This window comes from Paenibacillus ihbetae (genome assembly GCF_002741055.1).
Classification (GTDB): domain Bacteria; phylum Bacillota; class Bacilli; order Paenibacillales; family Paenibacillaceae; genus Paenibacillus_AQ; species Paenibacillus_AQ ihbetae.
The window spans coordinates 4,643,837-4,700,182 of the sequence record NZ_CP016809.1 but is presented as its reverse complement, the minus strand read 5'-3'; the positions used below and the strand labels follow the sequence as shown (position 1 = coordinate 4,700,182).

Here is a 56,346-nt window from a genome sequence, read left to right as displayed (position 1 = left end):
TAGGAAAGCGGCAAAGAATGCTTAGCCGGAAATCGTGCGGACATGAGCAATAGCAGCACGGCAAAAAGGCTGTTGTCCAAGGAGAGTCTCCTAGGACACAGCCTTTTTGATTCGATTCGTCGTCCGTCTTACTCCGCCTGATCGTGCAGCCGGAGCAGCTGGGAGAACGAATGGATGACAACATCCGCTCCCTTAAGCTCCTGATCCGCCCCGAATCCCGCATAGTGACAGCCGATGACCGTCTGTCCGTTCTCCTTGCCTGCCTCAACATCGGATGAACGGTCGCCGACCATCCAAGCTTGTCCGATGTCATGCTGATCCAGCAGCAGTCTTACAAGGTCGACCTTCGTCGATGTTTGATGCTCGCCCGCACTGTATATTCCTTCAAAAAGCGGCATGATTCCTCTTGCTTCGGCAATGCCCTTCACATAATGCTCCAGTCCGTTGCTCGCTACGAACAGACGGACACCGCGGCGGCGCAGCTCCTCCAGTGTTTCCTTAACACCGGGGTACAGAACGGCAGCCTCATTCTTCAAGCCTTCAAGCTCCAGCTGAAGCAGCAGCTCGTCCGCTCTCCGGTGAGCCTCAGGCGTACCATCCGGCAGGACCTTCTTCCAGATATCCGGAAGGAGCATCCCCAGGCAGCTAAGCATGAGCTCCTCATCCGGCGTCTCGCCTTCGTAATGGCCCTCTTCTCGCAAAATGTCAAACAGCTTGTGATAGGCGGGCAGCAAAAGCGTCTCCGTTTGAAACAGGGTTCCGTCCATGTCGAAAATCATCGCTTCCGGTTTGATCAACGTTGCGGTTTTTTCCAAGTCTGGTCCTTCCTTTCACTCCTATGATTTATCTCTGTCTTCCCCCATCATAAAGGAAGGCATTCTCAACTGCAAACGACATTTCTTGCACATGGCATAATTAACCCGTAACTTCCGAGGACTTGTTGTGGTTATAACCTATAGAGGAATAACGAAAGGATGAGGAAGATGTCCTTGCCGAACGAATCTTCCCAGACCCAGAACATTCATCGTCTGGAATCGGAGCTGCTGAAGGAGCTTAACCGCTACGAACAAGACGAACAGGCCGCCATCTTAAAGAAGATGATCAGCCGTTTGCGTAAAGAACGGTATGTCCGCAGTTCTTTGCAGGTTGTAGGCGAGATGGTTCGAACACCGTTCATCTGGCTCCTGATGTCTGCAGGAATCGCGCTCCCTCTGCTCGTGTATGCGTTGCTGGTGTGGGTGTCGCTTCTCGTAGAGGGATGACATCCCTTGGTTCGCGGATTCAAATCAATTCACTTCACTTTACTTTACTTCATTTCTTCCTGCCTTGGCTGCCAGACCATGACGGTGACTGCGCACAGAATCGACGAAATCACCGGCAGAAAGTCCAGCCCTCGAGGCAGGGGCATATCGCCTTCGCAGAGCAGGCGGCCTGCAATCGCAATCAGATGCTTCAATACAGCGCCTCCTGCAAACCCGCAAGCCAGGGCCGTAACCAGAAGCCGAAAGCTTCTCATGCCCCGGTCTCCTTCCCCCTCCGGAGGCCTCGACCGGCTGCGCGAGCTGTCTCCACCGCCAGCCAGAACATGGAGATCGCCAAGACAGGGTGCAATGCGCCTGCTGTCGGAACATTGGCCGTGACATACTGTGCGAAAACGAGCAATAGCAGCGCCAGCGAGCTCCATTTGTAACGGGCCGCCATGCTCCCCGCGAATGCGGCAACCAGCATCAGCAGCGGTACGATCTCAAAGATATGAACAAACATGACATGGCTTCTCCACATCGATCCGTCGCGAAACAGCGCCATCCCCGCAATCAGGGTTTGAACCACGATACAGGCCGCAAGCACCCAGGCCAATCCGAGGAACGCCCCTCTAAAGAAGGACACCCTTCCTTTTGAAATCCCTTTTTCCTTCATCATCCTGTTCCTTTCTCGATCATCAGTGCTTCATGCCACCATCCTATCACCGTCATGTTGTGAATCTGTGACGATCCGTTGCGGGTTGCGTGAAATTTTCCAATGACGGCTGGAAACCGTATATAATGGGGGGAAATCGAGGTCATGCACCTGCTTGGCCCAACATAGGAGGGGGAATTACGCAATGGCGCATACGCTGCTGCTCGTGGATGACGAACGTAAGGTTATCGAGTTTATGGAGCCCTTCCTCCGTCAGGAGGGATTTCGGATTATAACGGCGGCCTCGGGGAAAGAAGGGCTGGACAAAGCCAAGCAGTTTAAGCCGTCCCTGGTCATTCTGGACTGGATGCTGCCGGAAATGAGCGGAATCGAGGTATGCCGGGAGCTGCGAAAAACGAGCCGGGTCGGCATCATTATGGTGACCGCCCGGATCGAGGAAACGGATAAATTGATCGGGCTGGAGGTCGGCGCCGACGATTATGTGACAAAGCCGTTTTCTTTGCGGGAGCTTGCAGCCAGAATCCGATCGGTGCTGCGACGGATGGATCAGCAGGACATGGTGCATGAAGACAAGATGATACGGGGAGAGCTCACGATCTCGGAATCCTCATGCCGCGTGTGGAAGGGCGGCCGGGAGCTGCAATTGACGCCGACCGAGTTCAAAATATTGCTCACGCTCGCTGCAAGGCCGGAGGTCGTATACAGCAGGCTGCAGCTGCTGCAAGCGGCAGGCGAGGATGACATCTACAATGACGAGCGAACCGCGGATGCCCACATCAGCCGGATTCGTAAAAAAATCGAGGATGACCCGGCCGCCCCCGTCTATATCAAAACCGTATACGGATTCGGTTATCGGTTTGAGCAGCCATGAGTGCGGGACGTAAAATTTTCCTCGTGATCGCATCGTTCATCGTAGGGATGAGTGCGGTTTTCGTTCTGCTGACCTACATCGTGATCCGCGACTCTATGGACGTGATGCTGCATACTTCCCGCAAGGAGGAGCTCTCGGAAATATCGGAGAGTCTGACACGCTACTATACAGAGAACGGGAGGAGCTTCGAAGGCGCAGAGGCCGAGGTAAGCTTGCAGGAGCCCGGGCGGAACACCGATCACGAGGAAAGCATTCTGCTCGTATCCCCGGACCAAGCCTTATTGCTGCACCAAGGGACAGCTCCGCCCAAACTGATCCGGAACCTGGGCGTAATGCGGGAGCTTACGGCCGACGGGAAGCTCATCGGGCAGCTCTATTACTATGATACGGATATAGCCAATCTGACCAAGCTGCGGATTGGAACGCCGACCTCCATCGCGATTTTGCTGGGGGGCGGCGCGCTCTTGTTCGTGCTGCTGTCGCTCGGGGCGGCCTATTGGATATCCGGAAGGCTGACGGCGCCGCTTCGAGCGCTGATCCCGTTCATTGACCGCCTGGGGAAGGGCGAATACGGCATCCAGGCTCCGGTCGTCTCGAAGGATGAATACGGAAAGGTGGTGCTGGCCTTTAACGGCATGTCTGCCAAGCTGAAGCAAGCCGAAATTGTCCGCCGCAATCTGGCTGCGGATGTCGCCCACGAGCTTCGCACCCCGCTGACCATCGTCCGCGGCAAGCTTGATCTTCTGCAGCAATCCGGACAACCGATCGAGCCTACGGACCTGCTTCCGGTTCAGGACGAGCTGATTCGCCTGACCCGGCTGGTAGGTGATCTGCATCAGCTGTCCCTTGCAGAGGCAGGCAAGCTCCAGTTGGACGTGAAGTCTTGCGATATGACCAAGCTGCTGCAGCGGCTTATCGATCGGATCTCGCCCGAAACCGAGGACAAAGCTTTGATCGTACGGTTCACGAGCACAACGGCCCATACGACGGTTCCGGTCGATCCAAACCGGATCACGCAAGTATTTCTGAATCTTCTGATCAACGCGGTCCGGTACACGCCGGAAGGCGGGGACATCTCCGTTTCGCTTCATGAAGATGCCGACTCGAAGCGGCTTCGTATCGATATCCGGGATTCGGGCCCGGGGATCGACGAGCAGCATCTTCCCCATCTCTTTAACCGCTTTTACCGTACCGACCAAGCGCGTGCCCGTCATCAAGGCGGCATGGGGCTGGGGCTAGCCATCGCCAAGGAGCTGGTTGTTTCCCATGGAGGGGCGATCGAGGTGGAGAGCCGGATCGGACACGGGACGACATTCAAAGTCAGCTTGCCCTACCTCCACCCGGTCCGCCGGCCGGATTGATGCAAGGGTGATGCGGGAGGGCTTCCCGACCGTTGGCATCGTCTTAGGGATATGCAAGCGATACCCATGACAAAGACAGGCTGCACGAGAGCATCCTTGCCCTCCGGCCTGTCTTTTTCCTCCTGCTGGGATCTTGCATGCTCCCTTATGGGGTTAGAAGATTTTCTTCGTCGCCCGGTCCTCTTTGATGATCTCCACCGCTTCCCGGAAACGGATCGAATGGATAATTTCGCGTTCACGCAAAAACTTGAGACTGTCCTGCAAATCCACATCGTCTGTCATATCGATCAGCCACTGATATGTAGCGCGTGCTTTCTCTTCTGCCGCAATATCCTCATATAAATCGGCGATCGGATCCCCCTTGGCCTGAATATAGCTCGCGGTCCAGGGAACCCCGGCCGCATTCTCATAGAAGAGCGCATTATCATGATTCGCATAGTGTGCGCCGAGTCCCGCCGCCTCAAGCTCCTGCACGGTTGCGTCCTTCGTCAGCTTGAACACCATCGTGGCAATCATCTCCAGATGGGCAAATTCCTCCGTCCCGATATCATTGAGCACACCGATTACCTTATCCGGAATCGTGTAACGCTGATTGAGATAACGGAGCGCCGCGGCCAGCTCCCCGTCTGCTCCCCCGTACTGCTCGATCAGAAATTTCGCCATTCTTGGATCGCATTTACTTACCCGCACTGGATATTGAAGCTTCTTCTCATATACCCACATGGACTCATTTACGCCTCCTTCATTACTCCTCTCGATTCTGAGGGCTGCATGCGCTTAATCGTCGTATCACCGGCTGCAGCCCGTCGTTATAACCCTCCTACACCTGCCAAGGCCATGGCCCCTGAGCCCATTCGAACGGATATCTGGAGTAAGCACGGCCAAAATTCTGAAGCGGTCCGTACAGCTCCTGGAAATGCTTCGCGAGAACGGTGCGCTCCTGTGTCAGCTTATTGAACTGCTCAATGCTCTTAAGATCATCAGGATGGGTGTCTAGGAACAAGTTCAGCTCGACAAGGACAAAGTCCAATGCCTGCAGCTGTTCCAGCAATTCGTAGTACTTCGGATCTCCGGCCTGAGGTCTTCCATCAGTCACGGCCTTTCACTCTCCTTTAAATTTACGTGATGTGTACGGACTGTACAGTGCGGGCCACAGCGTTCCATGCCTTAACGCCTCGGCAGGACTGAACTGCGGCAGGCCCGGCGGTTGAAAGACAATAAATTGATTGACCGGCACGACATACGTTCTGTACAGTTTCGGGGGGCAGGGATCAAACGGGGAATGGAATACGGAATATACACGCTCCTCTGGATTTGCCTTCAAAGGGATACCTCCTTCTATTCACGGTTGCGATCTTTCTTCAAGGCTCTTCGTAATTAACATATGTCAATCGCCCAGAAAATGAACTTCTAAATGACAAAAAAACCCTTCCCGCGAAAAATAACCGCGAAAAGGGTTGTCTATTGGTGCAGCTGTGTCAAAACTTGATTTTAATTTGGAACAAGCCGGCCTTGCGCATAGCGGCGTAGATGATAATAACAAGCGGGCCGATAAAGAACCCGATCACGCCGACCAGCTTAAAGCCGACATACATGCTGATCAGCGCAGGCAGTGCGCCGATGCCCACCGCATCCCCGATCACCTTCGGCTCCAGTACCCGGCGAATGACCGTAATCAGAATGAACAGAAGGATGAGGCCGACTCCCGTGAAGATATCCCCCACGACAAGCTGGTAAATCGACCACGGCACCAGGACGGAGCCGACGCCCAAAATCGGCAGGATATCGACAATCGTAACCAGGAGCGCAATGGCGAGCGGGTAATTGATCCCCAGCACCAATAGTCCGAGCAATGTAATGACATAGGTGAACAGGCTGAGGATAAGCTGTGCCCTTAAAAATCCGAAAATGGATTTTTTCAAGCTGAGCAGCACTTCATTCACTTGGGACTGGGACGACTCGTCAAACAGGGACAGTACTTTTTCCCGCATCGTGTCCAGGCTGTAGGCGAACATATACACGGCGACAAAGAACACGATAGACGTGACAAACAGGTTCGGCAAAGATTTGGCGAAGGACAAAAAGGCCGAAGATACCGAGTTGACCAGTGACTGAACATAAGATGAAATATTCGACATAAACTGTGTCAGGCTGTCCGCAAGCCCTGGCGAAATGCCGTTTAACGCGTCCTGTGCTTGTATAATCGTATGCTGCAAAAACTCGTTCGCACTTTCAAAATATTGCGGTGCCCGGCTCCAATATTCAACGAGCTGGCTGAACACCTGCACCCCGATCAAATAGGCGAGCGCAAGCAGGAGCAGCAGAAACAGCGTGCTCGTCACTGTCACCGCAGCCAGGCGCTTGAAGCGAAGCCGCTTGATCAGAAGCCGGTTGAGCGGCTCCAGGGAGATCGCAATGACGATCGCCAGCAAAAACGGCGCTCCTACCGTAAACATACCGTACAACAACAAGAGCCCCAGCGCGATAAATATCAGCTGCTTAATCGACATAGTCCACTTCCTAATCCATAGAATCTAGCCGTGCTATCAGAGACTAACCTCCGGCTTCTGATGAATAATGACTCGGGTTACACGCAGACGGGTAGACTCCTCGACTTCAAACACAACGCCGTCAAACGTTGTCTTCCTCCCCACGACAGGATTGCCTTCCAGCGCGTTGAACAGCCAGCCGCCGATGGAATCGATGTTCTGCTCTTCAATTGAGAGCCCCGTCAAATCATTCACGTCCTCAATAAGCATGCGTCCATCTACGGAGATATAATGGTCATGCACTTCCACTTCCGGGCGCTCGTCTTCAAACTCATCATACAAGTCCCCGACGATCTCCTCCAGAATCTTCTCGGCAGTCAGAATCCCTGCGGTTCCTCCGTATTCATCCACGACAAGGGCCATCTGCTCGTGTCTGGCTTGCATTTGGCGCAGGACCTGGCTGATCTCCATCGACTCGGAAACATCCATAATCGGTCTGACCAACGCCGCAAGATTCCGCTGCTTGTCAGGCTCGGCCAGCAGAAGATCCGTAATATGAACGAATCCGATAATACGGTCCTTGTTGTCGGTCGCGACCGGATAGCGGGAATGCTTCGTTTCGGTTATAATCCGCAGATTCTCTTCGAGCGTGTAGTTCGTGAACAGACAGATCATGTCGGTTCTTGGCAGCATGATTTCACGGGCCTTCAGATCGGCGAAATCGAACAGGTTGTCCATCAGCTGCATCTCGTTCTGGTCGATAACGCCGCTCTTCGCGCTCTCGTTCATCAGGATGCGGATCTCTTCTTCCGAATGCGCGGCCTCCGCCTCGCTGGCAGGCTCGATGCCGACCAGCTTCAAAATGCGGTTCGCCGATGCATTAAGCACCCAGATCACAGGCAAAAAGATCCGGTAAAACCAGAGCAGCGGCGCCGACAGAATCAGCGCTGTGCCTTCGGTTTTCTGAATGGCCAGCGATTTCGGCGCAAGCTCCCCTAATACAATATGCAGGAACGTGATGATGCAGAAGCCGACCGCAACCGAGATCGTCGTGATGACTCGTTCATCCGTAAACCCCATGCTGTGCATGATCGGGGCGACAAGCAGCTCCGATATCGCAGGCTCTCCGATCCATCCGAGACCCAGCGAGGTGAGCGTGATCCCCAGCTGCGTAGCCGACAGATAGGCGTCCAGCTTCTGATTGACCTTCAGCGCAAAGCCGGCAAGCCTGTTCCCTTCGCTTACGAGCTGGGTTAGCCGCGACTGCCGCATTTTGACCAATGAAAACTCGGCAGCCACGAACACGCCGTTCAGCAGTACTAGCAGTAATACCAAGAGCAAATTCAAAATCAGTTTCCCGACCTCAAATCCCTCTGTCATGATGATACGCCTTCTTTCCGGATTCTAGTTAGTCTTTGCTTTTCTGGACTTGAAGTCGACACCCCGGTAATACATATCCGCCACCAGCAGGTTCGGCCCGCAGCAGCTTACCGCGTCGCAATGGCAGTTAACGGTCTGATTGAGCGGGTGTCCCGTCGACCATGCTTCAAAGATGTCATCAAGCCTCTGTCCTTTAATATTACCAAAAGCCGGAATATCAGCAAAATCGGTCACGTATACGTCACCTGAGAATAAATTCACGTTTACCCGGTTACGTCCGTCCGGATCGTTCCGAACCGTAACATTGCGCTCCGTGCGGAGACGGCGCAGCAGTGCCTGGTCATCCTCATCCGAGCTGCAGGCAAAGAACGGCAGCGTTCCGAACAGCATCCAAATGTCGGGATCACGCGCGTCCAGCAAGCCGTGAATCGCTGCCTTCGTATCGGCCAGCGACAAGACCGGCAGCGAGGAAGCAAAATTCGAAGCATACATCGGATGCACCTCATGCCGCTTGCAGCCCATCTCCTTGATCAGCTTATGAATTCCGCCCAGCTTCTTGTGGGTTCGATAGTTAATCATCGATTCCGCGGAAATGTACATGCCCGCTGCACTCAGCTTCTCCGCATTCAGCAGCATCGCATCGTACATCCGATACGCCGTTTCTTTGGAGACCGGCCGAGCGCTGTTCGCAAAACCGACCTCGTAGAAATCGTCTCCGCTTAAGTAGTTAAAGGAAATATGCATGACGTCCAAATAGGGCAGCATTTTCTCGTATCTGCTGATATCCAGCGTCAAATTGGAGTTGATCTGCGTCCGGATCCCCCGTTCCCTGGCATATTTAAGCAGCGGCACGATCACTTCGTCCACCGTTTTGCCAAGAAAAGCTGGTTCGCCGCCAGTCAGGCTGATCGTCTGCAGATGCTCCACCTCATCCAGCCGCTTTAACATCATATCGAGCGGCAGCATCGGCGCTTCCTTCATCACCAGCATATCCCCCACGGCACAGTGCTCGCAGCGCATATTGCATAGATGGGTTACGGTCATTTCCACGCTGGTCAGGACATGCTTGCCATGCTGGCGCAAGGAAGTGATGGGATCCCAAGGATCATAGCTCGGCGAAATCGGCCTTAGGGCCGGTGATGTTGGCTGTGCTGTATTACTCATGGTTTACTCACCTTATTTCTTTGAATTACCGGTTCAATCAGATACAACGTCTTTATGTACCCGGACGGCTGACAGTTCATGGTTCATTATATGATTATAGCATATCTGTATAGAAGGTCTCTGCATGTACCGGCATCGTTATGGAGCTGGTTTCTGTTTCTGTGCATGCTCCGGCTGGTTCTCCCCAGTCGTCACCGCGTCAGTCGTCACTGCTGCAGTCGTCGCTGCCATCCTCCTCGGCAGCAGCCATCGCGGACTCCACCAGTTGGCCTTTCCGAGCAGCTTCATAAACGCCGGTACGAGCAGCACCCGAATGATGGTCGCGTCCAGGAGCACCGCTACCGTCAGCCCCAGCCCGATCGCCTTCATCACTTCATTGTCCGTAAAAATAAATGCGCCCACGACCACTGCGAGAATCAGGGCTGCGCTCGTAATCAACCCCCCCGTGCTCTCAAGGCCTTCGGCTGTGGCGTACTCGTTATCGCCCGTGCGCTCATAGTTCTCCATGATCCGGGAGATCATCATGACCTCGTAATCCATGGAGATGCCGAAGACCACGCAAAAGATCAGAATCGGCAGCAGCGCGAAAATCGTTCCCGTGTAAGATACCCCGAGCCAATCCGCGCCGATTCCCTCCTGGAACACCCACACAACGACCCCAAGCCCTGCCCCAAGGCTGAGCATATTCATCAGGCTTGCCTTAAGAGGGAGCAGAACGGAGCGAAATGCGATCAGCAGAATGACATACGTCACGGCAAATACAAAGCCCAGCACAAGCACGATGTGCTCCTGCATCTTGTCCATAATATCGAGCTTGTAAGCCGGGCTGCCGGTAACATATGTCACCAGGCCCGGCGTATCCATCGTTCTCAGATCCCGGACGAGCTGAGCCGTCAATGCATGCGTCTCCCCGTACTCCGGGACTACCGCTACAACCGCCATTTTATCACGAACCAGACGATACTGCTCCAGCTGCTCCCGGATATCCGCCCGGGACAAATATTTCATCACTTCCTCTTCCGATCCCCGGCCGATGCTCAGATAACTGTCAACCTGCTTCACACCGGGCATCATCCGAACTTCGTCCGTATAAGCCTTTAGTGCGCGGATGCTGCGGGGATCGTCATAGGCGGCCGGAAGCTCCGCTGCAACCACAATCGAGTTCAGCTCGCGCACGTCGTATGCACGCGTCATTAAATCGTTGCCGTATCGCGATTCATATTTCGGCGGCAGCACCTCGGCTGCCGGAATGGCAATATGCATGTGTCTTACCGGATAAATGGCCGCCAACAGCAGCGCGATAACGGCTATGGAGATGATGACGGGATGTGCCATCACGAATCGGGAGATGTTACGCCAGAACCCGGATCGGCGGACATCCTCGCGGTGCAGTCTATATCTCTTCGGGAGAAGGGGCAGGGCGTGGATACGGTCACCCAGCATACCGAGCAGCGCCGGCAGCAGCGTATTGCCGGCAAGCACCGATACGACCACGACCGTAATGCCTCCGATGCTGAAGGAGCGGAAAATCGGCAGATCAATAAAGCTCATCGCCGCAAATCCGATCAATACGGCTCCCCCGGAGAACATCACCGCTTTTCCGGCTGTGGCGCAAGTAATCGCCAGGGCGTTCTCCGCATCCCGGCACCTGAGCTCTTCCTTGAAGCGGCTTACGATCAGCAAAGCATAGTCAATGCCGACGGCCAGGCCCAGCATGGTAACGGCATTCGGCAGAAAATTGCTGATCGATCCGTCCGCCAGCGCCAGGAAATACAAAGCCCCCATCGTGGTTGCAACGCTCACAAGCCCGGCGATCAGCGGGAGGACTGCGGCCGTCCATGTGCCAAAAACCGCTAAAAGGATTAACAGCGCAGCAGGAATGCCGATGATTTCCGCCCGGATAATGTCGCTCTTCACGGCCTCGTTCATATCGGCGAATACGGCGGTATTCCCCGTAATATACGTATCTGCGCCGGCAATGCCGGGCACGTTTCCGCGGATCTCCTCAAATCGCCGCAGCGCTTCCGACGAATCCAGATTCAGAAGCACCTTCACCGCAACGATATGGTCCTCGCCGGTCTGGCGTGAGGACGTATTCATATAGATATCCCTGACATACGGAAGAGACCGCAGCGGTGCCAGCTCCTCCAAAATTCGCTTCTGCGCCGTCCCGGCCGTCAAATTCTCATTCGTCCTGCTGACGACGACAATATCGAGGGAGGCCGCAGACAGGCCAAGCCCCTCTTCAAGCTTCTCGAGGCCGACCTGAGAGGGGCTGTCCTTCGGCGTAAAACCGTTATGCTCCAAGATGGACGGGAGCTTGAGCGCAAACGGAAGCAGCACGCAAAACAAAGCCAACCAGGCAAGAACAATGGCTTTACGGCAGCGGTATATCTGCTGCCCCCATCTATACAGCGGTGTCGGGCGGCTATCCTGTCTCACGAGTCTACCTCCTAGTTAACAATGTTCAGTCCACGTTAGCTTGTCCGATACCGGCAATCATGACGGCCAGCGTTTTGGACAAATCCAGTTCATAAGGCGCCGTAAGCGGCACCCCTTCCGCATCCGTCAGCACCCGAACGACCGGACGATGCGGTACATGGGGATGGACCTTGGAGACAACCCCGCTCTCCCCTGTATGGAGCTTCACGGTGATCCCCGGAGGGTATATCGCAACCCGATCCCGGAACACTTCGAGAAATCTCTGCTCATACAGCGTCCCTGACCCGGTGTACATCACTTCCACCGCATGATGCGGCAGCAGCGCGGGCTTGTAAACCCGCTGCGTCGTCATGGCATCATAGGAATCGGCGATCGCAACCCACTTGGCAAAATCGTGAATTTCCGGTCCCTTCAACCCGCGGGGATAACCGCTGCCGTCCAGGCGTTCATGGTGGGAGAGCGCGCAGTGCGCCGCCATAAGCGGAATGTTGGGCTCGTTCTTTAGAATCTGATAGCCCAGTTCAGTGTGCCTCTGCACTTCGCGAAACTCCTCCAAACTCAGACGTCCCGGCCGCTGCAGCAGCGACTGGGATATTCTGGTCTTCCCTATATCATGGAGGAGCGCGCCGAGACTAAGCACCCGCAGCTCCTCACGGCTGTAACCGAAGGATAAGCCCAGCACCGTTGTATACAAGCATACGTTTAATGAATGGCGATACAGATTGTAATCATTGGTGTTCATATCGGTCAGCAGCACCATGCATTCCTCGTGCTCCGACAGTTCATCCATGATCGCTTCCATGACGCCGGAAAAGGACTTTCCCAGATGGAGAAAGCTTCCTCCCAGATCCGGACGACTCTCCAATTTCTTAAAATTGCTCCGGATCGACTGAATGGCCTTCAGCCGTGTTTCTTCCGACAGCAGCTCCTGTACAACGATATCCTCCGTCAATGCATCCTGGATATATACATAACTGATCTCCAGCCCGCCAAGACGGCGGATGAGGCGATCGGTCAACTCCACGCCTTCGGACAGCAGCACCAGACCGTCACTGTTATATATTTTTTTACCGATTACCATTCCCGGCTTCAACGCATCAATAGGTATTAGACGCAATCCGTCACTTCCTCTGCTATTCGTAACACGTATGGGATATAAGCGCCTGGCCTTTAGAGGGTACTGTACTAAAACCGATGGTTCAGGCTAAACCTGTTCTTCATTCTGTAGATCAGTGCATAATAAACAGCCAGAATACGGCAGCCAGAACAAAACGGTAAATCGCGAAATGCGTAAGCCGGATCTTCTGTATAAGCTTCATAAAGGCCAGGACGACAAAATAAGCGACTACAAACGAAACAATAAAGCCTGCGATAAATACGCCGACCGCGTCGGACGTAAAGTTTCGGTAAGAGTCCAGCAGCTCGTAGCCGGAGGCTGCGCACATAATCGGAATCGCGATCAGAAACGAAAAGTCAGCCGAAGCCTTGTAGCTGACACCGCTGATCATGCCTCCGGAGATCGTGGAGCCCGACCTGGAAAATCCCGGCCACAAGACGGATATAATCTGATACAAACCGATCAAGAACGCCTGCTTGTACGTCATATCATCCACATCTTCAGCGGTTACATGAACCTTGTGTTTATTGTACCATTCCGCGAAAATCATAAAAATGCCCCCGGCGACAAGCGCAAGCAAAACGGTCTTCGCATGAAACAGGCTTTTGATGAAATCTCTTGCGAAATAGGCAACAAGCAGCGCCGGTGCGATTCCCAAAAAGACGTGAATCAGATTCAATCTCTTCCGTGCCGACTTGGCAATCGGCTCGCTGCGGCTCCAACCCAGCAATGTAAGGATACGGTTCCAGTACACGATGGCGATCGCCAATATGGCTCCCAATTGGATAACAACCTCGAATGTCTTCATGATTGGCGTCTGGTCGTCATATCCGAGCATTTTTGCCGTTAAAATCATGTGCCCCGTAGAGGATACCGGGATGAATTCCGTCAAGCCCTCTACAATGCCCAAAATGATGGATGTAAGAAAATCCATGTCCATCCCCTTCCTTTACCTTTGTCCTCCTCATATGTATGCTCGGCCAGAGGAAGTTAGTCGAAGGAGATGTTCAGGAAATCCAGCGGGGAACGAGCGTCTCGTCAAGCGATCCGGGCCTTGACAGCTCTTCCCTTAGCAAATCCCGGATAAATTCCGGCAGCATGTAAGCCGTGTCCCTACCGAGAGCCAGGGTTTCATAGCCGATCTTAAAGGTGAACATGTCCAGCGTGCCTACCCTGTATTCCCGCGTTCGCTCAAGCGGCTGTCCATTCAGCGTAATGCTGTTGATTTTATGGTAAGGCAACCCCGATGGATCATAATGGACCTGAAGTCCGTCCACTGCCAGACAGCCCAATATATAACCGCGGAATCCGAACCCCATAATCTTTTTGTTGTTGAATTCCAGAAGCAGACTCTCTTCAAGCGCCTGATAAATATGCTCTCCGAGCAGTGTCACGACGCAGGGGTTAATCGGGGACGGGCACAGACTGTGCAGCATGCCGGCGCTGATTTCGCCCATCGGGAGCGGCCCGAGCAGCTGTCCTGAATTTACGATGGAAAACTCGGCTCCCGTATGGTGCAGCACCGCCTGGGCGAGCAGGTTCGCAAATGGAGATTCCTCTTCGTAATGGATCGGAAGCTTGCGGTCAATGACCGCTACCTGCTCCTGCAGCCGCTGCTCGGCCAGCTCATGATGACGCATGATCGCCTGCTCGACAACCGGCTCGATCAGCGCCTGATCCACGGACAGCAGCTGCCCTTCCCTGCTCAACAATCGACCGTTCTCATGGCTCCGTTCCAAGACAAGCCTGCCGACATATTTCCCGAACTTTCCGGCTCCGCAAATAACCGTACCCCCGATGACAAGCGGGTCCTCGAGCACATGATGGGTATGGCCGCCCAAAATAATGTCGATGCCTTCGATATTTTCCGCCAATCGTTTATCCGTCGTTAATCCGAGATGCGACAGCACGATAACGAGGTCACATTGGTCCGACAGCAGCCGTACCTGCTCGGCAATCGCTTGATCCGGGTCGGAAGCCTCCCAGCCCAGCAGCTGATAAAAGCCGGCGAAGGCAGCCGTCGCACCGGTGATTCCCACCCGGATGCCCCCCTTCTCAACGACGATGCTTGGCTTCATCCAGCGCGGGGGTGCACCGCTCGTGGTCTCGTGGATATTGCAGCAAACGACGGGACATTGAAGACCGGCGTAAAGATGATCCAGTACATCGGCAGGAAAGGTAAGTCCTTCATTGTTGCCGATGGTAATCGCATCATATCCGGTCAGATTCATAATATCGACATTTGCCTGTCCCATCGAGCCTTCCGTCTCGACAGCCGCTCTGTCCATATGGTCGCCGATATCAAGCACGAGAACCGGGCCTTCCGCGGCCGTTCTTTCCCGGGAAATAATAGCCGCCGCGCTACTCATCATTTCAAAATGACTATGTATATCATTTGTATACAGGATTGTAAGCTTCTGGTTATGGCTCTTCTTCAGCATTCAGGCGGCCTCCTCCCATGTTCGTATCACGTGATTTTCCGGTCTTTCAAGCATAACATTTTGACGAGGAATATGGTATATTGTAGCCCAGAAGAATTATGAGGTGATGCAAAATGTCGACGACTATTCCGATCTTGTTATTCGCGGGGCTGGCCGATCGAATCGGTTCCGCTTCGCTTGCGTTTCCCGTCCCCGCGCTTCCGCTTACGGCCGGAGAATTAAAGCAGAAGCTTAGCGATACTTATCCGGACGCCGCCCAGCAGATCGCGGTTTCATTCGTGGCAATCAATCAAGAATATGCTTTGGAAGACCAGCTTATTCAGGCAGGGGATGAGGTTGCTCTGATTCCGCCGGTATCCGGTGGCGACGGTGCCGGGGAGCAGCCCCCCAAGAGCGCTCAGTCCCCCGATGGAACCTGCCTGATTACGTCCGAGAAGCTCTCGGTCGAGGATACCCTGGCCAAGGTCCATGATGCCAACCATGGCGCAACCCTCTCTTTTATCGGGACGACCCGGGAAATGACCGGTGAGCAGCGAACGGTTACGCTGGAGTATGAAGCCTATATCCCCATGGCCTTAAAAGAATTGCAGCAAATTTGCCGCAACATCTCCAACCAGTGGCCCGGCACCTTATGCGCGATTTCCCACCGGATCGGTACGGTCGATATCGGTGAAACCAGCGTGGTCATTGCCGTCTCTTCGCCTCATCGAAACGATTGCTACGAAGCCAGCAGGTATGCCATCGAGCAGCTGAAGCGAACCGTCCCGATCTGGAAAAAGGAAATTTGGGATGACGGATCCGAATGGAAAGGCCCTCAGACAGGCCCTTGGGACCCCACTGCTAGGCTTTAAGACTTATTCAATCATTGTAAAACCATAATTTTCTTGCTAAGATGGTTTTAACTTTTCATTTATATAAGGGCAAGAGGTGCAATGATTTGAGAGTACATGTCACGGACCTGAGACCCGGCGATCACATCCAACAAGATGCATTCAACCGCAACGGCGTTCATGTTCTTCGCAAAGGAACGATTCTGCGCATGGAGGACATATCCAAGCTCCTTCAGCACGGCATCGATTATATCGATATTTCCCCCCGCGGGCATGCGGAATCCATCGATCTGCTATCCGATATCTCGGAATCGTTTCGACAGGTTCAACCGCATTTCAATCTCGCGTTCGACGGATGCAAATCCATGTTCGAGGAAGCGGCGCTGACGGGAACGTTTAATGAATCCGTCGTCGACGATACCTTTCATCCGCTCGTTGACTCGCTCAGTGAACAGAAGGACGTGGTTTCTCTCCTGCTTCTGTTTAATGGCAAGGATGATTACACATATCGCCACTCCATTCAAGTCGGAATGCTGTCCTATTATATCGCCGAATGGATGGGTTATTCTGAGCAGGAAGCTTATGACATCGGCAAAGCCGGCTTCCTCCATGATATCGGAAAGTGCCGGATCCCCCGCGAAATACTCGATAAACCCGGCAAGCTGACGCCGGAGGAATATGAGCAGGTCAAGCTTCACACCATTTACGGCTACGAAACGATCTATGAATCAACGCGGGACAAAGTCACTGCAACCGTAGCGCTGCAGCATCACGAACGCGGCGACGGCTCCGGGTATCCGAAAGCGATCCATGAGAATCAGATCCATCCTTACGCGCAGATTTGCGCGGTTGCCGATGTCTACAGCGCCATGACGACCAACCGGGTGTATCAGTCCAAGCAGCAGCTGCTGACCGTTCTGCGGGAGCTCTACAGCCTCAGCTTCGGCAAGCTGAACGGGAAGGCGACTCATGCGTTCATCCAGCAGATGCTTCCTTATTTCATCGGTAAAAAGGTCGTCCTGACGACCGGTGAATCGGGCATTATCGTTGCGAATAACCAGTCGGACTACTTCCGTCCCCTCATTCAGGCCGGAGCGCGGTTCATTGATCTGTCGAAGGAATCGGATACCGAGATTCAAGAGATCCTGCTCTAACATGAACTCATGCCTTTCAATATATACATAATCAAATAAATTCCCCGGCGATTGATGGTATCCATCGTCCGGGGAATTTATTTGCGCAGCGGACTGCGCTCACACGTCGTCAGGCCAAGCCGGTCGTAACAGACTACCCGGCGGGATTGATGAAGCAGGTACCTAGATACTCAGACTCTAAGGTTCTAAGTTCCTCAAATTCTCAGTTTCCCGGGTCGCTGGGTCCCTGGGTCGCTGGGTCCCTGGGTCGCGGGTTCGAGGGTTCGAGGGTTCGAAAGCTCGCCGGAATCGCGATATGAGACATATCTGCCTGAGTGATTATCTCTGACTTACAAAAGAATGGGCTGCCCAAGATCTGTGATCTCGCGGGCAGCCCATTCTTCGATGTCAGCCTATATTCAAATCGTGCCTGGATATATTAACCGATGGAGCCTTCCATCTCGAACTTGATGAGACGGTTCATCTCAACCGCATATTCCATTGGCAGCTCTTTCGTGAACGGCTCAATGAAGCCCATAACGATCATCTGCGTAGCTTCGTCCTCGGTAAGACCGCGGCTCATAAGGTAGAACAGCTGATCCTCGGATACCTTGGATACAGTCGCCTCATGCTCCAGCGTAATGTTGTCGTTCTTGATCTCGTTGTATGGAATCGTATCGGATGTCGACTCATTATCGAGAATAAGCGTATCGCACTTGATATTCGCCTTCGCGCCTTCGGCGTTGCGGCCGAAGGATGCCAGACCGCGGTAGGTTACTTTACCGCCGTGCTTACTGATCGATTTCGATACGATCGTGGAAGTGGTGTCCGGAGCCAGGTGAAGCATCTTCGCACCTGCATCCTGGTGCTGGCCTTTACCTGCCACCGCGATGGACAGAACCATCCCTTTCGCGCCGCGTCCTTTCAGGACGACAGCAGGGTATTTCATAGTCAGCTTGGAGCCGATGTTGCCGTCGACCCATTCCATCGTCGCATTCTCTTCCGCAACCGCACGCTTGGTTACGAGGTTGTAGATGTTCGGCGCCCAGTTCTGGATCGTCGTGTAGCGCACACGTGCATCCTTCTTACAGATAATCTCGACAACCGCGCTATGAAGCGAGTTCGTGCTGTAGATCGGAGCCGTACAGCCTTCGACGTAATGCACGAAGCTGCCTTCGTCGGCGATGATCAGCGTACGCTCGAACTGACCCATGTTCTCGGAGTTGATACGGAAGTACGCCTGCAGCGGAATTTCGCACTGCACGCCTTTCGGAACATAGATGAAGCTTCCGCCGGACCATACCGCACTGTTCAGCGCGGCAAATTTATTATCAGCCGGAGGAACGACCGTTGCGAAGTACTCTCTAAAGATTTCTGGATGCTCTTTCAGAGCGGTATCCGTGTCCATAAAGATTACCCCTTGATCTTCAAGGTCCTTCTGCATGTTGTGGTATACAACTTCGGATTCGTATTGTGCCGATACGCCTGCAAGGAACTTCTGCTCCGCTTCCGGGATCCCGAGCTTGTCGAAGGTTTCCTTAATTTCGGCAGGAACCTCCTCCCAAGTCTTCCCTTGCTTCTCGGACGGTCTGACATAGTACTGGATGTCGTTGAAATCCAGCTCGTCGAGATCGCCGCCCCAACGCGGCATCGGCATTTTCTCGAACTGCTCCAGCGCCTTCAGGCGGAACTCCAGCATCCATTCAGGCTCATTCTTAATCTTGGAAATTTCCGTAACGACCTCGCGAGTCAATCCTTTACCGGTTTGAAAAACGGCTTTGTGCTCGTCACGGAAACCATATTTGTACTCTTCTAATTCGGGTGCCTTTTTAGCCATTTGACTTACCTCCCTATCGATCTATTGTCTTTCGCTTACTTCGCGTCTATTCCTTTTCGGAGTGCGTTCCACGCGAGTGTTGCACACTTAATGCGGGCAGGAAACTTGTTAACACCGGATAGGGCTTCAATATCCTCGTACTCTTCGAATTCAACGTCCTCGCCCTGCATCAGGGAGGAGAACCGGTCCGCCAGGCTCAGCGCCTCGTCGAGCGATTTGCCTTTTACGGCGTCCGTCATCATCGAGGCGGAAGACATGCTGATGGAGCAGCCTTCCCCCGTATATTTGGCATCAGCCACGATCCCGTTCTCAACCTTAAGCTGCAAGGAGATTCGGTCTCCGCACGTCGGGTTGTTCAAATCGACCGTTACCGCATCGTCCTCGAACCTTCCGCGATTGCGGGGATTTTTATAATGATCCATGATGACACGTCTGTATAAATCATCAAGTTGCATCGCCAAAATACTCCTTTGTCTGGATTAAGGCGCTAACTAACCGATCAACGTCCTCTTCTGTATTATACAGATAAAAGCTTGCGCGTGCCGTAGAAGATACTTTCAGCCAGCGCATCAGCGGTTGGCAGCAGTGATGGCCTGCCCGGATCGCGATGCCCTGCGCATCAAGAACGGTTGCCACGTCATGCGGATGAATGTCGCCGAGATTAAAGGTAACGAGCCCGACCTTGCGCTCGCGCGGGCCGTAAATCGTCACGCCCTCAAGCTCGGACAAGCGATTCATCGCATAGGCGGCAAGCTTCCCTTCATGCTGCTCGATTGCCTCCATGCCGATTTCCTGAAGGAAATCGATGGCTGCGCCAAGACCGACAGCCCCGGCAATGATCGGCGTCCCCCCTTCGAACTTCCAGGGGAGCTCCTTCCAAGTCGACTCATACAAGCCGACATCGTTGATCATTTCGCCGCCGAACTCGATCGGCTCCATCGCCTCCAGCAGCGCCTTCTTGCCGTAGAGCGCGCCGATGCCGGTCGGAGCACACATCTTATGTCCGGACAAGGCGTAGAAATCGCAGCCGATATCCTGAACATCCACCTTCATGTGCGGGGTGCTCTGCGCACCGTCTACAACGATGACGGCACCGTGACGGTGAGCGATTTCGGCGATTTGCTTCACCGGATGGATCACGCCCATGACATTGGAGACATAAGCGATCGCTACCAGCTTCGTACGGTCTGTGACCAGCGCCTCGACATCCTCGACGCGGATCGTGCCGTCAGGCTGCAGCGGAATATATTTCAGCGTAGCGCCGATGGCGATTGCCACCTGCTGCCACGGAATGAGATTGCTGTGATGCTCCATTTCGGTCAGGACGATTTCATCGCCTGGACCGCACACGGAGCGTGCGTAAGACGAAGCAACCAGGTTCAGCGCCGTTGTCGTGCCGCGCGTGAAAATAATTTGCTCGGAGCTTTCGGCATTAATGAAACGGGCGACCTTCTCCCGTGCTCCTTCATAGGCGTCCGTCGCACGGCTGCCGAGCGTGTGAACTCCGCGGTGAACGTTGGAGTTCTCCCACTCGTAATACCGCTTGACGGCGTCTATTACGACCTGCGGCTTCTGGGAAGTCGCCGCATTGTCGAGATAGACCAGCGGATGTCCGTTGATCTCCTGATGGAGAATGGGAAATTGCTCTCGAACGTGGGCAATCATTGTCCCAGCTTCCTTTCAACGAGCCCCTGCAGCTGGTCACGAAGTCCCTCCAACGGAATTTCGCTGACGACCGGAGCGAGGAAACCGTAGATGATGAGCGATTCCGCCACCGTGCGCGAAATTCCGCGGGACATCAGGTAGTAAATCTGCTCCTGGTTCACTTGCCCGACGGATGCGGCATGACCCGCAGTAACGTCATCCTCGTCGATGAGCAGAATCGGGTTGGCGTCGCCTCGCGCTTTCGGGCTAAGCATCAGCACCCGTTCGGTTTGCTGACCGTCGGCCTTCGTTGCACCCTTCTCGATTTTGGTGATCCCGTTGATGATCGCTTGCGCTTCTTCGCGCATGACCGCACGGGTAATCATCTGGGACGCCGAGCTCTTGCCGAAGTGCTTCGCTTGGGTCGTGTAATTGATCTTCTGGGAACCGGAGCCGACTGCGATGACCTTCGCATCGGATGTCGAACCGTTGCCCTTCAGAACGCTCATCGTATCGCTTGCCGTATCTCCGTCGTTCATCTCCCCGACGATCCATTCGATGGAGCCGTCGTTCTCGACAACCGCACGGCGGTACGTGACGTCCGTTGCATCCGCAGCCAGCTGATGCACCGATGCATAGCGGACCTTGGCGCCGTTCTTAACGAATACTTCCACTGCCCCGTTATGCGTGAGCGGACCGTTCAACGCATCGGACACATAGTTATCGACATAAGTGACCATGCTGTTCGCTTCGGCAACGACAAGAATATGAGGAGCAAAGGTTGCACCGGCGTCGTCTGCCAGCAGCACTGCCTGCATTGGAACGTCGACTTCGACATTTTTCGGAACATACAGGAATACCCCGCCGTTCCACACCGCAGCATGCAGAGCCGCCATGGCGTGCTCATCCCGCTTAACCGCTTGATGCAGGTAAGGCTTCACCAGTTCCTCGTGCTCCTTCACCGCGGTTTGCAGATCAGTGAAGATCACGCCTTTCGCTGCCAATTCAGGAGCGAGGCTTACATGGACCGTGCCGGAGTTGCGCTGGATGATCAAGCCGCCCTCACGGGAGCCTTCGACAAGCTTTGCAACATGCTCCGGCAGCTCTTCAAAGGAAGCGAGCTTGCTGCTTTCCTTATATTCGCCGTAGCTTTGGATGTTCCAGCGCTCGATGCGCTGCTTCTCCAGCTTTGGCAATTCCAATTGGCCGGCCAGTTCCAGAGAAGCCAGACGGCTCTCGGTCAGCCAGGCCGGTTCCTGTTTACTTTCGGACAATGCCTTCAAAGCCTCAGCGTTGACCGGAAGAATGGTTTGTGTAGTCATATCGTTTCCTCCTCCCGTCAATTTACGCGTCTTGACCTACAGTTTCATCGGTAATTCCCAGCTCTTCCTTGATCCAGTCATAGCCTTCCGCTTCCAGTTTCTCGGCCAGCTCAGGACCGCCGGATTTAACAATGCGTCCTTGCATCATAACGTGTACGTAATCAGGAGTAATATAGTTAAGCAAGCGCTGATAGTGGGTAATAATCAAGAAACCGCGTTCTTCCGATTTCATCGCGTTTACGCCGTTTGCCACGATTCTCAAAGCATCGATATCGAGACCGGAGTCAATTTCGTCCAGCACGACGATTTTCGGCTCGAGCATCATCATTTGCAGGATTTCGTTACGCTTCTTCTCGCCGCCGGAGAAGCCTTCGTTCAAGTAGCGGTGAGCGAACTCAGGGTTCATCTCAAGCTCCTTCATCTTGCCTTCCATCTGGCGGATAAACTTGATCAGCGAAATCTCATTGCCTTCGCCGCGGCGTGCGTTGATGGAGCTGCGCAGGAAGTCGGAGTTCGTTACCCCGGCAATTTCGCTCGGATACTGCATCGCGAGGAACAATCCGGCACGTGCGCGCTCGTCAACCTCCATCTCAAGCAGGTCTTCATCGTTCAGAAGCACCGTACCTTCTGTTACTTCATATTTGGGGTGACCCATCAAAGCGGAAGCGAGGGTACTCTTACCTGTACCGTTAGGTCCCATGATGGCGTGAACTTCGCCGCCCTTCATCTCAAGGTTGATCCCCTTAAGGATTTCCTTCCCTTCGATTTGTGCTTTCAATCCTTCAATGACAAACTTCGTTGACATATTAGATTCCCTCCGTTGAATAGGTAGTGTATTATGGTCCTATATGATAACAGGATTGTACGCCCTGATTTCATAAGAGAAGCAAGAAAAAAGTAATTATTTATTTATAATTATTCTAAACTGATTCTCACTGATTCTCAAGCCATTTTATAATAAAACAGGATGCATTTCAACCGGACAAGCCTTTTACGGCTAAGCGGCAGACTTCCCTCTTCATCAAAACAACACCGGATCGTCATAACCTTTCGATTATACTGTAAGCATAACCGAAACCGAGTACCCCGATAACCTGCACTTCCCAACCGCTACCAAAAAAAGCAGGCCTGACCCGTCAGCGGTCAAGCCTGCTTGTCGTTCCCCTGTTCATGGAGGGCTCAGCTGCATCGAAATGCTGCATGCGTTAAACCCACGGCACCCGGCACCGGCTTTCACATCGCTCGTCGCCGGACGGTACATGTCTAACAGCATGCATGCGCTTGGACGATCGATTGCAGCAAGGCGTCACGATCCATCCTTATGCCATGAAGAACAAGTGAAATAAACTTCATCTCTACGGAACAACCTCTTTAGCCCAAGAAAGAACGCAGCATCCACATATGCTTCTCAAGGTCGGCCTTAAAGCCCGTGAGCATATCCGCCGTCGGCGCATCCCCTGCTTCCTCGGCCATTTCGATTCCTTCTGCAAGCTCTTCCGAAACCGTGGCAAAATCCTCGATCAGCGCCTGCACCATGCCCTTCGTATCCTCATTGCCGGATGCTTCCTGGACAGTCGCCAGATCCAGATATTCTTTCATCGTTGCCGCCGGCTTACCCTTGAGGGCAAGAAGCCGCTCTGCAACCTCGTCCATTTTCAGCGTAATTTCATTGTACAGTTCTTCAAACTTCACATGAAGGGAATAGAACTGCTGCCCGCTAACGTACCAATGGTAATTATGAAGCTTCACGTAGAGCACGTTAAAGTTTGCAACCTGCTGGTTCAACAGCTGCTCCAGGGAGGAGCTTTTCGTTTTTCCTGCGGATTTGCTAGACGATGTTTTTGCCATGGTTAATCCCTTCCTTTTCTATATATTAATGCACCCTGTGACACGCGAAGGAACGTATCGGCCGCGGGCATCCTTCTCTTGCAAGGCATGCCGCCTTCTCGCAGTCCTTCAATTATATAGGAGCACAAACCTGCGCTTGGGCGTCTAATTGTAGTTTACCCCTTGAGCCAATATGCGAATCATGCTCGCTTACGCATATTCCGCAGCCGTCCAAAAAATTATACAAAATTCGCGAAAAACCGTTATACTAGGTAATACCAAGCAAAAAAGTTGGCTTTAAGTTTTCTTCTATTATATTTGGGGGTGACCATCCATGTCTGCATATCATCCGCTGAGCGCAGAGGAAGCTATACAGTTAGCAAGAAGTATCCCGGGCCGGTTCCCGGAGCATGCCGAGCTGGAGTGCCGGGAAATCGGCGACGGCAATCTGAATCTGGTGTTCCACGTCACCGCCAAAAATACGGCTGATAGTATCATTATCAAGCAGGCCGTTCCTTATGCAAAGGTCGTCGGCGAATCGTGGCCGCTGTCTCTGGACCGCGCCCGAATCGAGCGATTGGCCCTTGAGACTGAGTACAAGATCTGCCCCGAGCTTGTACCTCAGGTCTACGGATATTCCGATGAGCTGGCCTACACCGTGATGGAGGATCTGAGCGAATATACGATTATGCGCAGAGGACTCATTGAAGGCCAAGCCTATCCGGTATTCGCCGAGCATATCGGGGAGTTTTTGGCGAGAACGCTCTTCTACACCTCGGATCTCGGGATGAATCAGCAGGAGAAGAAGGTGCTTGCGGGCCAGTTCGTGAATCCCGATCTATGCAAAATCACCGAGGATCTGATCTTCGAGGATCCTTACCGGAAATCGGACAACAACAATTATCCCGAAGCCATCGAGGACGAGGCGGAGGCGCTTCGTTCCGATACGGAGCTTCACTTCGAAGTCACGCTGCTTCGCCACAAGTTCTTGACGCAGGCGCAGGCGCTGCTTCATGGGGATCTTCATACCGGAAGCATCTTCGTCAAGCCGGATTCGACCAAGGTCATCGACCCGGAATTCGCCTTCTTCGGGCCTATGGGATTCGATATCGGCGCGGTCATCGGCAACCTGCTGCTCAACTATGCATCGCTGACGGGATGGTGCGCGGACGAGCAGACTCGGGCAGCCCGTGAGGCAACACTGATTGAGATGGCGCGCGGCGTCTGGACGCATTTCGAGAGCCGTTTCCGCTTGCTCTGGAACGACGATCTGCAAGACGAGATGTCCCGGACGGCAGGCTATCAGGATTATTACATTTCCCAAATTCTGAAGGATACCGCCGGATTCGCCGGCTGCAAAATGATACGGCGCATCGTGGGCCTGTCTCACGTCGCCGATATCGACACGATCCCGGGCGACAAGGACAGGGAAGTTGCTCAGCGTAAAGCGCTGGCAATCGGCAAGAGCCTGGTGCGGCACCATCGCTCCATTCAATCCATAGATGATATCGTGACGTTGGTCAAGCAAGCATCCCAAGGAAATGAGGTATCGATATGAGCGGTATGACAACCGATAATTCCACCACCCATGAACCGCTAAGCTCCGTTTATTGGGGCGGAGACCATTTGGTATTGTTGGATCAGCGGCTTCTGCCGGAAGAAATCGTCTATTTGAAGCTCTATACGCCCGAAGAGGTGTGGGAAGGCATTCATTCCATGAAGGTCCGGGGCGCGCCGGCGATCGGCATCGCCGCGGCATTCGGGACCGTACTCGGCGGACTTCGTTATGAAGGCAGCGATGCTGGCGGATGGCTCGAGCAGGTAGTCAAGACGAGCGAATACCTGGCTACCTCGAGACCGACAGCCGTTAACCTGTTTTGGGCGCTGGACCGGATGAAGCTCGCCGCGGCCAAGCTCGCTACGGACGGGCTCGATATCAGCGGACTGAATGCGGCATTCCTGGCGGAAGCCGAAGCCATCCGCGCAGAGGACGAGGATGTATGCCGCCGAATCGGCGAGAACGCGCTGCCGTTCTTCAAAGACGGGATGGGCATCCTTACGCACTGCAACGCAGGCGGCTTGGCAACGGCCAAATACGGTACCGCGCTCGCCCCGATGTACCTTGCCCATGAGCAGGGCATGAAAATTAAGGTGTTCGCGGACGAGACGCGGCCTGTGCTGCAGGGTGCACGGCTGACCGCTTTTGAGCTGCAGCAGGCCGGCATCGACGTAACGCTTCTGGCAGACAACATGGCTGCCATGGTCATGTCCAAGGGCTGGGTGCAGGCGGTTATCGTCGGAACGGACCGCGTCGCCGCGAACGGCGATGTCGCCAACAAGATCGGCACTTATGGCGTAGCCGTTCTGGCGAAGGCGCACGGCATCCCATTTTATGTGGCCTGCCCGTTATCCACGATTGACCTGGAGACGCCTACCGGCGCCGACATTCCGATCGAGGAGCGACCGGCGGAGGAAATTACCGAGGGCTTCGGCAAGCGCACGGCTCCGCAAGGCGTAAAGGTGTATAACCCGGCCTTCGACGTAACGCCGCACGAATACGTTACCGCGATCATTACCGAGAAAGGCGTTGTGCAGGCCCCTTATCACGAAAATTTAAAGAAGCTGTTCGAATAGCAGCAGATTCATACGACTATAAGAAAAACGGACACCGGGGTGTCCGTTTTTATGTTAATGATCCACAACGCTCGATGCCTTGGAGAACCGAGAACGTTCATTCACGGAAATCTCCTCCGCCATTACAACATCCGAAGAATTGCGTCCTTGCCCTGCAACCCCGGATGGATCCCCCATTTCTCTGCCTCCAGCGTCACCGACTCCAGAGGTGCCTCCAGAAGCTGTTCCAATGTCCGCACGCCCACGGCTCTCCCTGCAATGATCTTCCGGTCCGCAAGCTTTTCGTTCAGCAGTCCGACATCCAGCGCGCCGCACATAATATAACCGCGGGAAGTATAGACGGCAAGCAGCGTCGTCTTTGGCAGCTTCACCTCGACTCCCATGACGGTATGTCCTTCAATGTCAATCGGCAGCAGCGTAACCAAACGGATCAACCTCCTCTCGCTTCAGGTCTAGAATTATGTTTATTCTTCTTTTGCCGACATGGTGCGAAAGCCCTTTCCCTGCCTGAGACGTTCCTCTCAGCGATATTGTGCAAATGTCTATTAGAACGAAGATAATCGTGTATGCGCGTATGACATTAGGACTATGAAAATCTCAAAATTATGGTATATTTGATTCAGTAGAAACATATGAAAGCTGGTGAATGATAAAAGCTATGAACACAAACCCTGACATCGAGGACCACGGCTTTTTATTTAACGTTGATATTTTGGTTAAAAGCCCCTCCAACGCACTGGCTTTACAATATTTGCTTGAAATGCTGAACGGCAAACCCGAAGTCGTCGATTTTCGGATCAAATCCGGCATGGAGCTTGGCGAAATCATCAATATATTGGTCCAAGCGAAGAAAGATTCCGTCATCACGAAAGCCTCACAGAAGATGGCTCCCGCTTCTCTCCCTGTCGAGAAGCCCTTACCGTCCCCTGCGGCATCCCCGCCTGCAGCGCAGAACGTAACGGTCAGTCAACCTTCCGTCACGGCTTCGGCTCCCGACACCGGAACAGATCCTTTCGAGTGGATTAAAGTGTACACCAAGGATAATCGCCTTGTTCGCCTGACGACCAATCGCCACGGCAAACAAACCAGCCTCCCGTGCCGTATTCTGAATTACGATGAGAGCAATTTCCTGGTCAACGTCTACCATGTCGACGAGAAGCAGGTATATACGTTCAAGCTTAATGAAATTGACGAATTCAGCGTCAGCTGATCGTCCATGCATACGATTTACGGCGAGATAAGAAGAAACGGCTCCGCCCTCTCCCTTTCCCCGGGATGGACGAAGCCGTTTCTTTTCTTTTACCATGCACTATGCCTTGCTGCGGGACAACGCCGCTGACAGCAGCGTAATCCATCCTGCGATAAACGCTACGCCGCCGATCGGCGTAATGGCTCCAAGCCACTTGATGCCTGAAATGCTGAGCACATACAAGCTGCCTGAAAAAATGATCACGCCTGCAATAAAGAGCGTTCCCGCCCAGAACAGCTTCCGCGACTCTCCAAGCGTACCTGCCAGAATGCCGGCGATCAGGACAGCAATTCCATGAATCATATGGTAATGAACACCCGTTTCATATACGGCAAGCTCATCCGCCGAGATCTTTCCTTCCAGCATATGCGCTCCGAAAGCTCCGATCGCCACAGACAGCGCCATCAAAACCGAGCCCCAAGCTATAAATGTCCGACGCATTGGTTTCAATCCCTTCTCTCTTACGGGCGTTATCCGCCCCGCTATGCCTTAAGTTTACCGGATGAAACGAAGCTTTTCCACCGGTTGGCGGCAGGATTGGACTTGATTTAAGGTACATTTTGTGAAAAATTAATAAGGATGCCTGTCAAGCATCCCTATCAGGCGCATGCATATCGAAAGTCATTCCAAGTAAGGAGCGATTGTATTCATGGATCAACATTCTAGCTCGCCGTCTTCGGGCGACAAGCCTGTTTCAAGCCATTCGACAACGACCTTCATCCCTCCCGAGGATCGGAAGCACTCCCGCTTCGGCATCGCCTCGTTTGTCCTGTCGATCGTAACGCTGCTCGGTTATATTTTTCTGGGCGCCCTCGGCACGACGATGGTCGAGCCGTATATCACCGAGAGCGGGGTGCTGGAGCCTACCCAAGAAACCAAGGAGGCGATGACTACGCTGGCTGCCGTATTCATCATCGTCATGATTATCAATCTGGCCGGACTCATTCTCGGGATCGTCGGGTGCTTCTCCAAAATCCGCAAGCGCACCGTAGCGGTCATCGCTACGATCGTAAACGGCGTCGTCGTACTAACGATAGGCGCATTATTCCTCTTCGTATTGAACGGATAATCGTATATGCGTAACCCGTCTCAAAGACATCTTGTTCGCCGGATCGGCGGGAAGATGTCTTTTTCATGGCTTGCACCGATTCGCACTCACATATCGCTCTTTCTTCCGAATATAATGAAATACTACAGCCGAATGAAGGCAGCAGTGTCAACGCCAACTTGGGAGGTGACTGTCCATGCAAAGCAAAGATGCACACTCGTTCGTCGTATCCCGCGAAGACTGGTCGCTGCACCGCAAAGGCTACCAGGATCAGGTGCGCCACCAGCATAAAATCCGCGAGGTGATCAAGCGCAACCTGCCCGACCTCATCACCGAGGAAAATATTATCATGTCCGACGGCAAGCAGATCATTAAAGTTCCGATCCGCAGTCTTGACGAATATCGGTTCATCTATAATTACCAGAAACAAAAGCATGTCGGTCAAGGGGATGGAGACAGCAAGGTCGGTGACGTTCTCGGCCGCGATCCTGCCTCCGCCCAGCCCGGTAAAGGGGAATCGGCCGGGGATCAGGCGGGCTATGATATTGTGGAAACCGAGGTCAGCTTGGAGGAATTGGAGAACATGCTGTTCGAAGAGCTCGAGCTCCCGCATCTTCAGCCCAAAGACAAGGAGCAGATCGAGACACAATCCATCGTCTTTAACGATATCCGCAAAAAGGGGATCATGTCGAACATTGACAAGAAGCGGACCATTCTCGAAAACTTGCGGCGCAACGCCAGAGACGGCAAGCCCGGCATCCACGGCATCAGCCCCGACGATCTCCGCTATAAAACATGGGACGATACGGTTGTCCCTGAATCAAATGCCGTCATCATCGCCATGATGGATACGTCGGGCAGTATGGGCTCCTTCGAGAAATACTGCGCGCGAAGCTTCTTCTTCTGGATGACCCGCTTTCTCCGCAGACAGTACGAAAAGGTTGAAATCGTATTTATCGCCCACCACACGGAAGCGAAGGAAGTGACTGAGGAGGAGTTCTTCACCCGGGGCGAAAGCGGGGGAACGATCTGTTCATCGGCTTATCAGAAGGCACTCGACATCATCCAGCACCGGTATCCTCCCGCCAACTACAACATATATCCATTCCATTTCTCGGACGGTGACAATCTCACTTCCGATAACGAACGATGCGTCAAGCTGATCGGCGAGCTGCTGAAGGTAAGCAACATGTTCGGATACGGCGAGGTCAACCAATACAACCGGAGCAGTACGCTGATGTCCGCATATAAGAATATTAAGCTGGACCAGTTTATGTATCATGTCATCAAGGATAAGGGCGAGGTGTACGAAGCGCTGAAGACATTTTTCCGGAAACGGGAAGGAGCCGCAGTATAGCTAGTTGCAATCATACGCAGCCATAGTGATACGCCCCGTGTGAAAAATAATCAGCTAAAACGTTGGGATTCATCACAAAAAACGAGGAGGTACTGCCTCCTCTTTCTTATGGAAGCTTTGTCTTCTCCTTGTCTTCGTCTTGCTCCATCGCCTCATTCCATTATGCATCTAACAAGGCGTCTGCGAGCCGCCATGCGTGAAACACATCCCCGCCGAAGCTCAAGTGAAAAATCTGTCTTTATATTGTTATCTCGCTGTAGCCTCAGGTTCATTATTTTGTCACCTTCTGCTCCTCCGAAGATGGTAGTATTAGCTATGACATCTTGTTGCAGGATTTTGCAGAATTCGATCCATTAATACATAAACTGCAGCTTCTGCTAAATGAAAGGGAAGGTTTACCATGTTCCAAATGACACATCCATATCGAGACATCCAGACGTTTGTGAATATGTCCTACATATTAACACGGCAGCTGTTGCAGGGCGGAGCAGGCCCATGGCGCTTGAAAGGGGGCGTGGGCCGTGCCCGGATCCGGTAAGTCTCACTCTCGTTACATGCCCGGTCTTGACGGGCTCCGTGCCCTGGCGCTCATCGGCGTCATGGCGTATCACTGGGGCTTTGGTTTTGCAAGCGGCGGATTCCTCGGAGTCAGCTTGTTCTTCGTGCTGTCTGGTTATCTGATCACGGACATTCTTACCTCGCAGTGGCATCATCACCGGCGGATCGACCTGAAGGACTTCTGGGTCCGAAGGTTCCGGCGTCTGCTGCCGGCCATCATGATGATGCTCATCCTCATCGTTGCATGGGTGACCCTGTTTGATCGCGAGCGGCTGCCGAACCTTAGGGGCGACGTCCTCGGGGCGATCACGTACATAAGCAATTGGCAGTTCATATTCCAACAGCAATCCTATTTCGAATCCTTCGGCCTCCCTTCGCCGCTCGGCCATTTCTGGTCGCTGGCCGTAGAGGAGCAGTTCTATCTGTTATGGCCGCTGATCATGCTGGCCGGACTTAAGCTGTTCCCGAAAAGAGGGCAGCTGTTCACGTTCATTGCGGCGGGAGCCCTTCTGTCGGCCGCGGTTATGGGTGTGCTGTATCAGCCGGGAACGGATCCGAGCCGGGTCTATTACGGGACCGATACGAGAGCCTTCGGCCTGCTGATCGGTGCCGGACTCGCCATCGTTTGGCCCAGCTGGAAGCTGTCCGCCTCCGCAGCGCCTGGCGTTAAGCGATCGCTGAATCTGATCGGCATGCTGGCTCTGCTCGTTGTGCTCCTTATGATGTGGAAGGCGGACCGTTACGATCCGTTTCTGTACCGGGGCGGCATGTTCCTCTTCTCGATTGCCGCGGCTGTGCTCGTAGCCGTATTGGCCCACCCGGCGGCCGGGCTGTCCCGCTTGTTCAGCGGAAAGCCGCTGCTGTGGCTCGGGGTTCGGTCTTATGGAATTTATCTGTGGCACTATCCTGTGTTGATATTGTTTTCCCCGCCTTCCGGCGTCAGCGGGCTTAGCCTGCCGCAGATCATCTTGCAGGTAGCGGCAAGCATCGTTCTGGCTGCCCTGTCCTGGAAATATGTCGAACAGCCGATCCGCCGAGGCGGCTTCCGGAAGCTCAAGGAACGGCTGAGCTCGCTCCGGAAACGACCGGCCTCCATTTCCGTGAAAGGCTGGATCGTATCGTTCAGCTCCCTTATTCTGATCGGAATATTCTGCACCGGCATGATGAGCAGCGTTTCGGACGCGAGAACGGCAGGCGATATCGCAGCGATGCTTAACATTCCGGGACCGGATCTGGATCAGCCTGGCGCTGGTCCAAACGGGGCCGGAGCTCCGGAAGGAGCGACTGCGCAGCCGCCAGCAGATAACCCCTCAGCCGAACCCGCCGCCAGGGAGGAGCCCGCGGATCCGTCGGCTGTCCCGGAAGGAGCAGGCCAGACGGACGGGAAGCAAACGCCGGAGCCGACGGCTCCCGACAAGTCGGTAAATCCCGAAGGCAAGGCTCAGGGTTCCGATAACGGTCCAGGCCCGGAAGACCCTAGCGGTACAGGATCAGAAGACCCTAGCGGGGTTCGGGATCAAGGGGATGACACCCCTCCTTCAGCAGGGAAGGATGCTTCTGTGATTGAGGGCTCAGAGACAAGCGGTAAGCCATCGGATACGGGGACTCCGCCATCCGGAAACACCGCCAAGGATACGTCCGGCTCGGCGCACGCCGGCCAAGACCAGCCGTCAGGAGGCGATTCCGGCAATAGCGGCAAGCCCGAGGAGCCGGCAAGGCCGGATCCGGGCACTCAGCCGCAAAAGCCGGTATCGGGCGCAGCCGTTTCAGCGATCGGCGACTCCGTTATGCTAGGCGTCACTCCTTATCTGGAGAAGGCGATCCCCGGCATTCATGTCGATGCGGTGATCGGCCGTCAAATGCGGCAGGCGAGGGATCTCGTGCCCGGGCTGCAGGCGAATAACCGGATCCAGGGCGGCACCGTCATCATCGGGCTTGGGACGAACGGCGCATTCGCGCAGAAGGACCTGGACCGTCTGTTACAGTCATTAGAGCCCGCGCAGCGCGTATTGCTCGTCAACACTCGGGTACCCCGGGATTGGGAGCAGAACGTCAATGAGATGCTGGCTGCCGCTGCAGGCCGGTATCCGAACGTGAAGCTCATCGATTGGTATTCGGCCAGCAAGGGCCATCCGGAATATTTCCGCTCGGACGGCGTTCATCTGGAGCCGGAAGGCGCAGCCGCTTATACTTCCATGCTGCTGGAAGCTCTGAAGTAAAGCAAAGGTATCTTGCTGGTCCTGCAATTGCTATCATTCATTTACTAACCGATTGGCATCTTGTGCCGGCCCCTCTCATATTCTATGAGACGGGCCGGCTTTTTACTTATATACGTGATCGCAGCAGGCAATATGATATAATTCATTACGAATTTCGAATGAAAAGGCGGTGCTCTTAAATCTCTATGAATCATATCGTATCGATGAAATGGCTGCTGGCAAGGCTTTACGAGCCTGATCTCGTCATCGTCGATTGCCGTTTTGCCCTGGGTCAGCCGGATCAAGGGCAAACCGCTTATGACGAGGCGCATATTCCGCGGGCCGTTTATCTTGACCTGGAGAAGGACCTCTCCTCCCCTGCAGCCCAGCATGGCGGCCGCCACCCGCTCCCGGACTTGGAGCAGCTCGCCTCGGCCTTCGGCAAAGCCGGAATCCATCGGGACGTGCGCGTCGTTATCTATGATGACCAAGGCGGCATGATTGCCAGCCGGCTGTGGTGGATGCTGAAATACACGGGACACGAGCAGGCTTACGTGATGGACGAAGGCTTTACGGCCTGGAAGGACGCTTCCTACCCCGTCACGGACGAGCGGCCGGTCGTCATTCCGGTTACGTATGAGCCATCGCTTCAGCCGGCCATGCTCGCCTCCATGGAGGACGTTCGGGCCGCTTCCAAGGACGGTTCGACTGTCCTTATCGATTCCCGCGAACCGCGCCGCTATGCCGGCATCGAGGAGCCGCTGGATACGAAGGCCGGCCATATCCCGTTCGCAGTCAACTATTTCTGGAAAGGCGTCCAGGATGCATCGGGGCATTGGAAGGATGCAGAAGCGCTTCAGGAGCATTTTTCAGGGATTGCAAAGGATGCCGAGGTCATCGTTTATTGCGGGTCCGGCGTCTCGGCATGCCCGAATGTGCTCGCTCTGAAGGAGGCCGGATATAGGAACGTGAAGCTGTACGTCGGAAGCTGGAGCGATTGGATCAGCTATGAGGAGAACCCGGTCGCCACGGGAGAAGAATAATACAAGTCCGCGCTCGGGCACGTGTACGGGGCTGTGACAGCATGCCGGGAGGCAGGCTGTTGCAGCCTTTTTGCGCTTTCTATTGCCGCTGCAAGAGCATACACCCCAGGGTGGCCGTAATGTTTGCATACTATCCGGAGAGTGAAACCGACGAGCATCATTCTGGCGAACCAAACCTGCAACGTATGGGAGCAGCAAGCGAAGGCGGAGCAGTTACTGCTTGATGCTCTCTGACCTTTACGCCGGAGATGTCTAGATTTTTTGTTTTCTACTCCACTCTCTGTTCGACGGCTGGACCGTAACCTTAAACTCATGTGACGGATTTCCCGTGCAACTTCCATGCTTCTGATGCGTAAGCTTCGCATTTGCATGAATGTGATAAGCTGATATTAGATTTCCAATTTCTGAAAGGAAGTGTTGCCGATGAAATTGAATCACGTGAATCTGACCGTCACGGATGTAGCTGCCGCAAAACATTTCTTGCAAACCTACTTCGGCTTGAAGATCGGAGGAGAACGCGGGGAAGCCTTTGCAGCGCTGTTTGACGATGACGGGCTTGTGCTGACGCTGATGAAAAGCGCCGAGGTGCATTATCCGAAAACCTTCCATATTGGCTTTATCCAGGAAAGCGAGGAGAAGGTGAACGAGATGCATCGCCGCTTGACGAAGGACGGCTTCGAGGCGACAGCCCCGAAGCGCGCCCACGGTTGGACCTTCTATGTAAAAGCACCCGGGGGCTTCACCGTGGAGGTGCTGGCGTAGGTTTGCCCGCTTACAGCAAAAACATGAATACCCCGTGCACACAGCCTATGTGTACGGGGTATAATCATGTGCACTTGCGCTCCATCTGCGCGCACGCACGGTCCTCCATGCATGATGCTTCATCTGTGCATACAGTGCTCCCACCTGTGTTCATAGTGCTGCCTTCATTATGCTCCATTTGTGCTTACGATGCCCCAGGTCAAACCTTCCTGGATGGCTGCCGTATCCGAAGAACCTGCATACAGCAAGCAGGCTCTCCTTTTAAACCTGACGGCTCCTCCTGTCGGATCCGCCCTAGGTCACAGATGCGATCCGCCGCTTGCATCGATGCACTGGCCGGTAATCCAGCGGCTTTCGGAGGATGCCAGGAAGGCGGCCACATCGGCGATATCCGCCGGCTCTCCCCATCTCCCGAAAACGGAGAACTCCGCGCCGAATTGACGGGAGGCCGGATCTTGGAGCATTCCGGCATTCATGTCGGTTGCCACGAACCCCGGCTGGATGGCGTTGATCGTAATTCCGCGAGCAGCAAGCTGGTTGGCCAGCGACAGCGTTAGCGTGTTAATCGCTCCCTTGGTCATGCTGTAGGCCGGAACGGCCGGCAGCGATATTCTTGTCGTTGCCGACGACAGATTAATGATGCGCCCCCCGTCGTGCAGCCGCGGCAGCACCTGCTGGATCAGGAAAAAGGGCATTTTTACGTTCACCCGCATCACTTCGTCGAAATCCTTCTCGGAGGTCTCATCGATGCTTACGGCGAGGCCGATCCCCGCGTTGTTGACCAAAATATGCAGCCCCGTCTCTCCCGTCCGCTGCCGAATTTCTTCGTCCAGGGCGGCGTATAGCGATTCGACGCGCTGGACCGAATCCAGCACAGCTCCGATCGCGAATGCCTTTCCCCCGCTCCGCTCGATCTCGCGCACAGCCTCCTCGGCAGCCTCCCGGTTCTTGCCGTAATGTACGGCCGTCAATGCCCCTTCTTGAGCCAAGCGCATTGCGATCGCTTTTCCGATCCCCCTGCTGGCTCCCGTGACGAGTGCTGCTTTTCCATTCAACCTACTCATGTTATCATCCATTCCCTCTGATTTCACTTTCAGTTGTACCATAGGGGCCGTTTTGAAATGTTGCTCTCCTATTTCTGTCCGTTCAGGGAGGACACGGATCAAAAATGATTTACAAGTCATGTCATGTTCCTATATAATAAAAAGTATCAAAAGAGCTGCGCAACTTACGTTTGCATAAGGCGATTAAAGGATGATTTTTTCCTTTAATCGCTTTTTTTGTGAGTTTAGATTCAGTGGAGGTATTCGTATGAGAAAAAAGCTGTTCGATATGCTTATGCTGCTGGTAGGGGCGTTCCTGTTCGCTCTTGCCGTCAACCTGTTTATTATTCCGAACGATTTTGGGGAAGGCGGCGTTACGGGGATCTCCATTATTATGTACTACCTGCTGCAATGGTCTCCCGCCCTCGTCAGCATCGTCATTAACGGCATTTTGCTGATTATCGGCTACAAGCTGCTTGATAAAAAAACGACCGTCTACACCATCATCGCCGTAGGCTTCAACTCCCTGTTCCTGCACCTGACGGAGCATTGGGAAATTTCGTCAAGCGAGCCGGTCATTAATGCGATCTTCGCCGGGCTTCTTGCCGGGGTCGGCATCGGGCTCATCATCAGGGTAGGCGGAACGACGGCAGGCACGGCCATTCTGGCGCGGCTCGCCAACAAATATTGGGACTGGAACATCAGCTACGCCCTTCTGTTCTTCGATCTGATTGTAGCGGGTCTCTCCATCTTCGTCATCGGAATTGAGAAGGTCATGTTCACGGTCGTCATCCTCTATATCGGCACCAAAGCCATGGAGTTCATTATTGAAGGCCTGAACCCGAAAAAAGCCGTCACGATCATCTCCACCCACCACGACCGCATTGCGGTACGGGTGACGGAGATTATGGACCGGGGAGTAACGGTTCTGCGCGGATATGGCTATTATACCGGTCAGCCGAAGGATGTGCTGTACATCGTAATCAGCAAGCAGGAGGTATCGATGCTGAAGAAAATCGTTCGGGCCGAGGACAAAAACGCCTTTGTGACGATCCATGATGTTCGAGACGTATTCGGCGAAGGCTTCATAGATATATCCAAGTAGATAAATAATATATTCTACACCAAAAACATGTAAAGATCGAGAAAAATCTTGGGAGGGGGTTTTTTTCGATCTTTTTTTTCATGTTCGTTCTGATGCTGAAAGCATGCGGACGAAAGCCGGGAAAACAGCCTTGCAGATGCTTGAAAAATCTGATGTTTCAACTCCGCCCGAAACCGGAAAACCCCCGAGTTTTCAGCACTTTCGCTCCCTTAAACTCACATGAAATGTTACCTGCATAGAAATATTTAATAGGTCCATAAAAAACATTTTATTGGAAAATGACGCCGAAATTCTATAAAATTCTCATCAACCTAACATACAGTTGTGACAATGATTTATCGATTTAGTGCAAATTATTTGGACAATGGTCCTACCCTGTTGCTGCCGGACGTTCACGACAACCTACTTTAACGATTTGAAGGAGTGCATCATAAAAGTGACTACGAATATTTCTGTTTCTTCACCTCTTGCTGCTGCCCAAGCGTATGTTGAGTCCATTTATTCCCAAGTCGTATCCCGTGACCCGCATGAGACCGAGTTCCACCAAGCCGTTCGGGAATTCGTTGATTCCATCGTGCCGGTATTGGCAGAACACCCGAAATATCAAGAGCATGGAATCCTTGAGCGCCTTGTCGAGCCGGAGCGAATGATTACCTTCCGCGTCCCTTGGACGGACGATCAGGGCAACATCCAAGTGAACCGCGGCTTCCGCGTTCAATTCAACAGCGTCCTCGGTCCATACAAAGGCGGAATCCGGTTCCATCCTTCGGTTTATGCCGGCATCGTGAAATTTCTGGGCTTTGAGCAAATCTTCAAAAACTCCCTGACCGGCCTGCCGATCGGTGGAGGCAAGGGCGGTTCCGATTTCGATCCGAAAGGCAAATCGGACCAGGAAGTCATGCGCTTCACCCAAAGCTTTATGACTGAGCTGTACCGCCATATCGGGCCTGATGCCGACGTGCCTGCAGGCGATATCGGGGTAGGCGCACGCGAAATCGGCTACATGTTCGGTCAATACAAGCGGATTCGCGGTGGACATGAATCCGGCGTTCTGACCGGCAAAGGCGTCATCTACGGAGGCAGCCTGGTCCGGACCGAGGCGACTGGTTACGGCTGCGTTTATTTCACGCAGGAGATGCTTGCTTCCAAAGGGCTTGATTTCAAAGACAGCCGCGTAATCGTATCCGGCTCGGGTAATGTTTCCATCTATGCGATCGAGAAGGCCCAGCAGCTCGGGGCCCGCGTCGTAGCCTGCAGTGACTCGGACGGATATATTTATGATCCTGAGGGCATTCAGCTGGAAACCGTTAAGCTCCTCAAGGAGAGAGACCGCCTCCGGATCAGCGAATACGTTCGCATCCATCCGCATGCGGAATACCATCCTGGATGCTTCGGAATTTGGACGGTTCCTTGTGATATCGCACTGCCGTGCGCGACGCAAAATGAGCTGGATGCCGAATCGGCCAAGACGCTGATCAACAACGGCGTCAAAGCGGTTGCCGAAGGCGCCAACATGCCTTCAACGCTCGATGCGATCGAGCTGTTCCTGGAAGCAGGCGTCCTGTTTGGGCCGGCGAAGGCCGCCAATGCAGGAGGCGTGGCCGTTTCTGCGCTGGAAATGAGCCAGAACAGCATGCGTATGTCCTGGACCTTTGAGGAAGTCGATGCGAAGCTGCATCAAATCATGAAGAACATTTATAACAATGCCGTTGATGCGGCTGAGCAATACGGGGTACCCGGCAATTTGGTGGCCGGCGCGAACATTGCAGGCTTCCTGAAGGTAGCCGATTCCATGATCGCCCAGGGCATCGTATAAAGAGGGTATACGCGAGTAAATAAGGCCGTCCCGCCAGTAGGAATCTCTACGGCGGGACGGCCTTTTCATGTTTTTTTAACCATACATGTAAAAAAAAGAAGCCCCCCGCAAGAAGAATGATTTCACGGGAAGGCCATTTGGTTACGGCTTATAGAAGCTCGCGGCGGAGCTCTTCGGCCGATTTAGGGGATAAATATCCGAGCGGAATATCAAACACCGTTTTGGCGCCTTGCTGCCCTTCTCCGCTCAAGCGGAAGGCTGCTCTCGCATAAGCTACAAGCACGCTAGCGGTAAACTCCGGATTGCTGTCCAGCTTCAGACCGAACTCGATGATCTGTCTGCTGCCGTTGCCGGTAACGCCGCTGCGGATGACGAAGCCGCCATGAGGCATGCCCGAATGCTCGGCGTCCAGCTCCTCTTGCGTGATGAAGGTAACCGTCGTGTCGTAGTCCGCGAAATAGTTCGGCATCGAAACGATGGTCTGGCGGATTTGCTCCTGGTCAGCGCCTTCCTCTGCAACGACATAGCAGGCTCTGATATGCTTCTCACGGGTCGTCAGCTCAGGCGTCGAGCCGGAACGGATATCATCGATAACCTCTTGTACCGGAATGGTGTACTGAACGCCTGCCTTTACGCCCGGTACACGCCGGATCGCATCAGAGTGACCTTGGCTTACGCCCTTGCCCCAGAAGGTGTAATCATGGCCTTCCGGCAGAATCGACTGGGCAAGCAAGCGATTCATGGAGAACAGCCCCGGATCCCAGCCTGTCGAGATGACGCTGACATGGCCGCCAGCCTGTGCTGCCTCGTTCACCTGCTCGAAAAACTCAGGGATTTTGGCATGCGTGTCGAAGCTGTCTACCGTATTGAACAGACGAGCGATCTGTGGAGTCTGCTCAGGCAGATCCGTTGCGGATCCTCCGCACAGGATCATAACGTCAATTTTGCCGATATACTGTTCCGCTGCCGAGATATGCTCGAAGCGCACACCGGATACCTCTGGCATCTGCTGCGGGTCTCTGCGCGTAAAGATTGCGACCAGCTCCAAATCGGGGTTTTGTCCGATTGCCTTCTGGACGCCTTTGCCTAAGTTGCCATAACCTACGATTCCGACTTTGATATTAGAGTTCAAGCGTGATCCTCCCTTTGCCAATCCTATGATTCGTTGGCTTGATGTGATAGTCTACTGCTTTAAAGTATAAAGACATTACATAGGAATGTTAAACTTTTTTTGCTCGCAGGCCCATGGTGTTCACCTATAATGTTCACGATTTATTCACAAAAAAACCGCCTGTCCTGCTTAAACCAAAAAGAAACCTATGATTTTTAGTATAACGTCTTTGGCAGCACGCAATCAATTTTCGTGCCTGGCATCCTGAATTTAACCGCGCAGCCCTCGCTTTAACGGCGGACTTCCTCCCTGCCTTCATTCCCTAAAAAAGGAATATCGCCGGCTTTACGCGAATGTAATAAAGGATCATCCAAGAAAAGGAGAATTTTTTAACATGAAAAAAATGACGTCACTCACCCTGACGATGGCGCTCGCAGCTTCACTTACCGCCGCTTCGCTCGCTCCGGCTGCGGCTTCTGCCATTGCTGCAGCGGCCAAAGAGCGGATGCAAATCTCGGAGCGCACCTCTTACTACGGCGAAGTTTCAAACGGGCAGCCTAACGGCCGTGGAACGATAAAATGGGGAACGGAGAAGCAATATTCCGGCGATTTTGTGAATGGCAAGCGCTCCGGAAACGGGAAGTACATCAATCAATACGTCGAGGACGGCGAGATGCACAAAGTCGTTTACACGGGAAGCTGGTCCGGTGACCGGATAAACGGAGAAGGCGTCCTTACACATAAGGTGACCCAAGCCGACGGGACCGTAAGATGGCACCAGATTCAAAAGGGGATCTTTAAGGATGGCGTGTTTAAAAGCGGATATGATGTCATTCAAGCCGTAGCTGACCCTGACTTCAGCTTCACCTATACGAATGGCAAGGAAACGCTGGCGATCATGGGAACGAATAAGTTCCTGCATCAAGCCTGGAAGAAAGGCAACCTGTTCGACGTCAAGTACAAGAACGGCTCCGTCAACAAGAGCTACACCATCTTCCCGCTGGGCACGGAAACGGAGCAGCGGAAGAACGACGCCGACCGCAAATATTTGCAGAGCATCTATAAGAAGATCGCTCCGCACTTGGGACAGTTTGAGGCATTGTCCAAGCAGGTCCCGTTGAAATAAGCGTTCAACGATATCGATCGCATCGAGGCTTGCCGATATGGTGCAGCATCTGCTAGGCAGCCGGAGACGACACTCCGTTATATTGGATCATGAAAGGAAGATGGATCAGATGGATTGGGTCCGGCGCATGAATGATGCGATCGGTTATATGGAGGAGCATATCACCGAAGAGATCAATTTCGCGGAAGCCGCACGAATCGCCTGCTGCTCGGTGTATCATTTTCAGCGGATGTTCCCGTATATTGCGGAGGTTCCGCTATCGGAATACATCCGAAGGCGAAGACTTACGCTGGCGGCGTATGAGCTTCAGAGCAGCGACATCAAGATCGTTGATCTTGCGCTGAAATACGGCTACGACTCGCCGGAAGCATTTGCGCGGGCATTCCAGAACATGCATGGGACCACCCCCACCGCAGCCCGGCTTGCCGGAACGAAGCTGAAGGACTATCCCCGCATCTTCTTTCAAGTTTCCATGAAAGGAGCGGCAGAAATGAATTACAGGATTGAAGAAATACCGGCATTTTCGATTATCGGCTATTCCAAAGAGGTAAGCACCCAGAATGCGTATGAAGTCGTCCCGCGATTGTGGCAGGAAGCGGCAGAGGAGGATGTCTTCAACAAGCTGTGGCCATTCAAAAAGCATGATCATCCGATCCGCGGATTCCTCGGCGTCTGTGCCGACGGCGACTACGGACGGCAGGATACGTTCTGCTATATTTTATCGGTTGTGTCCGAGCAAACGCCGCCGGAGCCTCTTATTCAGCGTTCGTTTCCCGATTCCGCATGGGCGGTATTCGAAACGGGGGGCGACCCGGGCCAAATCGCGGAGATGTGGAAACGCCTGTATTCCGAATGGATTCCGTCCCAAGCATATGAGCTTGCCCCGCTGCCGGCCATCGAGTGCTATCTCCCGCCGGATGAGGACAAGAACGAGTTATGGGTCCCGATCATCCGCAAGCAGTAACCCGTAAATCGTGCAGCCCTTGCTGAAGGGAACGGCACCCTTAAATGTGCCCTCCGTTTGCTGAGCAACGCCTTAATCATGAGCGTATTACGAAAGGAGCAGCCCCCGCTTGGGACTGCTCCTTTCGTTTTTGCTGCTCCATGATGATCAGGACACCGGGAACAGGATGAACGGCGGAGGTGATTACGTCTCTACCGGGATCATGATGACAAATTCGGGATGATCGTCGTAGGGGTCCTGGCTCATCGGATATTTCTCGAAATGCGTTAAATGGTCCGGACTGTATTCCTTATATCCTTGTTCCTTAATCCAACTGTAAATATTCGTATACGATGCCTCGATGGCCTGCTCCTTGCTGTGCTGGCAAGCCGCATAGGTCAGGGTCGGAACCGACACGGTCACCATGCCGTCGGGAACCTTGCCCAACTTCTCCACTTCAACCACCGCATAATGGATAAAGCCTTCACCACCCGGAAACGCATGGTACGATAAACCGAGCATCGTGTCTTTATGTATGGCGTGCGGAATTTCCTCAAGCCGTTCCTTCAGCTGCCGATGAACGGCGCGAATCCCTCCTGCGGCCGCTTCGGCAAATGTTCCTTCCCATTTCAGGCCGACCGCCTGAAAAGCCTCCTTCGTCGTCAACGAAGCATCATTTCGTTGCTGAGCGCTCATCCTATATCCTCCTTTCATTTTTACAAATCCATTATATACTGAAACTATGACAGAAATTGTCACAGTACAAGATAAAAAGGAGCACAGATTCCATGCCGAAAACCGAACGCATGCTCAAGATCATGCAGCGCGTTTATGAGAAGCGGAGCTTCACCGTCGGCGAAATGGCTGATGAGTTCTCGGTCTCCTACCGCACCATGCTTCGCTATCTGCACGAGCTGTCCGAGCTGGGCGTCCCGCTGTACGCGACGGAGGGCAAGCACGGCGGCTATTCCGTCCTGACCTCCCGGCAGCGGCGGGAGCTGGCCGCGGCCGCACCTGACACGGAAGCTGTCAAACGGGTGGTGAAGCCCCGCATCCAGATTGTCGGCCTGGAGATGAAAACGCCCTTTACCGCCTTCTACATGACGCATACCCTCAAACCCAAGCTATGGCAGGAGCTCGTCAGCCGCCTGCATGAAATCCCGTACCGCCGGACCACGCCCCGGCCTTCCTATGTCGCCGCGGTTATGAATCGGCAGCAAATTTACCATTACGTTGCCGGTATCGAAGTGACCGCGCTGGGGAATGTTCCCGAAGGAATGGTAAGTCTGACGATACCGGCTCAGGAATACGCGATGTATGCGCATGAAGGCCGCTCGGACAGGGAGGATATCGACCAATCTTATGCTTATGTCCTGCAGCGGATGAAACAGCTCGGCATGAATCCGGATCCCGGATGCTATGCCTTGGAATGTCGGGACGACGCAGACGCTTCGGTCATCCAGATGTTTATCCCGATAAAAAAATAGCAGGCAAAGCTCTCCCTTCCGGGGAGCCTGCCTGCCTGTTCATGGACGAACCTAGATCGCTTTGGGATTTTCCACGATCGGATTCACGTCTGCATCGTAATCGACGCCGTCGGTTTCAAATCCGAACAACTGGAAAAACTCGCGGCGGTATCCCGCCAAATCCGTCAGGTCTTCAATGTTATCGCTGTCGACCTTGCTCCACAACTCAGCAACCTCCTGCTGGACGTCCTCGCGAAGCTCCCAGTCGTCAATGCGAATCCGGCCCTTCTCATCGACCGGAACATCCTTCCCTGCGTACAAGCGGTCGGCAAAGAGACGATAAATTTGCTCAATGCAGCCTTCATGCAGCCCCTTCTCCTTCATCACCTTGTACAAGGCGGAAACGTACAGCGGTACGATGGGAATCGCCGAGCTCGACTGCGTAACCAGCGCTTTGCTGACGGTGACGTAAGCTCGCCCTCCGCGAGCCGCGAGCGTCTCGTTCAGCTTGAGCGCGGTCTCCTCCAGATGATCCTTCGCTTGACCGATGGACCCGTCCCGGTAGATTGCTTTTGTAATCTCGGAGCCGATATAGGAGAAAGCAATCGTGGTGACATTGTCCGCCAGCACGCCGCCTTCCGACAGCGCCTGGATCCACAGCTCCCAGTCTTCGCCGCCCATGACCTCGACGGTATTTCGAACTTCCTCTTCGGTAGCCGGCTCAATCGTTACTTCGGTGACTTCCCCCGTATGGAAATTGACCGTTTTATTCGTGTAGGATTGGCCGATCGGCTTCAGGACGGAGCTGACCGTCTCTCCGGTCCGCGGCAGCGTCCGGCGTGCGGATGCCACGCTGTAAACAACGAGGTCAACCTCTCCAAGCTCCTTCTTGATCAGCTCGACCGTCTTCGCTTTGGTCTCCTCCGTGAACGCATCGCCGGTCACGCTGAAAGACTTCAGTCCCGCCGCCTCGGCAGCCTGCTCAAAAGCAGCCGAGTTATACCAGCCTGCTGAAGCGGTCCGCTTCTCGGTTCCCTGGCTTGGACGGTATACCCCCACCGTGTTTGCCCGCGCTCCGAACGCTGCGGCGATTCTCGCCGATAATCCGTATCCGGTGGATGCCCCGATGACGAGTACATTTCGGGGACCTTGTATGCCAGGCTGTTTCAGCACGTAGTCGATCTGCTCCTGAACCTGCGCAGCGCAGCCGACAGGGTGCGACGTCGTGCAAATAAATCCGCGTGTTCTCGGTTTAATAATCATAATTTCAGTTCCTCTCTTTGCTCTCAATATCGTCTCATATGATACGTATGTATCCCGATTGTCCCTTTCTATTGTAACTGTTTTTTTCAAAGAGGAAACCTATTGACGGCAAAAATAAAATACCCCCCTTCTAAAATTGATGGGGGATTTGCGCCCGCCATTCATTAAAAGAGAGGTACTTGGCTGATTATTACTACCATGCTATGCAGCCTGGCCGAATCTTATTATTCCTTCTTCCGGGCTTACGCCTTCAGTTCCTCGCTGACCGTCAGCCGAACCGGGCAATGATCGCTGCCCAGCACATGACAATCGATTTCGGCATCGACCAGCTTCTCGGACAATCGGGCCGAAACGAGGAAATAATCAATACGCCAGCCGATGTTCCGTTCCCTGACCTTGGCCATGTACGACCACCAGCTGTATACATCCGTCCGGTCGGGATAGAAGAATCGGAACGAATCGATAAAGCCTGCTGCGAGGAGATCGGTCATCTTCCCGCGTTCCTCCAATGTAAAGCCTGAATTGCCGTGGTTGGACTTGGCGTTCTTCAGATCGATCTCCTGATGGGCGACGTTCAGATCGCCGCAAATGATGACCGGCTTGACTGCATCCAGCTGCTGCAAGTAACGACGGAACCGTTCCTCCCACTCCAGCCGGTACGCAAGCCGGCTCAGGTCGCGCTTGGCGTTCGGCGTATAGACGTTCACCAGGTAGAAATGCTGAAACTCCAACGTGATGATTCTGCCTTCCGGCTCCTCGTCTTCCTCGATCCCGTACCGGACGGACAGCGGCTCCAACCGGGTGAAAACAGCCGTTCCCGAGTATCCCTTCTTCTGGGCGTAGTTCCAGTACTGGCGATAGTCGGAGCCTAATCCAAGCTCGATCTGCCCCTCTTGAAGCTTCGTTTCCTGCACGCAAAATATATCTGCATCCGCCTGCTTGAAATAATCAAGAAAGCCTTTATTCACACAGGCACGCAGCCCGTTCACATTCCATGACACCAGCTTCATATTGGGAACCTCCATGATATCCGTATCTTTTCGTTTGCTGAATCTATGAATCTACTAAATTCTATAATGGTATCATGTCTCGGCAGAAACGGACAAGGGAGCTCCACGCTTTCATGCAAACTTCATGAAACGAAAAAAGCAGCTCCCTGTGCATAATCCCGTCCCCAAACAGGAACAACATAAACGTTTGCGACCGTTTCGAATTCGAGGCGTCCGCAATCGATGGATATCCCGCATAAGGAGGAGTACAGCATGACAGGCAGAAACAACAAGCCTAAGAACGACGGTACGTCCAGCAGTCCTGAACGATTGGATCAATACGGCGACAAGCTTGGAGCCGAGAATGAGGATGAGTTTACTTCAGCGGCCGAGGAGCATTGCCGGGATCAGGAATAGCGATGGATATCGCAACCATCCTTCCATATCATTCAACAGCACAAACACCCGTCCTTGCTAAGGCGCTTGGATCCCTGTCTCACAAACGGGGATCCGTCCCATGCAATGCAGCGGGTGTTTGGTTGCTGTCACGGTATTCTGCTTTTTAACCAAGATCGAAGCTTTTCTGCCTGTACATGCACCGCCGTTCCGGTTTCGCTACGCTGTTACGCCGTACCGGTTGCCGTCGGGGTCCGTCAGGGAGAAGCCTTTGAACCCGTCAAAATCCTCTATATCGCCCACTTCCGCTCCCTTGGCCTCCAACTGCCGATGCATTCCTTCAACATCCGTAGTGTGGATATTGAAATATTGTCCCACACCGTAATTATTTTTAGGAAAAACCGGCTGCTTCACCTCATCGGAACGTACCAGACAGAAGCTCACCTTCTCATCGTTCATTCTCATGACAATCGCTTCGGGTTCATCCCGATGAATGATCTCAAGGCCCAGCATCTCGGTATACCACGCCGTAGAACGCTTCAAATCACTCACCGGTACAAAGATACCCACGCCGTACAATGGGGGTTTGGCCAATCTCCATTCTCCTCTCCTAATTATTGAGTTTGATTGGGTTCCAATACCTAAATAACGATTTTTCACGTTAGAACCAAACACCCCCCCAATAAAAAATAGGCTTACTCCGCAATCATCCACACATTCCCGTCGGGATCCTCCATATAAAATGCAAGCGAACCGCGAACCCGTCTCAATGAGCTGATTCGGATCCGCAGCTTCGTCAATTGAAGGTAGGAAGCACAGATCGCTTTCGGATCCCTTCTCCGGAAAGCGTCCACTAGCGCGTCCAAATCCAGCCCATCGGCTGCCCCCGCATGGGCTCCCGTGTCCGACTTGGCTTCAATGCCTGCTTGCTGCAGCTGATGCAGCTTCTTGAGCCTAGTTCGTGCCCGGCCGAGCGATACCTGGACCGTTCCTTCCGACATGGAGAGGAAATCAGCCGTTTCCCTGGCCGTGAAATCCAGTACGTCCATCAGCAGCAAAATGACCATCGCGCGTGGAGATAACCGGTCCGCTAATGTCTCCAGCAGCTCCCTGGTCGATAATCCGCCATCCTCGCCGGGCCTGTCCCTCAGCTCCTCCTCGGTAACGCTCTTGACGGCTTTCTCTTTCTTTAATCGATCTTTCCAAGCATTGCTAGCTATTCGATATAAATAGGCATTGGTTATTGGCCGATCAGGCTTCGCTTCAACCGCCCGCATCACTTTGATCATCGTTTCCTGCAGAAGATCTTCCGCTTCCCATCGTTCTCCGGCTACATGCAGACAATATTGCTGCAGCTTAGCCTGAAGAGAGGGTAAATCCAGCGCATGTTTTGACATCACATTCCACCTCGCTAACTAAGTTCTCCGGATGCCGGTATTTTCCTGCACGCCATTCAGAAGCAATCAAATTTAATGAAAAGTGCGGTGACCTCCCCTCGCATCGCCATTCGCTGATTCGATGAATACCGGGATCCACCAATCCTGCATGTTTCAGTTCGCCAGCTATGGAAGTTCAGGTATAAATTGCTAAGAGTACGGCATCCTAAGAACAAATCTTTCCATGATCCGCGGATACCGCCCTGAAACCGGCGACAATGTCCGATCATTCACTCATTCTTTACTCTTACTAATCTGAAAGGGAGGGAGCATATATGAGATCCAGTGCTAATGTGCAGAGCGCGCTGCTTGAAAATGTGAAAAAACGGCTTTCCGACTGCGGGGATGTAAGCTATCAGTCCTTGAGGCTTCACGGGTCGGACTGCACGTTAATATTTATAGGGCCCATCATTGACTTTAGCTCCCTGCACGGGCATATCGTCACCCCTCTGCTTAAGGAATCGGCCAAGGTTGAGCATCACTTCGATGATTTTATCGATCGGCTGGACCGCGGGGATCTGCTCTCCATTCCATTTGAACGCTCCGATTCAGCGGAGCATATTGCCAACGTGATCGTCGAGGGAAGAGCGGTTCTTCTTATCGAGGAGATCGCGGAAGCTTACCTGTTCGATATTGTGTTGTACCAAAAAAGAGCCGTATCCGAATCCCAGAACGAGCTGGTCGTGAACGGCCCACAGGAAGCCTTTATCGAGGATATCAGCACCAATCTATCGCTGCTGCGCCACAAAATCAGGCACCCCGATCTGAAGACGATCCGATTCCAAATTGGAAGGTATACCAAAAAAGCAGTGTATATGGTTTATATCGAAGGATTGGCCAAGCCGGAGGTTGTACAGAAGGTCAATCAGCATCTTGATGCGATCGATATTGACGGAACCTTCGGGATCAGCACCTTATCCGAGCAGATGAAGGAAGGCGTACAGTCTCCTTTTCCCCAGTTCCAATATACGGAGCGTCCCGACTCGGTAGCGGCATCGCTTCTCGAAGGCCGGGTGGGCATTATGCAGGACGGGACGCCCTCGGCGCTCATCGTGCCGGTAACCTTGATGTCGCTGCTGCAATCGTCCGAGGATTACTACCACAGCTTCTTCTCCTCAAGCTGGATTCGGCTCGTGCGGTTCACGTTCGGACTCATGTCCCTGCTGATGCCCTCCCTGTATGTGGCCATCACGACGTTCCAACCCTCCATCATTCCGACCGATCTGTTGATTACGATCTCGGCTTCAAGGGAGAATATCCCCTTCACAGCATTGGCGGAAGCGCTCATCATGGAGCTGACCTTTGAAGCGCTTAGGGAGGCGGGCACCCGCATTCCGAAGCCTGTCGGCCAGACCATCTCCATTATCGGAGCAATCGTCATCGGACAAGCGGCGGTCGAGGCCGGCATCGTCTCCAACCCGATGGTCATCGTCGTATCGATTACGGGCATCGCTTCTTACATCATTCCTCATTTCGAGCTCGGGCTGGCTTTCCGCCTTCTGCGTTTCCCGATCCTGATTCTGGGAGGTACGCTCGGGCTCATCGGCGTATTCGCAGCTGCATTTCTGGTGTACGGCCATATGGCTTCCCTGAAATCGTTCGGGACGCCCTATTTGCAGCCCATTGCTCCCCTGGTCCTGTCGGATTGGAAGGACGCGTTTTTCAGGGCTCCTTCCAGCATGATGAAGAAGCGTCCGAAAACCTATGCTGCTGGAAACAACTCAAGGAGACAAAAGCCATGAGAGCGTTAGTCCGACTTCTCCTAGTCATAACGCCGCTCTTCACGCTTGCCGGCTGCGGGTTCATGATGACCAAAGTCGAAATCAACGAACAGACCTTCGTGTTCGCAATGTACATCGACAAAGGGAAGCAGCCCAATACCGTCGAGGTTACGATCAGCGCCCCGCTGCCTAACCGGCTGACTTCAGGTTCCCAGGCAGGGGGACAAGGGAGCGGAGATCCCTACGCGATGGTTACCAAATCCTCCGTTACCGTCCAGGATGCACTGAGTCTTATTCAGCGGGATCTGACTCGCCGTTTCGACTTCAGCCATACCCGATCCGTCGTGGTTGGTCATCGTTATGCAGGGGCTGGCTTGCATGATCTGATGGACTGGTTTCAGCGGGAGCCGACGACGGATCTCGATACCTACCTGTTCGTAGCACCGGGAGAAGCGAAGCAAGTAGCCTCCCTGACCCCCGTCTTCGAGCAAATGCCATCCGAAGTTTTGGCCCGAATAGGGGACCGGGATAATGTCATCGGCACGACTTTTCTGGATTGCCTCATCGGGGCATCGGCCAACCAGGGCTATGCGCTGACCTATTTGAGCGCTGGCATGAAACCTATGATCGCCGATCAGGGCAAGCTGGAGCCGTGGGTCGGCGTTCAAGGAACCGCGCTATTTCAAGATCATAGACTCCGTGCCACCCTTCCGCTAGAGCCTTCGCTGACGATTAGCTGGGCTGAAAATCAGCTGAAGGGTTCTGTTTACACGGTGAACTGGGATAAATCCGGGAAAGCGAGCGTGTTTCTAATCCAAAACCGGGCGAAGAAGTCGGTGAGGCTGGTGGACGGCCGCCCTGTGTTTACGATTAAGCTAAACGGGATCGGCGATGTCATATTCAAGCGGAACGGCATTCTGACGGATTCGCTATCCGCCAAATATGCCATCGAACGGGAATTGAACGAGGTTATCAAGGAGCAGCTGGCAACGGCCATGCGCACGTCTCAAAGGGTCCGCGCCGACATCCTGCAGCTCGGTATGCTCCTTGACTGGAACTATCCTGATTATTGGGAGAAGGTTCGAAGGAACTGGTCCAAGACTTACGCCGAGGAGGCCGTAATCGAGATCGTAACGGACGTGAAAGTCCGCAATTTCGGTTCCGTGCTCAAATCCAAGCCTGAATAAGGAGGCAACAGGGGATGTTGTTCTTTGTGTTTTTAGCGTATTCCCTACTGGAATGGTTCGTTGCTAGGAAAAAGCCGGGGCGCGAGAAATGGACGGTGCTCGCGCTGATTGTCGTCATGTCGATATGGAGTGCGTTCGCGATATGGATGGACGGGTGGCCGACCCCGAACCAGCTGATTCGCTTTGCGTTCGGCTGGTTTGACCAATAACCTTGAAAGGAGCCTTCTTCGATGGTGAATAAAACCCCATGGCAATTGTTCCGATTCGCCTTCGTATACCTGAACGCGATCCCGACAGGATTTTTAGTTACCCCCCTGCTGTGGGGCTCGGCGTACTTGGGATGGATGGCCATTCTGATTGGTTGGAGCGCCAACCTGATCCTTCTATGGTTTACGGTTAAGGTTGGGCGCTGGGATTCGGACCGGTCCTGGATCGACTTCGGCCAGGACCTGCTGGGAAAATGGCTCCACTATCCGATCATCCTGCTGATTCTCTTCTGGTCCGTCAATTATATCGGACTCGATATCGAGGGCTTTACCCTTTTCTTCGACACGAATTACATGCGGGAGACGCCGCAATGGTTCATCATCTTGATCGTCGGCCTCGTCGTCACCCTTACCGCGCGTTGGGGGATGGAAACGCTGATCTATATCTCCGACGGGCTGTTCATTGTCATTGTGCTGACGATTTTGCTCATGAACATGTTTTTTTTCCAAGATGCGGACTTCAATATGGTATCCGCCATGTACAGGCATCACAACTACGGGGACGTCTTTAAGGATTCGCTGACCACCCTCGCCTATTTCGCGGAGTGGGTCGTGTTTCTGTTCCTCGCCCCCTACCTTCAAATCGATCGGAAGGCATTCCGAAACCTTGCGGCCGCAAGCGCAATGGTTGCACTTGGCGTATTGCTCCAGTGGGCCTCCTCCCTGCTAAGCTTCGGACCGTATCTCGGCCGGGAGCTGCAGTACCCGCTTGTGGAATTGCTGCGCGCGGGAAGAGGTTTCCTCGGCAATTCCGATCCGTTCATGATCGGACTGTGGAGCAGTTCAATGTTCCTGCACTGCGCATTCCTGATCCATGTCAGTGTACGTTGCCTTGCCAAGCTGCTTGCGCTAAAGCAAATGGATGCCACGCTGATTGCGGTGATCGGCGGAACAGGCTCTATCCTGGCGTTCCAATATTCCAAAAACCCGGTCCTGTTCCAGCAGGATTTTAGTTCTCCATCGATGATTGCGTTTTTCCTTCTCGTCGAATGCGTTCCGATTCTGTATTGGATCGCCTCCCTTTTTCGCAAAGGAAAGCGACCGCGGCGAAAGGCAGCATGATCTCACGACCGCCGGCGTTATTTGCACCCGGATAAACAAAATAGATAGGCAGGGTGGGAGGCGGATGCGGCCTCCCTTCCGTTAGTAAACGGCAAGGCCTATGAATCTCGGCGGATGCATGCTACCATCTATCGTCTAATCAACCGCTGTATCGCAAAATTTTAACAAAAATTAGAATTTTTCATGAAAGCGCTTCCCGAAAATAGTTCTTTTATTGTAAGCAATTGGCATATTATATAGTACAGTAGAACCAGCAAACAAGGGTGGCAGCGGGAGGTGATAGGCATGGGCGTGAATGAGGCATTGGCTCTAATGATTTCGTTCGCCACGCTGGTCGTTTCGATCCTTGCTTTCCATAATAAGAAATAGACCCATCCCTCGGGAAGATGAATCTATTTCTTGTGTCTGGGCAGGAGCAAGCATTCAGCCGCCCTGTAAGCGGTGTCTGCTGTACCCCCGGAGTCGGCGGCATCCGGCTCCGTTTTGTGATACACAAAAATATCCTATTCCGTTTTCGGCGGCATTATGACAGGAGAACCTTTATCAAGTATTCAGTATCGGTTTAACCTCTTGCAGAATACGGGCCATCTCTTTGGCACTTTCCTCGTACATCTTCTTTGCTGCCTTGTCCTTGGTGCTTAAGCTGAACAGCTCCAGATCGGCCTGGCATTTTTTCAGATTCGCGAACAGCAGGGCTCTCTCCTGATTCTGGGGCTGCTGCATTTGATCGTCATACAAATCAATGGTCAATCCGCCAAAGGTGTCCACCTGTGCAAAGTACACATCTTTGAGCTTGACCCCCTGCTTGTCCAGCTCATCCCTAAGCCAGCTTTGGCTGTACCCCATCACGCGCAGCGGTTCATCCAGGATCTTACCGTCCATGATGACCGCTTGCGGCATTTTCTCCGGCGCGATCTTAACGCCCAAGTCCTTCGGTGTGACCGGAAGCGTATCCCGCTTCTGCAGCACGGTGATATCCCCGCTGGGTTCCATGATGGCAAATTCGACGTCGGCAATCTGGAAGATGTCCTTTTTCCGCAGCTGCTGCATCAGATCATCGGATGTGAGACGTTCCTTTTTCATGTTTTCTTCCAGAACTTTGCCGTCCTTGATGAGCACTGTCGCTTTAAATTCAACAAAATCCCTAATCTTCTTGCTCTTCATTTGGGAGTATTCAATCAGCAGGGAGCAGAGCACCCACACTCCCAGCGCAATCAGTCCAAGGTACCAATTGGCTTCCAGATCGAGCGAGATGTAGGCAGCGAGGCTGCCGATCGTAATTCCCGTTAAGTATTCGAAAAAGGACAGCTGCGTTACCTGCCGTTTGCCAAGCGCTTTGGTCATCAGAAACAGAACGATTACAGCACACACCGTCCGTAGCATTATTTCGAGCCATTGCGGCACAAGAATGTCCTCCAATCCTGAGATAGGTTGTCGCGATATCCCTCTTTATAGATTATGGTCAAAAGTAAGTTATGAAATCACGCCACTATTTTCCTGGCCATCTTAAGCGCATGTTCCTGGCCGAAATGTGTACATTAGTTCAATGAAAGGAGTGATAACGCCCCATGACCGTAGCATCCGATGTCAAAACCTGCCTTTCCTCCTTGAAAAGCGCGCAGGCCAGCCTTGAGCGGTTTGCTCTGTCCACACAGGATGAGAACGCAAAGAACATGTTCACCCAAGCGGCTCAGCAAACCCAGCAAATCGTAGACCAAGTCGCTCAGCGCGTGCAGCAGCTTGAACAGGAGGAGCCTCAATACAAAGGCTTCTAAATCTTAAGCATCATCTAATACATCCAAATAAGAGTCGGCACGGCCGAAGCTCACCCCCGGATCTCTTCTCGGTCAGGGGGTTGTTTATTGATGTTCGGAACTTTGATATTGAGTTATCCCCCGTAGCAAGGTAAAGTGTTAAAATAATGGTATTGTTTATAAAGGGGGCAGCATATATGACGAGTGATAGACCAACGCTGGATGTCATCACATTCGGCGAGTCGATGGGATTATTTTATCCGGAAGGGCCCCGGGGCATCGGCCAAGGAGGAAGCATGGCCCAGTCCTTCGGCGGTGCGGAGAGCAATCTTGCAATCGGTCTTGCGCGGCTTGGATGCACGGCAGGCTGGTTCGGCAGACTCGGGCGGGATCCGGTCGGCAGCGGGATTTTGAAAACGCTTCGGGGAGAGGGCGTCGACGTTTCAAGGGCTACCCAGATCGATGAAGCGCCGACAGGCATTATGCTGAGGCAGACCGTTCGCGGACAATCCTCCGTTTACTACTATCGCAAGGACTCTGCGGCAAGCAGAATGACCCCTGCGCATGTGGATTCCGAATACATAGCACAAGCCAAGATCGTTCACTTCACCGGCATTACCGCTGCGCTTAGCGGCAGCTGCCTGGACACGATCCGGCATGTGGTCTCCCTGTGCAAGGAGCATGGCGTCCGGATCAGCTTTGATCCGAACCTGCGACTCAAGCTGTGGAGCATAGAAGAGGCTCGTCCCGTCTTGCTGGAGCTTGCGGCTTCCTGCGATTATTTCCTTCCCGGATATGATGAATGCAAGCTGTTGTTTGAGACCGAGGACGAAGAGGTCATCATCGAGCAGCTGCGGAAGCTGCCGGGGATGAGCATTATCAAAAGCTTCAACGGAAGCAATGTAATCGTTCACAAAGAGCATAAATATTCCCTTCCGTTTGAGAAGGTGGACCAGGTAGTTGATACGGTGGGTGCCGGAGACGGGTTCTGTGCCGGCTTCCTTGCCGGAATTTCAAAGGGCTGGTCGCCGGAGGAAGCGCTCTCGTTAGGCGGCCTGACCGGATCGATGGTTATCCAGGCTCCCGGCGACTGGGAAGCTCTTCCGACCTGGGACGAAGTGCTGCAGCGCCGCGGACAAGCCGCGCATGTCGAGCGATAAGCAGGCTTAAGCCGTTTCATGTCTTTTCAGTCAGTCTCTTTACTCTAGGCCATGATCCATCCAATTATCAATGATAGGAGTGTTACTATGAAGAAACTCAGACTGATCCAACAAATTCATGATGCCGGCGTCGTGGCTGTGCTTCGCGGGGAATCGCCGGAGGAAGTCGTCGAGGTCGCCAAACGCGCCATTGAAGGCGGCATCAAGGTTATCGAAGTAACGATGACCGTTCCGTTCGCCACCGAAGCGATCACCAAGCTGGCAAAAATGTATTCCTCAGAGGATCCGCAAGCCGATAATTATGCCATTATCGGCGCCGGCACCGTGCTCGACTCGGAAACCGCAAGACTGACAATTCTGGCCGGAGCGGAGTTTGTCGTATCCCCTGGCTTTGACCGGGACACCATCATGCTCTGCAACCGTTACCGCGTTCCGGTTATGCCGGGGGCCGTCACCGTACATGACATTGTGGCCTCTTTGGAGCTCGGCGTGGATGTCATCAAGCTGTTCCCGGGCAATCTGTACTCGCCATCCGTGATCCCATCCCTTAAGGGCCCGCTCCCGCAGGCGAACATTATGCCTACCGGCGGGGTGAACCTCGATAACCTCCATGAATGGATCAAGGCCGGTGCATTTGCAGTCGGAATCGGTTCGGATTTAACCAAGGATGCGTTGAAGAGCGGCAACCTTGATCTGATTTCAGAGAAGGCCCGTGCATACATCGATGCATTCAAGAAGACTAAGGCCTGATTTGCACGTATACAAAAGGACTGCCGCACATCCGCTGCGGCAGTCCTTTTTGGTTGTGTCCCTTGTCTTTCCCGCCGGCGTCGGTTTGTATTCAATAAAACGCCGGTGATTCTCCCGCAGTGCTTGTTAAAGCATGCCGATCATATCCTTCTCGTTCTTCGATGACCATGCTTTAGCGTACAGAGCCCTGTAGCCACGCCTCCAGACAAGATCGTGAAGATGGAGTTAACAAACGTGCTGCCTGAGAGGAGAGCGCCTCCGATGCCGATGATCACCGCATCCATCAGCAGGATGATGATCCCGACGTTCAGAGGCACATATTTGGACAGAAAATGCGCCAGCAGGTCCGTCCCTCCCGTACTTGCGTCATTTCTTAGCATCAGGCCAAGGCCTGTCCCGATCAAAGCGCCGCCAATCATTGCGCTGGGAATGGCGCCAGGGGCAAACAAGCGCAATACGTCCGCTTGGTACGGGGACAGCAAATCGATGACGAATGACGAGATCAGCATGCCGGATAAGCTGTTGTAAAATATTTCACGATTAAGGACCCAAGCCGCAATGAAAATGGGGACACTGCACAAGATGATGACAAAGCCGATATGTAGGTCAAACACATAATTTGCAATGAGAGCAATACCGATCACGCCGCCATCCAGCACTTTTTGCGGGACAAGAAAGAAATTGGTCCCCATCGCGATCAGGAAGCTTCCGATCACGATGATGACATGTTTTCGAAATGACAGCATATCCAACAGCTCCATTTATAAGGCATGTCTCATTTATATGCTTGTCAAATCGAAAAATTGCGGCCTTATCGGCATAGATTTCAAAAAAATTCCACATAATAAGTGTAAAACCATCTGTACGAAGAGCTACGCCTTGACATAAATCAATTGTTCGGTTCGGGCCATTACTTTGGTCCTCATATAGGGATGGTTCTCATAACAGTAATCGATAAAATGCCCCGGTCTTTCCCCGTTCCATGGAAATACGTCGTAGTGCAGGGGGATCGTCAGCCCGAAGCCCGCTGCAGCAGCAAGCTCGGCCGCCTCGCGGAAGCCCATATTGCCTACGATCCCATCCTGCCTGCGGAAGGCGTCTCCCCCGTTGATCGGCACCATGCCGATG

59 protein-coding genes (2 of these 59 only partly in view) are annotated in these 56,346 nt (G+C 53.4%); 28 read left to right on the top strand and 31 right to left on the bottom strand.

The window, feature by feature from the left end; translation table 11 throughout:
* Nucleotides 1-25, top strand: partial view of a YheC/YheD family endospore coat-associated protein gene (locus BBD41_RS21125; RefSeq protein WP_099478640.1) — the end only. The gene continues 1,091 nt to the left of window position 1, outside the view; 25 of the gene's 1,116 nt are visible here — the last part of the coding sequence; its start codon lies beyond the left edge, outside the window; its stop codon occupies nt 23-25.
* Between the two features lie 103 nt (nt 26-128).
* Here the strand turns inward: BBD41_RS21125 and BBD41_RS21120 are convergent, their stop codons facing one another.
* The gene (locus BBD41_RS21120; protein ID WP_099478639.1) at nt 129-815 is read right to left on the bottom strand and encodes an HAD family hydrolase; all 687 of its coding nucleotides are present in this window, start codon (nt 813-815) and stop codon (nt 129-131) included.
* A 159-nt stretch (nt 816-974) separates the two neighbouring features.
* Between BBD41_RS21120 and BBD41_RS21115 the strand changes: the two genes are divergently transcribed.
* Nucleotides 975-1,262 (top strand): hypothetical protein, encoded by a 288-nt coding sequence (locus tag BBD41_RS21115; protein ID WP_237086850.1) that lies wholly within the window; start codon nt 975-977, stop codon nt 1,260-1,262.
* 44 nt (nt 1,263-1,306) lie between these two features.
* Here BBD41_RS21115 and BBD41_RS21110 read toward each other — a convergent pair whose 3' ends face one another.
* Together BBD41_RS21110 and BBD41_RS21105 are read right to left on the bottom strand one after the other, a co-directional pair.
* Nucleotides 1,307-1,516 carry a DUF5957 family protein gene (locus tag BBD41_RS21110; RefSeq protein ID WP_099478638.1) on the bottom strand — a complete coding sequence of 70 codons (210 nt, stop codon included), beginning with the start codon at nt 1,514-1,516 and terminating at the stop codon, nt 1,307-1,309.
* Nucleotides 1,513-1,920: a DUF6220 domain-containing protein gene (locus BBD41_RS21105; RefSeq protein ID WP_237086848.1), complete on the bottom strand. Its 408-nt coding sequence runs from the start codon at nt 1,918-1,920 to the stop codon at nt 1,513-1,515. The genes BBD41_RS21110 and BBD41_RS21105 overlap by 4 nt, the downstream gene beginning before the upstream one ends.
* 181 nt (nt 1,921-2,101) lie before the next feature.
* Here BBD41_RS21105 and BBD41_RS21100 point away from each other — a divergent pair, with 181 nt between their 5' ends.
* Both BBD41_RS21100 and BBD41_RS21095 read left to right on the top strand, forming a co-directional pair.
* Nucleotides 2,102-2,788: a response regulator gene (locus BBD41_RS21100; protein WP_099478637.1), complete on the top strand. Its 687-nt coding sequence runs from the start codon at nt 2,102-2,104 to the stop codon at nt 2,786-2,788.
* Complete coding sequence (locus BBD41_RS21095) at nt 2,785-4,149, top strand: sensor histidine kinase (RefSeq protein WP_099478636.1); 1,365 nt, start codon at nt 2,785-2,787, stop codon at nt 4,147-4,149. The genes BBD41_RS21100 and BBD41_RS21095 overlap by 4 nt, the downstream gene beginning before the upstream one ends.
* A gap of 153 nt (nt 4,150-4,302) precedes the next feature.
* On the opposite strand, the gene BBD41_RS21090 is transcribed toward BBD41_RS21095, so the two are convergent.
* From BBD41_RS21090 to BBD41_RS21045, 10 genes are all read right to left on the bottom strand, one after another.
* Complete coding sequence (locus BBD41_RS21090) at nt 4,303-4,872, bottom strand: manganese catalase family protein (RefSeq protein WP_077567769.1); 570 nt, start codon at nt 4,870-4,872, stop codon at nt 4,303-4,305.
* Between the two features lie 97 nt (nt 4,873-4,969).
* Nucleotides 4,970-5,245 carry a spore coat protein CotJB gene (locus BBD41_RS21085; RefSeq protein WP_077567770.1) on the bottom strand — a complete coding sequence of 92 codons (276 nt, stop codon included), beginning with the start codon at nt 5,243-5,245 and terminating at the stop codon, nt 4,970-4,972.
* 6 nt (nt 5,246-5,251) lie between these two features.
* A complete protein-coding gene (locus BBD41_RS21080; RefSeq protein WP_077567771.1) occupies nt 5,252-5,473 on the bottom strand; it encodes a spore coat associated protein CotJA in 222 nt (73 codons plus the stop codon).
* A gap of 154 nt (nt 5,474-5,627) precedes the next feature.
* Nucleotides 5,628-6,659, bottom strand: a complete 1,032-nt coding sequence (ytvI, locus tag BBD41_RS21075) for a sporulation integral membrane protein YtvI (RefSeq protein ID WP_077567772.1) — start codon at nt 6,657-6,659, stop codon at nt 5,628-5,630.
* A gap of 36 nt (nt 6,660-6,695) precedes the next feature.
* Nucleotides 6,696-8,018, bottom strand: a complete 1,323-nt coding sequence (locus BBD41_RS21070) for a hemolysin family protein (protein WP_099478635.1) — start codon at nt 8,016-8,018, stop codon at nt 6,696-6,698.
* A 24-nt stretch (nt 8,019-8,042) separates the two neighbouring features.
* Nucleotides 8,043-9,182 (bottom strand): radical SAM/CxCxxxxC motif protein YfkAB, encoded by a 1,140-nt coding sequence (gene yfkAB / locus BBD41_RS21065; protein ID WP_099478634.1) that lies wholly within the window; start codon nt 9,180-9,182, stop codon nt 8,043-8,045.
* 138 nt (nt 9,183-9,320) lie between these two features.
* Nucleotides 9,321-11,624, bottom strand: a complete 2,304-nt coding sequence (locus BBD41_RS21060) for an MMPL family transporter (RefSeq protein ID WP_099478633.1) — start codon at nt 11,622-11,624, stop codon at nt 9,321-9,323.
* 25 nt (nt 11,625-11,649) lie between these two features.
* Nucleotides 11,650-12,741, bottom strand: a complete 1,092-nt coding sequence (locus tag BBD41_RS21055) for an HD-GYP domain-containing protein (RefSeq protein WP_077567775.1) — start codon at nt 12,739-12,741, stop codon at nt 11,650-11,652.
* A gap of 112 nt (nt 12,742-12,853) precedes the next feature.
* Nucleotides 12,854-13,675: an undecaprenyl-diphosphate phosphatase gene (locus tag BBD41_RS21050; protein ID WP_099478632.1), complete on the bottom strand. Its 822-nt coding sequence runs from the start codon at nt 13,673-13,675 to the stop codon at nt 12,854-12,856.
* A gap of 73 nt (nt 13,676-13,748) precedes the next feature.
* Complete coding sequence (locus BBD41_RS21045; RefSeq protein ID WP_099478631.1) at nt 13,749-15,182, bottom strand: bifunctional metallophosphatase/5'-nucleotidase; 1,434 nt, start codon at nt 15,180-15,182, stop codon at nt 13,749-13,751.
* Nucleotides 15,183-15,295: 113 nt separating this feature from the next.
* On the opposite strand from BBD41_RS21045, the gene BBD41_RS21040 reads away from it, so the two are divergent.
* Both BBD41_RS21040 and BBD41_RS21035 read left to right on the top strand, forming a co-directional pair.
* On the top strand, nt 15,296-16,033 hold the full coding sequence (locus tag BBD41_RS21040) for a molybdenum cofactor biosynthesis protein (protein WP_099478630.1): 738 nt from the start codon (nt 15,296-15,298) through the stop codon (nt 16,031-16,033).
* Between the two features lie 86 nt (nt 16,034-16,119).
* The gene (locus tag BBD41_RS21035) at nt 16,120-17,166 is read left to right on the top strand and encodes an HD-GYP domain-containing protein (protein WP_099478629.1); all 1,047 of its coding nucleotides are present in this window, start codon (nt 16,120-16,122) and stop codon (nt 17,164-17,166) included.
* A 418-nt stretch (nt 17,167-17,584) separates the two neighbouring features.
* Here BBD41_RS21035 and sufB read toward each other — a convergent pair whose 3' ends face one another.
* The 6 genes from sufB to BBD41_RS21005 all read right to left on the bottom strand — a co-directional run bounded on the left by sufB (nt 17,585) and on the right by BBD41_RS21005 (nt 23,796).
* Entirely contained in the window at nt 17,585-18,982 is a 1,398-nt protein-coding gene (gene sufB / locus BBD41_RS21030) for a Fe-S cluster assembly protein SufB (protein WP_077567779.1), read from the bottom strand.
* 35 nt (nt 18,983-19,017) lie between these two features.
* Entirely contained in the window at nt 19,018-19,437 is a 420-nt protein-coding gene (gene sufU / locus BBD41_RS21025; RefSeq protein WP_099478628.1) for a Fe-S cluster assembly sulfur transfer protein SufU, read from the bottom strand.
* Nucleotides 19,427-20,647, bottom strand: a complete 1,221-nt coding sequence (locus BBD41_RS21020; RefSeq protein WP_099478627.1) for a cysteine desulfurase — start codon at nt 20,645-20,647, stop codon at nt 19,427-19,429. Before BBD41_RS21020 ends, sufU begins: the two co-directional genes overlap by 11 nt.
* Nucleotides 20,644-21,948, bottom strand: a complete 1,305-nt coding sequence (gene sufD, locus BBD41_RS21015) for a Fe-S cluster assembly protein SufD (protein WP_077567782.1) — start codon at nt 21,946-21,948, stop codon at nt 20,644-20,646. Before sufD ends, BBD41_RS21020 begins: the two co-directional genes overlap by 4 nt.
* Nucleotides 21,949-21,970: 22 nt before the next feature.
* Nucleotides 21,971-22,753, bottom strand: a complete 783-nt coding sequence (gene sufC / locus BBD41_RS21010; protein WP_007127362.1) for a Fe-S cluster assembly ATPase SufC — start codon at nt 22,751-22,753, stop codon at nt 21,971-21,973.
* Between the two features lie 566 nt (nt 22,754-23,319).
* Nucleotides 23,320-23,796, bottom strand: a complete 477-nt coding sequence (locus BBD41_RS21005) for a Dps family protein (RefSeq protein ID WP_077567783.1) — start codon at nt 23,794-23,796, stop codon at nt 23,320-23,322.
* 313 nt (nt 23,797-24,109) lie between these two features.
* Here BBD41_RS21005 and mtnK point away from each other — a divergent pair, with 313 nt between their 5' ends.
* Together mtnK and mtnA are read left to right on the top strand one after the other, a co-directional pair.
* Nucleotides 24,110-25,333, top strand: a complete 1,224-nt coding sequence (gene mtnK, locus BBD41_RS21000) for an S-methyl-5-thioribose kinase (RefSeq protein ID WP_099478626.1) — start codon at nt 24,110-24,112, stop codon at nt 25,331-25,333.
* Nucleotides 25,330-26,409: an S-methyl-5-thioribose-1-phosphate isomerase gene (gene mtnA / locus BBD41_RS20995; RefSeq protein WP_099478625.1), complete on the top strand. Its 1,080-nt coding sequence runs from the start codon at nt 25,330-25,332 to the stop codon at nt 26,407-26,409. The genes mtnK and mtnA overlap by 4 nt, the downstream gene beginning before the upstream one ends.
* Before the next feature lie 122 nt (nt 26,410-26,531).
* Here the strand turns inward: mtnA and BBD41_RS20990 are convergent, their stop codons facing one another.
* Nucleotides 26,532-26,834, bottom strand: coding sequence for a YunC family protein (locus BBD41_RS20990; RefSeq protein ID WP_077567786.1), 303 nt, complete (start codon nt 26,832-26,834; stop codon nt 26,532-26,534).
* Nucleotides 26,835-27,067: 233 nt separating this feature from the next.
* On the opposite strand from BBD41_RS20990, the gene BBD41_RS20985 reads away from it, so the two are divergent.
* Nucleotides 27,068-27,619, top strand: a complete 552-nt coding sequence (locus BBD41_RS20985) for a hypothetical protein (RefSeq protein ID WP_237086847.1) — start codon at nt 27,068-27,070, stop codon at nt 27,617-27,619.
* A gap of 99 nt (nt 27,620-27,718) precedes the next feature.
* Here BBD41_RS20985 and BBD41_RS20980 read toward each other — a convergent pair whose 3' ends face one another.
* Nucleotides 27,719-28,099, bottom strand: a complete 381-nt coding sequence (locus BBD41_RS20980) for a DUF423 domain-containing protein (RefSeq protein WP_099478623.1) — start codon at nt 28,097-28,099, stop codon at nt 27,719-27,721.
* 208 nt (nt 28,100-28,307) lie between these two features.
* Here BBD41_RS20980 and BBD41_RS20975 point away from each other — a divergent pair, with 208 nt between their 5' ends.
* From BBD41_RS20975 to BBD41_RS20955, 5 genes are all read left to right on the top strand, one after another.
* Nucleotides 28,308-28,727: a hypothetical protein gene (locus BBD41_RS20975; protein ID WP_099478622.1), complete on the top strand. Its 420-nt coding sequence runs from the start codon at nt 28,308-28,310 to the stop codon at nt 28,725-28,727.
* A gap of 175 nt (nt 28,728-28,902) precedes the next feature.
* Nucleotides 28,903-30,063: a sporulation protein YhbH gene (gene yhbH, locus BBD41_RS20970; RefSeq protein ID WP_077567790.1), complete on the top strand. Its 1,161-nt coding sequence runs from the start codon at nt 28,903-28,905 to the stop codon at nt 30,061-30,063.
* A gap of 521 nt (nt 30,064-30,584) precedes the next feature.
* Nucleotides 30,585-32,840, top strand: a complete 2,256-nt coding sequence (locus BBD41_RS20965; RefSeq protein ID WP_099478621.1) for an acyltransferase family protein — start codon at nt 30,585-30,587, stop codon at nt 32,838-32,840.
* Nucleotides 32,841-33,025: 185 nt separating this feature from the next.
* Nucleotides 33,026-33,862, top strand: a complete 837-nt coding sequence (locus tag BBD41_RS20960) for a sulfurtransferase (RefSeq protein WP_099478620.1) — start codon at nt 33,026-33,028, stop codon at nt 33,860-33,862.
* 423 nt (nt 33,863-34,285) lie between these two features.
* Nucleotides 34,286-34,624 (top strand): VOC family protein, encoded by a 339-nt coding sequence (locus BBD41_RS20955; RefSeq protein WP_099478619.1) that lies wholly within the window; start codon nt 34,286-34,288, stop codon nt 34,622-34,624.
* Between the two features lie 299 nt (nt 34,625-34,923).
* Here the strand turns inward: BBD41_RS20955 and BBD41_RS20950 are convergent, their stop codons facing one another.
* Nucleotides 34,924-35,688: an SDR family oxidoreductase gene (locus BBD41_RS20950; protein ID WP_099480723.1), complete on the bottom strand. Its 765-nt coding sequence runs from the start codon at nt 35,686-35,688 to the stop codon at nt 34,924-34,926.
* Nucleotides 35,689-35,935: 247 nt separating this feature from the next.
* Here BBD41_RS20950 and BBD41_RS20945 point away from each other — a divergent pair, with 247 nt between their 5' ends.
* Complete coding sequence (locus tag BBD41_RS20945; RefSeq protein WP_077567794.1) at nt 35,936-36,772, top strand: YitT family protein; 837 nt, start codon at nt 35,936-35,938, stop codon at nt 36,770-36,772.
* A gap of 436 nt (nt 36,773-37,208) precedes the next feature.
* Nucleotides 37,209-38,588 carry an NADP-specific glutamate dehydrogenase gene (gdhA, locus tag BBD41_RS20940; protein ID WP_077567795.1) on the top strand — a complete coding sequence of 460 codons (1,380 nt, stop codon included), beginning with the start codon at nt 37,209-37,211 and terminating at the stop codon, nt 38,586-38,588.
* A 148-nt stretch (nt 38,589-38,736) separates the two neighbouring features.
* Here the strand turns inward: gdhA and BBD41_RS20935 are convergent, their stop codons facing one another.
* The gene (locus tag BBD41_RS20935) at nt 38,737-39,720 is read right to left on the bottom strand and encodes a diaminopimelate dehydrogenase (protein WP_077567796.1); all 984 of its coding nucleotides are present in this window, start codon (nt 39,718-39,720) and stop codon (nt 38,737-38,739) included.
* A gap of 373 nt (nt 39,721-40,093) precedes the next feature.
* Here BBD41_RS20935 and BBD41_RS20930 point away from each other — a divergent pair, with 373 nt between their 5' ends.
* Together BBD41_RS20930 and BBD41_RS20925 are read left to right on the top strand one after the other, a co-directional pair.
* The gene (locus tag BBD41_RS20930) at nt 40,094-40,825 is read left to right on the top strand and encodes an MORN repeat-containing protein (protein ID WP_077567797.1); all 732 of its coding nucleotides are present in this window, start codon (nt 40,094-40,096) and stop codon (nt 40,823-40,825) included.
* A gap of 109 nt (nt 40,826-40,934) precedes the next feature.
* Nucleotides 40,935-41,789 carry an AraC family transcriptional regulator gene (locus BBD41_RS20925; RefSeq protein WP_167392986.1) on the top strand — a complete coding sequence of 285 codons (855 nt, stop codon included), beginning with the start codon at nt 40,935-40,937 and terminating at the stop codon, nt 41,787-41,789.
* Nucleotides 41,790-41,972: 183 nt separating this feature from the next.
* Here BBD41_RS20925 and BBD41_RS20920 read toward each other — a convergent pair whose 3' ends face one another.
* Nucleotides 41,973-42,464, bottom strand: coding sequence for a GyrI-like domain-containing protein (locus BBD41_RS20920; RefSeq protein WP_099478617.1), 492 nt, complete (start codon nt 42,462-42,464; stop codon nt 41,973-41,975).
* Nucleotides 42,465-42,556: 92 nt separating this feature from the next.
* On the opposite strand from BBD41_RS20920, the gene BBD41_RS20915 reads away from it, so the two are divergent.
* The gene (locus BBD41_RS20915; protein WP_099478616.1) at nt 42,557-43,255 is read left to right on the top strand and encodes an effector binding domain-containing protein; all 699 of its coding nucleotides are present in this window, start codon (nt 42,557-42,559) and stop codon (nt 43,253-43,255) included.
* A 51-nt stretch (nt 43,256-43,306) separates the two neighbouring features.
* Here BBD41_RS20915 and fabV read toward each other — a convergent pair whose 3' ends face one another.
* A complete protein-coding gene (gene fabV / locus BBD41_RS20910; protein ID WP_077567801.1) occupies nt 43,307-44,497 on the bottom strand; it encodes an enoyl-ACP reductase FabV in 1,191 nt (396 codons plus the stop codon).
* 242 nt (nt 44,498-44,739) lie between these two features.
* Nucleotides 44,740-45,507 (bottom strand): exodeoxyribonuclease III, encoded by a 768-nt coding sequence (locus tag BBD41_RS20905; RefSeq protein WP_099478615.1) that lies wholly within the window; start codon nt 45,505-45,507, stop codon nt 44,740-44,742.
* 252 nt (nt 45,508-45,759) lie between these two features.
* Here BBD41_RS20905 and BBD41_RS30045 point away from each other — a divergent pair, with 252 nt between their 5' ends.
* Nucleotides 45,760-45,903 (top strand): hypothetical protein, encoded by a 144-nt coding sequence (locus BBD41_RS30045; protein WP_167392985.1) that lies wholly within the window; start codon nt 45,760-45,762, stop codon nt 45,901-45,903.
* A 198-nt stretch (nt 45,904-46,101) separates the two neighbouring features.
* Here BBD41_RS30045 and BBD41_RS20900 read toward each other — a convergent pair whose 3' ends face one another.
* Both BBD41_RS20900 and BBD41_RS20895 read right to left on the bottom strand, forming a co-directional pair.
* Nucleotides 46,102-46,476 carry a VOC family protein gene (locus BBD41_RS20900; RefSeq protein WP_099478614.1) on the bottom strand — a complete coding sequence of 125 codons (375 nt, stop codon included), beginning with the start codon at nt 46,474-46,476 and terminating at the stop codon, nt 46,102-46,104.
* A gap of 101 nt (nt 46,477-46,577) precedes the next feature.
* Entirely contained in the window at nt 46,578-47,279 is a 702-nt protein-coding gene (locus tag BBD41_RS20895; RefSeq protein WP_099478613.1) for an RNA polymerase sigma factor, read from the bottom strand.
* Nucleotides 47,280-47,593: 314 nt separating this feature from the next.
* Between BBD41_RS20895 and BBD41_RS20890 the strand changes: the two genes are divergently transcribed.
* The 5 genes from BBD41_RS20890 to BBD41_RS30685 all read left to right on the top strand — a co-directional run bounded on the left by BBD41_RS20890 (nt 47,594) and on the right by BBD41_RS30685 (nt 51,923).
* Nucleotides 47,594-49,060: a spore germination protein gene (locus BBD41_RS20890; protein WP_099478612.1), complete on the top strand. Its 1,467-nt coding sequence runs from the start codon at nt 47,594-47,596 to the stop codon at nt 49,058-49,060.
* Nucleotides 49,057-50,226 (top strand): Ger(x)C family spore germination protein, encoded by a 1,170-nt coding sequence (locus BBD41_RS20885; protein ID WP_099478611.1) that lies wholly within the window; start codon nt 49,057-49,059, stop codon nt 50,224-50,226. Before BBD41_RS20890 ends, BBD41_RS20885 begins: the two co-directional genes overlap by 4 nt.
* A gap of 14 nt (nt 50,227-50,240) precedes the next feature.
* Nucleotides 50,241-50,435 carry a hypothetical protein gene (locus tag BBD41_RS20880; protein ID WP_099478610.1) on the top strand — a complete coding sequence of 65 codons (195 nt, stop codon included), beginning with the start codon at nt 50,241-50,243 and terminating at the stop codon, nt 50,433-50,435.
* Between the two features lie 21 nt (nt 50,436-50,456).
* Nucleotides 50,457-51,554 (top strand): GerAB/ArcD/ProY family transporter, encoded by a 1,098-nt coding sequence (locus tag BBD41_RS20875; protein ID WP_206098255.1) that lies wholly within the window; start codon nt 50,457-50,459, stop codon nt 51,552-51,554.
* Between the two features lie 285 nt (nt 51,555-51,839).
* Nucleotides 51,840-51,923, top strand: a complete 84-nt coding sequence (locus BBD41_RS30685) for a putative holin-like toxin (protein WP_223260591.1) — start codon at nt 51,840-51,842, stop codon at nt 51,921-51,923.
* A 174-nt stretch (nt 51,924-52,097) separates the two neighbouring features.
* Here BBD41_RS30685 and BBD41_RS20870 read toward each other — a convergent pair whose 3' ends face one another.
* The gene (locus tag BBD41_RS20870; protein WP_099478609.1) at nt 52,098-52,958 is read right to left on the bottom strand and encodes a DUF421 domain-containing protein; all 861 of its coding nucleotides are present in this window, start codon (nt 52,956-52,958) and stop codon (nt 52,098-52,100) included.
* Between the two features lie 164 nt (nt 52,959-53,122).
* Here BBD41_RS20870 and BBD41_RS20865 point away from each other — a divergent pair, with 164 nt between their 5' ends.
* The 3 genes from BBD41_RS20865 (at nt 53,123) to BBD41_RS20855 (ending at nt 55,218) form a co-directional block, all read left to right on the top strand.
* Nucleotides 53,123-53,329 (top strand): DUF1657 domain-containing protein, encoded by a 207-nt coding sequence (locus tag BBD41_RS20865; RefSeq protein WP_099478608.1) that lies wholly within the window; start codon nt 53,123-53,125, stop codon nt 53,327-53,329.
* A 176-nt stretch (nt 53,330-53,505) separates the two neighbouring features.
* The gene (locus tag BBD41_RS20860) at nt 53,506-54,468 is read left to right on the top strand and encodes a sugar kinase (RefSeq protein WP_099478607.1); all 963 of its coding nucleotides are present in this window, start codon (nt 53,506-53,508) and stop codon (nt 54,466-54,468) included.
* 87 nt (nt 54,469-54,555) lie between these two features.
* A complete protein-coding gene (locus BBD41_RS20855; RefSeq protein WP_077567812.1) occupies nt 54,556-55,218 on the top strand; it encodes a bifunctional 2-keto-4-hydroxyglutarate aldolase/2-keto-3-deoxy-6-phosphogluconate aldolase in 663 nt (220 codons plus the stop codon).
* A gap of 140 nt (nt 55,219-55,358) precedes the next feature.
* On the opposite strand, the gene BBD41_RS20850 is transcribed toward BBD41_RS20855, so the two are convergent.
* Both BBD41_RS20850 and BBD41_RS20845 read right to left on the bottom strand, forming a co-directional pair.
* Nucleotides 55,359-55,964, bottom strand: a complete 606-nt coding sequence (locus BBD41_RS20850; protein ID WP_077569075.1) for a YitT family protein — start codon at nt 55,962-55,964, stop codon at nt 55,359-55,361.
* A gap of 126 nt (nt 55,965-56,090) precedes the next feature.
* Nucleotides 56,091-56,346, bottom strand: the 3' end of a protein-coding gene (locus BBD41_RS20845; RefSeq protein WP_099478606.1) for an MBL fold metallo-hydrolase. The gene runs 599 nt beyond the window's last position; 256 of the gene's 855 nt are visible here — the last part of the coding sequence; the start codon falls outside the window, past its right edge; it ends in the stop codon at nt 56,091-56,093.

Excerpts from the sequence above, each read along its gene's own strand:
- BBD41_RS21115 (WP_237086850.1), top strand. The coding sequence starts at position 975 with ATGAGGAAGATGTCCTTGCCGAACGAATCTTCCCAGACCCAGAACATT.
- BBD41_RS21110 (WP_099478638.1), bottom strand. The coding sequence starts at position 1,516 with ATGAGAAGCTTTCGGCTTCTGGTTACGGCCCTGGCTTGCGGGTTTGCA.
- BBD41_RS21105 (WP_237086848.1), bottom strand. The coding sequence starts at position 1,920 with ATGATGAAGGAAAAAGGGATTTCAAAAGGAAGGGTGTCCTTCTTTAGA.
- BBD41_RS21100 (WP_099478637.1), top strand. The coding sequence starts at position 2,102 with ATGGCGCATACGCTGCTGCTCGTGGATGACGAACGTAAGGTTATCGAG.
- BBD41_RS21095 (WP_099478636.1), top strand. The coding sequence starts at position 2,785 with ATGAGTGCGGGACGTAAAATTTTCCTCGTGATCGCATCGTTCATCGTA.
- BBD41_RS21090 (WP_077567769.1), bottom strand. The coding sequence starts at position 4,872 with ATGTGGGTATATGAGAAGAAGCTTCAATATCCAGTGCGGGTAAGTAAA.
- ytvI (WP_077567772.1), bottom strand. The coding sequence starts at position 6,659 with ATGTCGATTAAGCAGCTGATATTTATCGCGCTGGGGCTCTTGTTGTTG.
- BBD41_RS21070 (WP_099478635.1), bottom strand. The coding sequence starts at position 8,018 with ATGACAGAGGGATTTGAGGTCGGGAAACTGATTTTGAATTTGCTCTTG.
- yfkAB (WP_099478634.1), bottom strand. The coding sequence starts at position 9,182 with ATGAGTAATACAGCACAGCCAACATCACCGGCCCTAAGGCCGATTTCG.
- BBD41_RS21050 (WP_099478632.1), bottom strand. The coding sequence starts at position 13,675 with ATGGATTTTCTTACATCCATCATTTTGGGCATTGTAGAGGGCTTGACG.
- BBD41_RS21045 (WP_099478631.1), bottom strand. The coding sequence starts at position 15,182 with ATGCTGAAGAAGAGCCATAACCAGAAGCTTACAATCCTGTATACAAAT.
- BBD41_RS21040 (WP_099478630.1), top strand. The coding sequence starts at position 15,296 with ATGTCGACGACTATTCCGATCTTGTTATTCGCGGGGCTGGCCGATCGA.
- sufB (WP_077567779.1), bottom strand. The coding sequence starts at position 18,982 with ATGGCTAAAAAGGCACCCGAATTAGAAGAGTACAAATATGGTTTCCGT.
- sufU (WP_099478628.1), bottom strand. The coding sequence starts at position 19,437 with ATGCAACTTGATGATTTATACAGACGTGTCATCATGGATCATTATAAA.
- BBD41_RS21020 (WP_099478627.1), bottom strand. The coding sequence starts at position 20,647 with ATGATTGCCCACGTTCGAGAGCAATTTCCCATTCTCCATCAGGAGATC.
- sufD (WP_077567782.1), bottom strand. The coding sequence starts at position 21,948 with ATGACTACACAAACCATTCTTCCGGTCAACGCTGAGGCTTTGAAGGCA.
- sufC (WP_007127362.1), bottom strand. The coding sequence starts at position 22,753 with ATGTCAACGAAGTTTGTCATTGAAGGATTGAAAGCACAAATCGAAGGG.
- BBD41_RS21005 (WP_077567783.1), bottom strand. The coding sequence starts at position 23,796 with ATGGCAAAAACATCGTCTAGCAAATCCGCAGGAAAAACGAAAAGCTCC.
- mtnK (WP_099478626.1), top strand. The coding sequence starts at position 24,110 with ATGTCTGCATATCATCCGCTGAGCGCAGAGGAAGCTATACAGTTAGCA.
- mtnA (WP_099478625.1), top strand. The coding sequence starts at position 25,330 with ATGAGCGGTATGACAACCGATAATTCCACCACCCATGAACCGCTAAGC.
- BBD41_RS20985 (WP_237086847.1), top strand. The coding sequence starts at position 27,068 with ATGAACACAAACCCTGACATCGAGGACCACGGCTTTTTATTTAACGTT.
- BBD41_RS20980 (WP_099478623.1), bottom strand. The coding sequence starts at position 28,099 with ATGCGTCGGACATTTATAGCTTGGGGCTCGGTTTTGATGGCGCTGTCT.
- BBD41_RS20975 (WP_099478622.1), top strand. The coding sequence starts at position 28,308 with ATGGATCAACATTCTAGCTCGCCGTCTTCGGGCGACAAGCCTGTTTCA.
- yhbH (WP_077567790.1), top strand. The coding sequence starts at position 28,903 with ATGCAAAGCAAAGATGCACACTCGTTCGTCGTATCCCGCGAAGACTGG.
- BBD41_RS20960 (WP_099478620.1), top strand. The coding sequence starts at position 33,026 with ATGAATCATATCGTATCGATGAAATGGCTGCTGGCAAGGCTTTACGAG.
- BBD41_RS20955 (WP_099478619.1), top strand. The coding sequence starts at position 34,286 with ATGAAATTGAATCACGTGAATCTGACCGTCACGGATGTAGCTGCCGCA.
- BBD41_RS20950 (WP_099480723.1), bottom strand. The coding sequence starts at position 35,688 with ATGAGTAGGTTGAATGGAAAAGCAGCACTCGTCACGGGAGCCAGCAGG.
- BBD41_RS20945 (WP_077567794.1), top strand. The coding sequence starts at position 35,936 with ATGAGAAAAAAGCTGTTCGATATGCTTATGCTGCTGGTAGGGGCGTTC.
- BBD41_RS20930 (WP_077567797.1), top strand. The coding sequence starts at position 40,094 with ATGAAAAAAATGACGTCACTCACCCTGACGATGGCGCTCGCAGCTTCA.
- BBD41_RS20925 (WP_167392986.1), top strand. The coding sequence starts at position 40,935 with ATGGATTGGGTCCGGCGCATGAATGATGCGATCGGTTATATGGAGGAG.
- BBD41_RS20920 (WP_099478617.1), bottom strand. The coding sequence starts at position 42,464 with ATGAGCGCTCAGCAACGAAATGATGCTTCGTTGACGACGAAGGAGGCT.
- BBD41_RS20915 (WP_099478616.1), top strand. The coding sequence starts at position 42,557 with ATGCCGAAAACCGAACGCATGCTCAAGATCATGCAGCGCGTTTATGAG.
- fabV (WP_077567801.1), bottom strand. The coding sequence starts at position 44,497 with ATGATTATTAAACCGAGAACACGCGGATTTATTTGCACGACGTCGCAC.
- BBD41_RS20905 (WP_099478615.1), bottom strand. The coding sequence starts at position 45,507 with ATGAAGCTGGTGTCATGGAATGTGAACGGGCTGCGTGCCTGTGTGAAT.
- BBD41_RS30045 (WP_167392985.1), top strand. The coding sequence starts at position 45,760 with ATGACAGGCAGAAACAACAAGCCTAAGAACGACGGTACGTCCAGCAGT.
- BBD41_RS20895 (WP_099478613.1), bottom strand. The coding sequence starts at position 47,279 with ATGTCAAAACATGCGCTGGATTTACCCTCTCTTCAGGCTAAGCTGCAG.
- BBD41_RS20890 (WP_099478612.1), top strand. The coding sequence starts at position 47,594 with ATGAGATCCAGTGCTAATGTGCAGAGCGCGCTGCTTGAAAATGTGAAA.
- BBD41_RS20885 (WP_099478611.1), top strand. The coding sequence starts at position 49,057 with ATGAGAGCGTTAGTCCGACTTCTCCTAGTCATAACGCCGCTCTTCACG.
- BBD41_RS20880 (WP_099478610.1), top strand. The coding sequence starts at position 50,241 with ATGTTGTTCTTTGTGTTTTTAGCGTATTCCCTACTGGAATGGTTCGTT.
- BBD41_RS20875 (WP_206098255.1), top strand. The coding sequence starts at position 50,457 with ATGGTGAATAAAACCCCATGGCAATTGTTCCGATTCGCCTTCGTATAC.
- BBD41_RS30685 (WP_223260591.1), top strand. The coding sequence starts at position 51,840 with ATGGGCGTGAATGAGGCATTGGCTCTAATGATTTCGTTCGCCACGCTG.
- BBD41_RS20865 (WP_099478608.1), top strand. The coding sequence starts at position 53,123 with ATGACCGTAGCATCCGATGTCAAAACCTGCCTTTCCTCCTTGAAAAGC.
- BBD41_RS20860 (WP_099478607.1), top strand. The coding sequence starts at position 53,506 with ATGACGAGTGATAGACCAACGCTGGATGTCATCACATTCGGCGAGTCG.
- BBD41_RS20855 (WP_077567812.1), top strand. The coding sequence starts at position 54,556 with ATGAAGAAACTCAGACTGATCCAACAAATTCATGATGCCGGCGTCGTG.
- BBD41_RS20850 (WP_077569075.1), bottom strand. The coding sequence starts at position 55,964 with ATGCTGTCATTTCGAAAACATGTCATCATCGTGATCGGAAGCTTCCTG.